We start from the raw sequence: 53,567 nt of genomic DNA, 5'->3' as shown, positions 1-53,567 counted from the left end.
CTTCTTCAATACCATGGAAGACTCTGGTGCACTGCCGATTGAAGTTGATGTAAATAATCTGGAAATGGGCGATATCATCGATATTCTGCCATTCGAAGGCAAAGTAGTCCGTCATGGCACGGATGAAGTGCTGGCTGAGTTTACCCTGGCAACCGATGTGTTAATTGACGAAGTGCGCGCCGGTGGCCGTATACCGTTAATCATTGGCCGTGGTTTAACTGACCGTGCCCGTGAGTTTTTAGGCCATGGTCCGTCTGATAAATTCCGTCGACCGTTGCCAAAAACTGATTCAGGTAAGGGCTTTACTCTGGCCCAGAAAATGGTTGGTAAAGCCTGTGGCGTAACCGGTATTCGTCCGGGCACCTATTGTGAGCCAAAAATGACCACTGTCGGCTCGCAAGATACCACCGGCCCGATGACCCGCGATGAGTTAAAAGACTTAGCCTGTTTAGGTTTCTCAGCCGATTTAACCATGCAATCATTCTGTCACACCGCCGCTTATCCTAAGCCGGTAGACGTTGACACGCACCACACGCTGCCGGACTTTATTATGAACCGTGGCGGCGTTGCGCTGCGCCCGGGTGATGGCATTATTCACAGCTGGTTAAACCGGATGTTACTGCCCGATACCGTCGGTACCGGTGGTGACTCGCACACCCGCTTCCCAATTGGTATTTCGTTCCCGGCAGGTTCTGGTCTGGTGGCGTTTGCCGCTGCAACCGGCGTAATGCCGCTGGATATGCCAGAGTCAGTATTAGTGCGCTTTAAAGGTGAGATGCAGCCGGGTATTACCCTGCGTGATTTAGTGCATGCTATTCCGTACATGGCGATTCAGAAAGGCTTGTTAACCGTTGATAAGAAAGGCAAGAAAAACATTTTCTCTGGCCGTATTCTGGAAATTGAAGGTTTACCAAACTTAACCGTCGAGCAGGCGTTTGAGTTATCAGATGCTTCTGCTGAGCGCTCTGCGGCTGGCTGTACTATCAAGCTATCTGACTCGTCTATTGCTGAGTACTTAGAATCAAACATTGTTATGCTGAAGTGGATGATTTCTGAAGGCTACGGCGATGTGCGCACTATCGAGCGTCGTATTCAGGCGATGCAAGCCTGGCTGAAAGATCCGCAGTTAATGTCTGCCGATGCTGATGCTGAATACAGCGAAATTATCGAGATTGACCTGGCCGATATTAAAGAGCCGGTACTATGTGCACCAAACGATCCGGATGATGCACGCTTACTGTCTGAAGTGGCAGGCGATAAAATCGATGAAGTGTTTATTGGTTCCTGTATGACCAACATTGGCCACTTCCGCGCTGCGGGTAAGTTGCTGGATAAATATAAAGGCCAATTGCCAACCCGCTTATGGATAGCACCGCCGACCAAGATGGACCAGGCGCAGTTAACTGAAGAAGGCTACTACAGCATTTTCGGTAAAGTCGGTGCCCGCACTGAAATGCCAGGCTGTTCACTGTGTATGGGTAACCAGGCACGGGTAGCCGAGAACTCCACGGTAGTATCGACTTCTACCCGTAACTTCCCGAACCGCTTAGGGCAGGGTGCTAATGTTTACTTAGCGTCAGCGGAGCTGGCAGCGGTTGCGTCTATCATTGGTAAGTTGCCAACCGTGGCTGAGTATCTGGAATATGCGAAGCAAATCGATGCCACGGCGGCCGATACGTATCGTTACCTGAACTTCCATCAGATGCCGCAGTACACCAAAAAAGCAGATAACGTGATTATCCAGCAAGCGGTGTAATCGCCTCTGTTGTGCTAAAGGCCTGCAACTGCAGGCCTTTTTTATGATTGGAATTTATGTATGGAATACGATTTTGTTTTTGATCGCACAACCCGCCAGTTCAGCATCCGGCTCTCTGGCGAACATGAGGTGTTAGGCCGGTTTTTGCTGGATGAATTTGGCCAGCAGGCCGAGGCTTATACGGCACTTTTGCAACAACTGACTTCACTAAAACCTCAGCAAAGTATGCGTTATCAGGGCAGGGAGTTTTTGCTGGAGGTTGATAACAGCGAAGTAACGTTAAGCAATAACAGTCTGTTTTATCAAAGTACCGATGAGCAAGCTGGCCAACTGCAAGCGCTTGCTGAAGACGACTTACAGCTGGACGAGCACGACATGACCAGTCAGTGTGGCCTGGAAGATTTAATAAAACTGCTGCGGGAATGGCAGCAGTTTTTAAAAGATTGACTTACGGATGTTACTGCACATTTAGCGGGAATAAACGCACCTTTATGGTGCGTTTTTTGTTTTAAAGAAGTGGGTTTTTTGTCTAAGTTATTAATATATAGATATTAATCAAAAGTGGCACAAGGTTTTCTTGTATTAGCTGCAATCGCAGAAGATTAGTACATAAGGAAACCATCATGAAGCTTGTTTGTGCCATCATCAAGCCGTTTAAACTGGACGATGTTCGCGAAGCTATTGCAGACATTGGGGTAGAAGGTTTAACGGTAACTGAAGTAAAAGGCTTTGGCCGTCAGAAAGGGCATACCGAATTATATCGCGGTGCTGAATATCAGGTCGATTTCCTGCCAAAAGTTAAATTGGAAATTGCGGTATTAGACGATCAGGTCGATAGGTTGCTCGAAGCAATTCAGCAAGCTGCCCACACCGGTCGCATTGGCGACGGTAAGATTTTTGTTTACGAGCTGGAACGTGCGGTACGGATCCGTACTGGCGAAGCCGACGCTGAAGCGATATAAGGAGCCCTGTCATGCAAGAACAAATTTTTCACCTCCAATATGCCATGGACACCTTTTACTTCCTGATTTGCGGAGTATTGGTTATGTGGATGGCCGCTGGCTTCTCTATGCTGGAAGCTGGTCTGGTCCGTTCGAAAAATACCACAGAAATTCTGACAAAAAACGTCGCGTTATATTCGATAGCCTGCATTATGTATATGGTATGTGGGTATGCGCTGATGTATGGCGGTGAGTTTTTCTTAAGCGGCATTAATGCAGTCGATGTTGATGCTACCCTGACCAGTTTCACTGAGCGTGAAGATGGTTTTACTGGTGGTGCAGTATATTCAACTGCCTCAGATTTTTTCTTTCAGGTTGTGTTCGTGGCCACCGCTATGTCAATTGTTTCAGGTGCGGTAGCCGAGCGCATGAAACTGTGGGCTTTTCTGGCATTTGCGGTTGTGCTCACCGGTTTTATCTACCCGATGGAAGGTAGTTGGACCTGGGGTGGCAACGCCGTTTTTGGTTTATACACCCTTGGTGACTTAGGTTTCTCTGATTTTGCTGGCTCGGGCATTGTTCATATGGCGGGTGCATCTGCGGCGTTAGCCGGGGTGTTGTTGCTTGGTGCGCGCAAAGGCAAATATGGCAAAGACGGAAAAATTAATGCAATACCAGGCGCTAACATGCCATTGGCAACCCTGGGCACCTTAGTGCTTTGGATGGGCTGGTTTGGTTTCAATGGTGGTTCAGTGTTGAAGTTAGGCGATATCAGCAATGCCAACGCCGTGGCTGTGGTGTTTTTAAATACCAACGCTGCCGCCGCTGCTGGTGCCGTTGCCGCGTTAATATTGTCTGTCGTGCTGTTTCGTAAAGCCGATTTAACCATGGCATTAAACGGGGCTTTGGCAGGTTTAGTCGCCATCACTGCTGAGCCATCAACCCCTACGCCATTGCAGGCTACGCTGTTTGGTGCTATTGGCGGTTTGTTGGTTGTAGCATCAATCATTGGCCTGGATAAGCTGAAAATCGATGACCCGGTAGGTGCCATTTCGGTACACGGTGTGGTGGGTTTACTCGGCTTGTTATTGGTACCCGTAACCAACAGTAACAGCAGCTTTACCGGTCAGCTGATTGGTGCAGCAACCATATTTGTCTGGGTATTTGTTACCAGCTTGATCGTATGGTACGTGCTTAAACTGGTGATGGGTATCCGGGTCAGTGAGCAGGCAGAGTACGAAGGCGTGGATGCCTCAGAGTGTGGCATTGAAGCCTATCCTGAGTTTGTCTCGTCGGTAAAGTAAGCAGCCTGGAAAGAGTCGGTGGGACTTTCCGGGAGCGGGTTGGTGATGCAATACCAGTAACAACAGGTAGTGCATCAGCCAGCTGAACTTAGCCACCACACTACGTCTATCCTTGTCCATTGTCGAATAGTTTGACGCCCCGTGGTAATTACTGCGGGGTTTTTTTATACCCTTCGTACTTAACGCTGTAGCTTTATTGAATTCACTCACTCGGCCCAATTACATAGACAAGCTATGCTCATGGGCATTCGCTTACTTGTCGCCTCACTGCAGCGTCAATGACTATGGGGAGGTGATTTATTTGTGACGGGTGACTGCTGGAGCGTAGAGGGTAAAATTTCCTTTGTGCCAGAAAAGCGAAAGGCCGCAAACTGCGCGGCCACTTTCGGTTCTGTTTCAGCTAATCCTTACTGTTACTCATCCTGAGTAAGTCTTCCCTGGCTCCATCCCGGAGGGTCCAGCGGCATCATGCCGGGTCCTGCTTTCCTTAACTACTACCACCGTGTAATAGTAAACTCGTCCTGAGTTGGTCCTGTGTCATCCCTGTTGTTCTGCGTGTGTGAATCAAGCAAAACGGCCATCCTGGCGCTGCATCCTGTAATATCATCCTGATATGCCGTGCCATTCCCTGAGCGTGTCCTTTAATCTTCCTTGTGCTATCCTAGCCTTGATTTGCTTCCTGCAAATCTGACTGACGTCCTGTCAGCTGTAATCCGTTGACAGAACTATTATGCAATGAATAACGGTTGGCGGGGACATGATTTAAGAAATAAACCGGTTGTAATAATATTGTAAGACAAAAATATTTTGAAAAATGCCATACACATCATATATTTAAGTTTTATCCTTGTTTTATGGTGTGCAGAAAATAGCGTTTAAACTTACCTTTTTGTGAGATATATCTCACACGGCAATCAGGTTTTCGCCTTCGGATCTGGCAAACAGACAACCCAGCTAACAATGTTAACCAGAAAAACTATATTCAGGGAAGGAAATGGCAAGAGAACAACTAGGCATCTGCGCAGAGGCTAATTTACATGCCAGCTATTTGCTGTTTAATGCGATAGAGGGGCATGAAGCCCCCTTGCGGCAAAAGCTGGCGCGGGTGGCTCAGTTGCTGGCTCGTTTAGCGGAACACTTTTCAGAAGCACAGCTGACCGGTGTGGTTGCTATTGGTGCAAACTATTGGGATAGCTTGTATCCGGGAGCACGGCCGCTAGGGTTGCAACCCTTTCCTTTACTGGCCAGTGACCATCTGGCTCAGACTGAAATATGGGCTGATTTATTTATTCAGATCCGCTCTGACAGACTGGATGTCAATTACATTGCCTGCCAGCAAATATGTCAGATAGTAAAGAATCATGTGGATTTACTGGAACAACTTCAGGGCTTTCGTTATCTGGATGGCCGGGATTTGACCGGGTTTATCGACACCCCTCATAACCCGAAAGGCAGCCGTAAGCGGCAATTGGCATTGGTTGACGCGATAAAACAACCCGTATTTGCAGCAGGCAGTTATCTGTATTTGCAACGTTGGCATTATGACATGGCGCATTGGCAACAACTGGATATCTGCCAGCAGGAAGAGATTATGGGGATTAGTAAAATAGAGGGTATGCTGTTGACGCCGCCCCGCTTACATCAAAACAGTCATACCTTAACCAGCCGGCTGGGAAATATGGAAAGTACACCCTTGCTAGTGATGCAAAATATGCCTTTTGCCCAGCATAATAGTCAGGGGTTAATCAGCTTAAGCTTTGCGGGTGAGCCAGAGCGTTTCAGCCAGCAATTACATTATCAACTTGGTTATCGGCAAAACGATCCCGAGAATTCAGAGCCAACGAACAATCAGTACGATTTACTGTTTGATTTCTGCCACACCGATCTGTGTGCCGCTTTTTTTGCGCCATCACTCAGTTTTCTGGAGATGGCATGCCTGCCGGCCAGTGGTTAATTACCCGGCTATACTTTTTCAAACAATTCAGTAACTTTACCCAGGGTGAAATTAATATTTTTTACGCTGATCGGCGCAATAAATATGGTGTCATCACCTGCGATGGTCCCAAGCACCCCTTCTGCTTTACCCACAGAATCAAGCAAGCGGGCGATCAGTTGTGCGGCGCCAGGGCTGGTACGGATAATAATCATGACATCGTTGTGTTCAATATCCAGTACCAACTGACGCAACGGGCTTTTAGTCGTTGGTACGCCCAACTCCGGAGGCAGACTATATACCATTTCCTGCCGGGCGTTACGGGTGCGCACGGCGCCATATTTACTGAGCATTCGTGATACTTTTGACTGACTGACATTATCAAAACCATCATTTTTTAGGGCATCAACAATTTCACTTTGTGAGCCAAAACTTTCTGTTTTCAGTATTGCTTTGAACGCCTGAATTAAGGCTTCCTGCTTCGAGTGTTTTGTCATGATTGCTGTTTCTTGTTGTTGAGAGCTGGCTAATAGTAACAAATTCGGCTCATCAGTACAGTTTGTCAGGTAAACAAGACGAAAATTGGCTAAAATGGTTAGACTTTAGGCTTAAGCCGTTTGTAATTACCGCGCCATTTCAGTATTGTTGGCGCGTTTCAACTTACCCTGACATATGGAGAAAATCATGAAAGTTGCCGTATTAGGTGCTGCCGGCGGTATTGGGCAGGCATTGTCGTTATTATTGAAATTAGATTTACCCGCGGGTACTGATCTTGCCTTATACGATCTGGCGCCTGTAACGCCTGGCGTTGCCGTTGATTTAAGCCATATCCCGACTGCAGTAACCGTAAAAGGTTATGGCAAAGAGAATTTAAATGATGCCCTGGTCGGCGCTGATATCGTCATGATCCCTGCAGGCATGCCCCGTAAGCCTGGCATGGACCGTTCTGACTTATTTAATATCAATGCTGGTGTGGTAAAAACTCTGGCCGAAGCGATTGTGCAGCAATGCCCTAAAGCATTGGTCGGTATTATTACTAATCCTGTTAATACCACGGTGGCAATTGCCGCTGATGTGTTTAAAAAAGCTGGTACTTACGATCCGCGTCGCTTGTTCGGTGTGACCACGCTTGATGTGATCCGCGCTGAAACCTTTATCGGTGAGCTAAAAGGTAAAAATCCAAAGGATGTCACGGTACCGGTTATCGGTGGCCATAGCGGCACGACTATTTTACCACTGTTATCTCAGGTCAACGGTGTCAGCTTCAGTGATGATGAAGTGGCATCGCTAACCCATCGCATTCAAAATGCCGGCACTGAAGTGGTTGAAGCTAAAGCCGGTGGTGGATCGGCTACCCTGTCGATGGGTCAGGCTGCTGCCCGGTTCTGCTTATCGCTGATTAAAGGTTTGCAGGGCGAGTCGGTTACTGAATATGCTTATGTAGAGGGCGATGGCGAACACGCACGCTTTTTTGCACAGCCATTGGTGCTCGGTAAAAATGGGGTAGAGAAATTGCTGCCAATTGGTAAGCTTAGCAATTACGAACAAAAAGCGATGAGCGATATGTTGGGCACTTTAAAAGCCGATATTACGCTTGGCGAAGAGTTTGTTATTAATAACTAAGATTCTGGCACAAATGCAAAAAGGCGCTTACCGCGCCTTTTTTATTGTCAGTAAACAGTGAGGTTACTAATGACTGCGAGAGACGGCCATATTGGCTAAGGCAATTAATGCCTGCTTGTACGCAGATTCAGGAATAGTATCCAGTGCCCGCCGCGCCTTTTCCGCTTCCTGCTCGGCAATAGCCCGGGTATAGCCGAAAGCATCAGTTTGCAACATCGCCGTTAGAATTTCATCTAAATGACTCATACCGTTGCCGTCAACAATAGCACTGCGAATAAGCGCTTGCTGAGTTGGCGTACCATGTTTGAAGGCATGAATTAACGGCAAGGTCGGTTTACCTTCTGCCAAATCATCGCCAATGTTCTTGCCTAGCTCAGCAGCATCTGCCTGGTAATCCAGCACGTCATCAATCAGTTGAAATGCCGTTCCCAAATGCATGCCATATTGTTTCATGCTGTTTACCACCGCTTCAGGTTGCTCAGCAATAATAGCGGCTAACTGAGTGGCAGCTTCAAACAGCTTAGCGGTTTTGCAGTAAATCACCTGCATATAGCTTTGCTCGCTGGTATCAGGATCATTGACGTTCATCAGCTGTAGCACTTCGCCTTCAGCAATGACATTAGTAGCATCAGCCAGAATTTGCATAATACGCATGTCGTCCAGCGATACCATCATCTGAAATGAGCGACTGTATAAAAAGTCGCCGACCAGCACACTGGCCTGGTTTCCAAACACCGCATTAGCAGTTTGCTTGCCGCGGCGCAGGGTTGACTCATCTACTACATCGTCATGCAGCAGGGTAGAGGTATGAATAAACTCGATAATAGCAGCAACGCTAAGATGTTTATTGCCCTGATAACCCAGGGCCCTGGCAGCCAAGACGGCAAGCAGCGGCCGCAAACGCTTGCCGCCACTATTGACAATATAAATACCCAATTGATTGATCAGCGCCACATCTGAAGTCAACTGAGAAAAAATGTGCTGGTTTACTGCGGCCATGTCAGCATCGCTGAGTTGGCGTATGTCGTCAAGCGTCATGAAAAAACAACTGCTAAACCCCAAGAATGGCGGTAATTCTACACTATAGTGGCGCTGAGCAGAAAGGGAAACTCGATCCTTTTCACCGATGTTTGACCACTACGAGATCTTTTTAATAATTGTGCTTGCGGCTATGTTATAAATTGCGTACAATTCGCGCCCTGTGATTTGAATTAAACACGCCCCTGATGCCTCAATTAAATAGAGCATAGCGCAGGCGTGGCTTGTACGGAGTTAACTATGTACGCGGTTTTCCAAAGTGGTGGCAAACAACACCGTGTGACGGAAGGTCAAACGCTTCGTCTAGAGAAACTAGACTTAGAAACCGGCGCAACGATTGAATTTACCCCGCTGATGATCGCCAATGGCGAAGAAATTAGCATCGGTGCCCCTTTAGTTGAAGGTGGCAAGGTAGTAGCGGAAGTGGTCAATCATGGCCGTGGCGATAAGCTTAAAATCGTTAAATTCCGTCGTCGTAAACATTCACGTAAACAGATGGGTCACCGTCAGTGGTTTACTGAAGTTAAAATTACCAGCATCAGCGCGTAACAGGAGTATCGACACATGGCAAGTAAAAAAGGTGTAGGTAGCACTCGTAACGGTCGCGATTCAGAATCTAAACGTTTAGGTGTTAAGCGTTTTGGTGGTGAGTCGGTATTAGCTGGTAGCATCATTGTGCGTCAACGTGGTACTAAGTTCCACGCTGGTAGCAATGTAGGCATCGGTAAAGACCATACTTTATTCGCTTTAACTGAAGGTAAAGTGAAGTTTGAAGTAAAAGGCGAGTACAACCGTAAATTCGTTAGCATCGTTAGCGAATAAGTAAAACATATTGAAAAAACCCCGCCTGGTGCGGGGTTTTTTTATAAATTTTCTCCCCTCCCAATCACATGGGTTATACTTAGCGGCTACGGCATGCGCCTTTGTTTTTTATAGTGGATCAGGACACAACACATGAAGTTTGTAGATGAAGCGATAATCCGGGTTGAAGCCGGCGATGGCGGTAACGGAATTATCAGTTTTTTACGCGAAAAGTTTATCTCTAAGGGCGGCCCAAACGGAGGCGATGGCGGAGATGGCGGTGACGTGTACCTGATTGCTGATGAAAACCTGAATACTCTGGTCGATTTTCAGTTTGAAAAGTATCACAGTGCTGAGCGCGGCCAAAATGGTGGCAGTGTAAATTGCACAGGTAAGCGCGGAGTAGATCTAGAACTGCGGGTGCCGGTAGGTACCAGGGCCGTAGACATCGACACCGACGAAGTGATTGGTGATTTAACCACCAATGGCCAAAAGCTGATGGTAGCAAAAGGCGGTTGGCACGGTTTGGGTAATGCCCGTTTTGCCAGCAGTACTAACCGTGCACCACGGAAAAAAACTAATGGTACACCTGGTGAAATCCGTAATCTGCGATTGGAATTATTATTGCTGGCAGATGTTGGTTTACTGGGATTGCCTAATGCCGGTAAATCTACCTTGATCCGATCCGTATCAGCAGCGAAACCAAAAGTGGCTGACTATCCGTTTACTACTCTGGTACCCAATCTTGGCGTAGTAAGGGTTGAAGCACACCGTTCTTTTGTTATTGCCGATATTCCTGGACTAATTGAAGGCGCGGCTGAAGGTGCAGGCTTAGGTATCCAGTTTCTAAAGCACCTGGAACGTTGCCGCTTATTGTTACATGTTATCGATGTATTACCAGCCGATGGCTCTGATCCGGCTGAAAATGCCAAAACAATTATTCAGGAATTGCACAAATATAGCAAAAAGCTGGCGGCTAAACCGCGCTGGTTGGTGTTTAATAAGCTGGATTTAGTATTGGATGATGAGCTGGAGCAAACTATTTCTGAGGTAGTAACTGCGCTTGACTGGCAGGGCCCGGTGTTTAAGATCTCGGCTGCAGGGCGCACCAATACCGAACGTCTGGCTGCTGATATTCTAAGCTACATAGAAGAATTACCAGCAGAACAAGTTGAAACTGAGGTTGCCGATCCTGTTCATTTTAAATGGGATGATTATCATGACGATGCGGCCACCGAGTTGGTTGATGATCTGGACGATGATGACGACTTTGACGACGATGATTACGATGTTGAAGTGATATATCAGCGCTGAGGTTTAGCATGAAAATTGCAATGGTAGCTGCAATGGCAAAACAACGCGTCATCGGCAAAGATAATAAAATGCCCTGGCACATGCCCGCTGATTTGCAGCATTTTAAAGCGGTCACGTTTGGTAAGCCAGTATTGATGGGGCGTAAGACCTTTGAGTCTATTGGCCGGCCCTTACCTGGTCGGCGCAATCTGGTAGTGAGCAGAACCATACCTGCAGAGACCCGTGGCGTTGAATGGTTTAGTAGTGTCGAGCTGGCGCTTGCAGCCGCATCTGGCAATAGCGAAGTAATGGTGATTGGCGGTGGTGAAATATACCGACAATGTCTGCCATTGGCGGACACCCTTTATTTGACTGAAATTGAGTTAATGGTAGACGGTGACGCCTTTTTTCCAGATTATCTGCAAGCAGCAAACTGGCAGCTGGTGTCCGAGGAGCAGCATCAGGCTGATTCTGCTAATCCCTATTCCTACCGTTTTCTTACTTTACAGCGAAATTAGTAGTCGTGAGGCATTTGCACAGGTTGTAACATGTTGCTAAGATGCTGGTTGACGATCCAGCTGAGGAGTAGTAAATGAGATTGGTGCCCACCTTATTATGCACAGCCGTATTAAGTGCCGCTGTTGTTATGTCGCCGGTAGCTGTCGCAGATCAACAGTTAGCCGCTTCAATGTGCGATTATGTTGCGGCTAACGATAGAAACCGTTTACGTAAAGTACTCAGTGACTACCGTTTACGGCTACGCAATATTTATGATGGTGTTGTTTGTAATGGCGAACCGTTAATCCGCCACGCTTTTAAAAGCAATGCTCCTGATGTTGGCGAATTTATTGTTAGACAGCTACCTGGCTCACAGGTCGCCGATTCTGGTGATATTGCCTGGGCTGAAAGCAACGGCTTTGCAGACTCACCGTTGCTGGCGGCATTAAAAGACCGCGCCGGTGCCGGTGATTAACGTTTAATAGAAGCAAAAAAAATCCGCTTATTCAGCGGATTTTTTATTATCTGTATATACCCTATACCCTGAACTGCGCAACTGATTGACGCAGTTCTTCAGCAAGTCGTGCAACTTCATGGCTGGAGTCAGATGTTTGCTCTGCGCCAGAGGCTGTCTCTTCAGCAATTGCAACAATTGACTCAAGTAACTGGCTAATCTCATTTGATACCTGGTTCTGCTCTTTAGCTGCGCCTGAGATCTGCTCGCTCATATCGTGAGCTAAATGCACGGCGTGGGTAATCGAATCCAGTGCAGATGTCGCCACTTCGGTTTGGGTAACACAATTCTCTGCCTGTTTCTTACCCTTGTTCATGGCTTCAACCGCCGCCTGGGCACCACTTTGCAGCACTTGAATCATCGCCTGAATTTCCTGAGTAGACGCTTGGGTTTTACTGGCCAGCGAGCGCACCTCATCAGCCACTACCGCAAAGCCACGACCTTGTTCTCCCGCGCGCGCTGCTTCAATTGCGGCATTTAGCGCCAGCAAGTTTGTTTGTTCTGCGATACCACGGATAACATCGAGAATGCTGCCAATTGAAGCGCTGTCTTTATGTAATTTATTAATCACTACAGATGCTTGCTCAACCTCTTTCGACAGTTGGATAATGGTGCTCTTATTATCCAGTGAAATTCCTTTTACCCGCTCTGCTTCTTTATCTGCATTCTTAATTTCCGCCAGTGCGTCGTTAGAGCTTTGTAATACACCTTGCGAGGTACTGCTCATTTCAGTAGTAGCGGTCGCAGCCTGGGTGACCTGTGATTTCTGCTCACGAATTGCCTGTGTAGTCTGAACGGTAATGGCAGACGTTTGCTCTGAGGCCGCTGCCAGTTGAGTAGAGCGGGAGATGATTCCCTGGATAAGTTGCTGCAGATTGCTCACTACAGTATTAACGTTGCGCGCTAATTCACCAAACTCATCTTTTGCAGTTGCATTAAGCGTTTTTGTTAAATCGCCGGAAGCGACCACGCCCAGCATGCTATTTACCTCAGCCAAAGGTTTAACAATACGTCTGACCGTAACGGTTGCAATAAACACCGACAGAATAATTGAAATAATCACGACGATGAAAATCCAGGTAATAGCATTAGCAACACCTGAAGTCGCATTTTGTTCAATTTCCTCTGCCGCATTCCTGGTCAGGTTAAGCAGGGTATCTAACCGTTGCATACCGGTTTGGGTATATTGATTTGCGGTGGTTAATTGGGCCTCTGCATCTGCAGTACCTGCGAGGAGTTGTACTTTTAAAGCGGGAATGCCGTCAGCACCTTCCAGGTATCCTGAAATTTGCTGCACTTTGTCAGCGATGTCTGCGGTCATTGTTACCGCACTGCCAGCTTGTTGCTGGATTATTGCAACCTGCTCCCGCAGCTCCTGTAAACGAAAGGCAATCTCATTACTTACGGTGGCTACGGTGGTATCGGTTTCAGTGCGGTTCAAATCTATAACGTTATTAATCAGAGTGTTAATGCCAGTTTCTATCTGGGTCGCAGCCTCATAAGCACGGGGGAATCTACGCTGAACATCACGGACGTCAGTGAAATCGAGGATAAGCGAAGCCATATCATCAGCGCTAAATTCTAAGTCGCCCATTTTGCTGGTAATCGTGCTACGTAACTGAATGTTGCTGTCTAAGCGGCGTTGCAGCTTGGTACTGGCTTCAATGAAATTTCGGTAAGTCTCACTGACTTGCTCGGCGCCTTCACGCAGTTCTGGATGCTGTGCTATGGCCTGGCGAAGCGCATCAGCTGATTTTTCGTAAATAACTTTTTCCTGAGCAAAGCGTTGGTTAACGACAGCCGTTTTCTCCAGCGTGTCGGCATAAAAACCTTGCAGGCTGGCACGACTCATTGTAATAAATTCAGTTTTCATCGTCGCACTGTTTTGCAGTGCCGGAATAGAAACTTCATTAACTTCAGTGGTTGCGTTACTAATATTGTTTAGACTGATATAGGCGGTCACACCAATAAACAGCAGTAACAGGGAAATGATGGCAAAACCACCCATCACCCGCAACGCTACGGTTAACTTCATAATAACTCCCACTTTAGTATTTTATTTAAAGCACATTAGCTTAAGATTTGCTGCTTAACAAGACTGAACAAGCCGTTTTGACGCTTCAGCGGTAAATGGTTTATTTAGCCGCAGCAACACTGTATCGCTGTTGCCGCTCAATACAGAATGCTGTAAGGGTGTTACCCCAAACACAGCCCGTATCCAAGGCATGAATATCCTGAACCGGACTATAGCCATTTAGTGCCGCCCAATGCCCGAAAAAGAGTTCCGGATGCGTTTTGGTGCGCCAGAATTCATACCAGGGTACTAAGCCACTTTGCTTTAGCGGACTGCCTTTTTCCTTTAAGCTTAATGCGCCATCAGGCTGACAAAACCGCATTCTGGTGCAGGCATTAATGGTAAAGCGCCATTGTTGTTGCTCAGTCTGGGCCTGCTGCCACATGCTCGGTGTATCGCCGTACATAATAGCAAATATTTGTTCTGGCTGACGCTTTAACTGCTTGCTAACTGCTGCAGCTGCTGCCTCTGCCTCATTTATTGTCCACTCTGGTGCAAGCCCGGCATGCACCATCCATTGTTTGTTATCGCTGCTTTGATGGATTAAAGGCAGTTGTAACAGCCAAGCAACCAGTTCTTCCAGATTGGGAGCCTGTTGCAATTGATCCAGCTTGTCTGCGGCTTTAATATTACTGAACCCAAAATAGCTGGCCAGAAAATGCAAATCGTGATTACCCAGTACGCATTTAGCAGCATTGCCCAGTGTCTTGATGAAATTTAAGGTGGCAAGTGAATCGGGGCCCCTGGCGATCAAGTCGCCACAGAACCAAAGCTGATCGTCAGCAGGGGTAAAGTTAACATGCACCAGCAAGCGTTGCAGCGCATCGTAACATCCCTGGACATCACCGATAACATAGGTGGCCATCAGTTCAGAATATTAGGCATGGCCAGCCTGAATACTGGTATCGCGGCTTTAAATCGTTGTTCAGAGTGGCTAATCATTTCGTAATGCCCTTGCATTGTCCCGACAGGGGTTTCCAGCATCGCACCACTGGTATAACTGTAGCTTGACCCCGGTGCAAGTTCTGGTTGTTCACCAACTACACCATCTCCGTAGACTTCAGCTTGTTTGCCATTGGCGTCAGTAATCAGCCAGTACCTTTTTAAAAGGGTAACGGCCTCTTTACTGCAATTTTCGATAGTAATGGTATAGGCAAATACAAAGCGATCTTCTGCGGGATCAGATTGTGCACCCAAATAAAAATTATCGACCTTTACCTGAATATCAAACTGCTCACTCATCTTTACCTTCCTGCTCTGCCAACCATTGCGCTACCTTAATAAAGCCACTGACAGGTAACTGTTCCGGTCTGATAGTAGGATCGATACCCAAAGCACTTATTTGCTCAGCAGTGGCAAAATTACTAAAGCCGTTACGTAAGGTTTTACGGCGCTGATTAAACGCCTCTAAACATACTCTGTTTAGTATGGCAGGATCAACTTTTGCTCTGTCGGCTACCGGGTAGGGAATTAACCGGACTACTGCAGAATCGACTTTTGGCGCAGGGATAAATGCGCCTGGTCCTACTTCAACTACGGGTATTGCCTGGCAATAATATTGGGTCATTACACTAAGACGACCAAAAGTTTTACTGCCATGACTGGCTGTCATACGCTGCACTACTTCTTTTTGCAGCATAAAATGCATGTTGTTGATATGGTCAGCAAACTCGAATAAATGAAACAGCAGCGGCGTAGAAATATTATAGGGCAGGTTACCAAAGATTTTTAGTTTCTGACCGGGTGCCAGTAACCCAGCAAAATCGAATTTCATGGCATCTGCCTGATGCACTGTCAGCTTATCTGCCAGCGTCGGGTGCTGCTGTAAACGTTCGGCCAAGTCACGATCGAGTTCTACCACAATAAGCTTACCGGCCGCCTCTGCAACTGGCTCGGTAAGGGCGCCCAGCCCCGGACCAATTTCCACCAGCACATCCGTTGATTTAGGAGCAATAGCTTTAACGATTCTGCCGATAACATGGGGGTCGTGTAAAAAGTTCTGGCCAAAACGTTTTCGGGCGCGATGGCCCTGATGAACATTGTCTGTCATAAATTAATTCGCTTGTTGAGCCAGAGTAATCGCTTGATTAACCGCGTGAAATAAGCTGCCAGGATCAGCTTTGCCGCTGCCGGCAAGATCCAGGGCCGTACCATGATCGACCGAAGTCCGGATTAGCGGCAATCCGAGGCTAATATTGACCGAACGACCAAAGCCTTTAAACTTTAGCACCGGTAACCCCTGGTCGTGGTACATCGCCAATACCGCATCTGCGTCATCCAGGTATTTGGGTTGAAATAAGGTGTCAGCGGGTAATGGCCCTACTAAATCGATACCCTCAGCTCTTAACTCGTCCAGGGTTGGGCCGATAGTATCCAGTTCCTCCCGCCCAAGATGGCCATCTTCACCGGCATGGGGGTTTAGGCCACAGACGTAAATTCTGGGCTTAGCGATGGCAAATTTATGTTGCAGGTCATGGTGCAGAATCGTAATCACTTTTAACAGGCGGTCCCGGGTAATTGCTTTGGCGACATAAGCCAGGGGAATATGGGTTGTCGCCAGCGCTACTCGCAAGCCTTCAGTGGCCAGCATCATTACCACGTACGGGGTGTTTGACTGATGCGCAAAGAATTCAGTATGACCACTGAAAGGAATACCCGCTCTGTTAATAATGCCTTTGTGGACAGGGCCCGTAACAATCGCCGCAAATTCCGTGCTAATGGCATTTTCACCAGCAAATTGCAGCGTATTGACCACATACTGGCCATTAGCGACATTCAGCACACCTGGCTCAACAGGTTCGCTCAGGGCAAAATCAGCGACAGTAAGTGTGCCTGCTGCCTGAGCTTTAGCAGGAACCTTACTGTCATAGGGTAATAACTTAAGATCAATACCCAATAATGCTGCCCTGGTGTTCAGTAGGTCTGCATTGCCGCACACCACCAGCTCTACCGGCCAATCCTGGCGGGAAAGCGCAACAACCAGATCCGGACCGATGCCAGCGGGTTCACCGGGCGTAACGGCAATGCGCAGTGTCATCTAACCCTCCGGTAAAACGTCAATGAAGGCTTCGTCGCGTATTTCTTTTAGAAAATTTGCAGACTCTTCATTAAAACGACGGTTATAGATCATCCGGTAGACCTGGTTACGCTTTTTATCAGCCGTAGCATCTACTATCCGCTTATCCAGCACCTGAGCGATATGCCAGCCGTGCTCTGTCCTGAAAGGCTCACTAATCTCGCTCGGTTCCAGACGCAGTAGCGTATCACGGAATGCCGGAACAAATACCTGAGGTTCACTCCAGCCTAAATCACCACCATTCATTTTTGAACCCGGATCTTCAGAATGCTGTTTGGCCAATTCAGCAAAATCGGCTTCACCGGCGCGAAGTTTACTGACAAACTGATTAAGTGTATTACGGGCGCGCTCTTCGCTAAGAATAATAGACGGTTTGATTAAAATGTGGCGCGATTTAATTTCTTGAATTTCAGCAACATTTTCACCACGGATATCGAAAATAGTTAATATGTGAAAACCGGCACCAGAACGCATCGGGCCAATTAAGTCGCCTTTTTTCTTGTCGCGAATGCTTTCTGAAAACAGGGTTGGCATTTCATTAATATTCATAAAACCAAGCTCACCGCCTTCCAATGCTTTTCCACCAGAAGAAGAGGCAATAGCAATGCGTTTGAAATCACTGCCGCTTTGCAGCAACTCCATTATTTTGTCTGCCCGATCTTTGGCTGCACTGATATCGTCCGGCGTTGCCTGACTAGGGATGGCAACCAGAATATGCCCCAGGTTGTATTCCTCACTGACAGCGCCTTGCTCTTCCATTAATTTCAGTAGACTGTCAACTTCCTGCGGGCTGATATAAATTCGACGTTGCACACTGCCGCGGACCACCTCGTTAGTAATAATTTCTTCCCTGAGTTTTTCTCTGAATCGCGCATAGTTACCTTCTTCAGCTTCAACTTTCTGACGGAATGCTTCGAGACTGAGATTTTCATCCTGAGCAATATTACGAATGGTATCGTCAAGCTGTGCATCACTGATTTGCAACCCCATTCGCTCTGCGAGCTGCAGCTGCAGACTGCTTAAAATCAGGCGCTCCAGCGCCTGAGTGCGCAATGCCTGGTCAGAGGGAAGGGTTTGCCCCTGGGACTCTGCGTTACGTTTAACCCGGTTTACCACATCATCGATATCGCTCTGTAAAACAACACTATTGTCAACAATAGCGGCAACCCGATCGATCTCCTTTACGGCTGCACTACTGGAAAAACTTAATACACCGATAAAAGCCAGACAGATTACTTGCTGTAACTTCATAAATTCCTACACTAATTAGTTAGTAAATACGGCCTGCGGTAACCAAAAATGCCATTTGATAACATGTCTGATACGCCAAAACCTGCTTTATCACCAAAGCCTTTTAACACAAATTGCAAACTAAGGCCGCTGTCCAGTTCGCCAAACTGCAGCGCATTGTCAATACTGGTATCAAGATTTGCCACAATATGGCGCCGGGCTACCAGCCGGACTGCCCAGCAGCAGGATTCATATTGCACACCAAAATTGGCATCTATCATACGATGATTAGTAACATCACGATAGTAACTGGCGATAAGCTGCCAATCTTTTGCCAACGGCACTGTGCCCAGTACACCCACTTGCTGAATTTCTAACCCTGAGACCGCACGGGTGTAGCGATGGTTCAACTGCAGTAAGGTATTCTCACTGCCCCGGTAGTCGAGGCTGGCGTTACTCTTAATAATTCTTTCACCATCAATATCATACTGAGTTGCCGCACTAAAATACCATTTACGGTACCAATGCCAGATCATTTCAGCAGCTAATACAGAGTCCGTTGCCGTTTGGTTTTCGTTCAGATTATCAGCAGCCTCGACCGGGTCTTCCAGAAAAAAGATTTGACCCAGACTAAATCGAAATAACTCGTTATCAATGTTGTCGTAAAAGCGGGTGGTCCAACCCACAGTTAATTGATTCGCCTCATTTATTCTGTCTATACCAGAGAAACGATTTTCCCGGAACAAGCCATGATAGTCATCCTGTAAGCGGGTGGTATCATACAAACCAATATTATTCTGTTGCCGGTAAGGTATGTATAAATATTGAATTTGCGGCTCAAAGGTTTGCAGTGCAGGCTCGCCAAACCAGTCGTATTCCCGCTCCATATTTAACCGGCTGTAAAGCCGTATTTTGGGTAATGCCCGCTGCACTGAGGTATCAATATCAGCGCTATCACTCTCCTGTTGATAATAGGTATAGAGCATACTCGCCTCAGCAGTAAATTCGAGTGCCGGGGTAACAAAGGGTAAACGCAGTTTGGGTTCAACATGTAAGCGGTTCGCAGCATTAATTAAGGCATTATCATTTTCAAAATGCGCATAGCTGGCCTGCCATACCAGCTGAAGAGGTTTGAATAGCTGTAGCGGTCTGGCAGAGCTTAGCTGTAATTCAGGCAACATTTTATAGGCGTCGGCAAAATTACCCAATATTTCGAACCCCTGTAGCCTGAGCAGACTATTGATATTCTCGCCATAGTGGGCAAGAGTTGCCTCACGATAAAGTTGGGTATCACTCTGGTTGACGTAATCTGACCCTAATTCAGTAATGTACGCATCGTCACTGACATCAGTAAAGTCGATATAACCACGCCAGTTGTCTGTGAAATCAGAGCGGTGGTTCAAATGACTTAGGTAACGACTACCGAAATTATCCGGCTTTTCATTATCTGTACCGAGGTATTCAAGTTGCATAATGCCGTGGTGGTCAGCTGTCAGATAGCGAAATTCTGATTTGAGCTGGGTGCCACGTTTGCTCATATAACGGGGGGTCAGAGTCAGATCGTAGTTCTCGGCTAAATTAACATAATACGGCAATTCAACATCAAGCCCCAATAACTGAGAACTGCTTATCTTTGGCAACAACAAACCGGTCTTTCGTTGCTCGTTAACCGGAAACGTCATGTAGGGTAAATAAAATACCGGAATGTCTTTGATTTTAAAAACAGCATTGCTGGCCGCCCCCCAACCTTCACCTTCATTAATTTTAATGTCACTGGCGTGTAAAGCCCAGCTATTATCATCGGTAGGGCAAGTAGTAAATAACGCCTGGTCCAGGCGAATTTGTGCCGGACTGGCCTGCAGGCTTTGGGCGTAACCTCGTCCCGCCTGAGCCAAAAATTGATAATTTGCGTTGGCTATCAGTGCACTGTTTTCAGCGGTATTGGCCCGAAAAGAGCTGGCGGATACTTTTAAGCTACTATCAAAATATTCAATGCCACCTTCAGCAAAAATTTGCTGCTCACTGCGACTAAAGCGGGCAGCGGGTGCCGTTAATAAGGTATCACGATGGATAATCTGCACATTACCATTGAATAGGGCGGTCTGATTGCCACTGAGATCAGCATCATCAGAGCTGATCCGAACCGTGTTGTCATCCGGGTTCAAGCTGCCCAATACAACAGGTGGAGTTAGTGGTTGATAACACATTGGTATAACAGTTTCATTGGCGTGCAGCTGATTACAGAGCAAGCCTGTGATTGTTATCCCGGTAAACCATAGTTTCATCCAGTCTTCTCTGCCCCAGATTTATCATTTTTTTGATAAGATTAGCCCGCTATGATAAATCAATTTTAGATTTCCTGCTAATCCGATATAGTGCGCTGCTACGATAGTCACTGGCCTCTTTCAGTAACTTAGAGCAACATATACCACGTAGTTCAGTTTGTGAGGAAAATACTTTGTGGGGTAAAATTCTTGGAGCCTTGTTTGGACTAGCCTTGTTGAGACTGCCAGGCTTGTTTATTGGCTTAATTCTGGGACATTGGTTCGACATGAAAATGGGCGCAAACCTGGCGAGGTTTCGCGGTTTATTTCACGAAACCGCTGATCAGCAAGGCTTGTTCATGTACACCACGTTTGCCACGATGGGGCATATTGCTAAAGCAACGGGTGTGGTGACAACTGCTCATATTCAGCAGGCCAGGCATTTTATGCAGCAGCTTGGTCTGAACGAAACTCAGCAGCAGGAGGCTCAGGCTGCGTTTCGTGATGGTAAAGCCAGTAATTTCCCTTTGATGGCGCAACTGCAAACATTTTATCAGCATTATGGTCGTCAAAATGACGTGATAAAGTATTTTCTGGAAATTCAGCTGGGTATTGCTAATGCCAACGGCGAGATGAGTCAGCAACAGCAGATATTGCTGCAGCAGGTTGCAACCCAACTGGCGATATCCCGTATCGAATTGGAACAATTGGTGGCTGCTTATCGGGCCCAGCAGCGATTTAACCAAAGAAATACGCAACGCCCGACAGCAAATGCCGCCCAGGATGCCTATAAAGTGCTGGGCGTCAGCAACGATTGCAACGAAAAAGAGTTAAAACGGGCATATCGCAAATTAATGGCCCAGCACCATCCCGATAAACTTATGGCAAAAGGGGTACCTGCGGCTATGCTGGATGTTGCAAAACGACGCACTCAGGAAATTCAGGCGGCTTATGAACTGCTGAAGAATCGGCAGTAGTCAGTTAGATTTAAAGCCCTGAGCTGTGCAGCCAACCTGTTATTTCTTTCAAGACCCAGGCATTAATATCTTCGTTATAAAAAGTACCGGACAATTGACGCTGGCGGTAGTTGGTTTTTAAATTACGTTGCACTAATTGTTGTCTTAGCCCCAAATTAGCATTAGCGAATCTATTGTCGCGTTGATGACTGATGTCCAGCGTTGGGATCGACTGCTGCGCAATTAAACCCGCTAATTCGCGATTCAAATCAACATCCGCCAGATAGACTCCCAGCATAATAAATGCCGCAGGCGATTCAAGCTGGTTTGTAGTAAACAACTGGTTAAGCAAGGCTGCATTACTACCCTTGGCAATAATAATGATATTGCCGCCCTGCGATTTAGCCTCGTTAAAGGCCGCCAGCATTCGCTCAGCAAGTAGTCGCTGGTAAGTGGTCGCGTCTTGTTCCAGGCTGAATTCTGCAGGTGGCGGAACCATGATAGCCAGAGTGTGCCAACCGTGATCATTTAACTGCACCCGTAAAGGTTCAAGATAATCAGGGCTTACGGGTCGTTCAGCCCAGTCAGGCACCAAAATGGCAGTACCCTTGGTATAGCTGGTCAGTGCCTGGCGTTGCAGCACCATAAAGCTGCCAGTTGCACTGGTTAACTCGGTAACTTCGCTGGCAAGGATCTGGCGTTGCACATCCCGTTGCCAGAGTTGCTGGATAGAAGGGGGCTGCTGAGCTGCTGCCGTAATCTGAATAACAGCAGCAACTAACAGCCAGAGTAGTCCCCGATGGAGCGTTTTGTTCACATATAACCTGTTAACTGACCCCTGTTATAGGCTGTTATCGGCCAAGCCGGTGATAACGTTAGCAGTATCGTTACCATCGATATATTCTGGAAAGGTATATAACACCTTGCCATCATGACTGAATTTCACATAGCTCTCGCCCTGTTCAAGCAGCTCGATCGCAATCGAAGACGGCATAATGAAGCAGAATGTTGTCGGTTTAAATTCGGCAAGGGCTTTTGCCATTTCCTTAAGTTGTTCGTTTACGGCCAGACGCTGGGTTTCATTTTCATCGCTACAGACATGCGCAGATTGCTGTAAAGATACAGACTGCTCAGCCTGCACATTAAAGGTAATACAGGCTAATACTGCGGCAATAGCACAGTAACGACCAATAGCTTGTATAGACATATGTAGTTCCTCAAACGGCTTAAAGACAACTAAACCTAGCAGGAAGTTTTGTGGGCGGCAATAAAAAAAACCGCCAATAAAGGCGGTTTTTTAGTAAACGTCAGAAAATTAACGCAATACAGGTTCTTTTACTTTCGCTGTTACTTTAGCTTCAATTCGCTGGTTAGCTGCGTTAGCGGCAGGGGTACTGTCGTTAATGCGTGGCTGGGTCTCACCGTAACCAACAGAGGTAATACGTGAAGATTCAACACCTTCACTGGTCAGGATATCAGCGACTGATTTTGCACGACGCTTAGACAACAGCATGTTGTATGCATCGTTACCCGGTTTAGAAGCATGACCTTCAATCACTACTTCTGATTCAGGGAAGCGCTTCATGAAAGCGGCCAGCTGAATGATTTCTGAGCGTTGGTCAGCAGACACTACCGCAGAATCAAAACCAAATTTCACTTCAACGTCAACATCACCCACGCGCTGCATAGTTTCTTTGAAAACGGTACATCCTTGTGGATCTACCTGATGATTCGCAGCGGTATTCGGGCAGCGGTCGTTGCTATCTAACACGCCGTCTTTATCACTGTCTGCAGGTTTTGCTGGAGCAACAGGTTTAGCCGGGGCAGGCGCCGGAGCTGGTGCAGGCGCTGGCGCGGCATTAGCACCAAAAATCCAGCTGGCACCCAGTTTGATGCCGGCATCATACCATGAGCCGTTATTAATACCTTCGTACCGGGTTGCTTCGGCAAACAGCGCGACATCATTGCGGATAAAATAACGGTAACCGACACCCACGTTCAGTGCATCTGAACTAACATTGCCTTCGAAATGTTTCCAGCCAGCAACGATATATAAATTTGTATCGGTCAGATGATACATCGCATCAACACCAAAACGATCAATACCAATACTGCCGCCAGTTAAAGAATCTAACCGTTGTCTTGCATATTCTAACCGCACGCCCCAGTTCTGGTTTACACGGTAACCTAATTCAGCACCAACACCAGGTCCATTTTCAACATTATCCCATTCGGCTGAAAGTGATTTGTTTTCATGTGACCAATAATATTCACCGAATAAAGAACCAAATACTTTACTTTCTAATTCAGCTGCTGAAGGTGATTGTGCTAAAGCCTGAGTGCTGATAAACGGCAGGGCAGCCAATACAGCAAGGGCAGTCATTTTAAGTTTCATCCATTTCTCCTTAGATTTAATCCAGCATTAAATAGCTAGTTTTTATTCCTGCTAACTATTTACCTGCCATCTATATTACAAGTCGTTTGTATTAAAATTTGTTGTTTATTTTTTCTTTATTAAAAATAGTACAGCAATTTGTTATTTAGCAACCTAATATGCTGAGTATCATAAGCCAGTTAACTGAATATGGGGTTAATACTTTTAAAAAGAAGTCAAAAAGCACAATTTACTTCAAAAATAAGTGTTTTACCATTCACTGGGTGCTGCAGTGCCAAAGTGTGGGCATGCAACTGCAAACGCTCTGCCGCGGCATAGGCTTCAGGGGATGCATAAAACTTGTCACCGAGTATAGCATGCCCGATCATTTGCATGTGTACCCGCAGCTGATGAGAGCGGCCGGTTACCGGTGTTAACTGCACCCGGCTGGCCGTGACCGAGCGCTCCAGTACCTGATAATGCGTAACAGAGGGTTTGCCGCGCTGATAACATACCATCTGTCTGGGACGGTTTGGCCAGTCACAAATTAATGGTAAACAAATTGTTCCCTGATCTGCAACTATCCGGCCAGCAACTCTGGCGATATAGCTTTTTTGGGTTTGGCGCAGCTGAAACTGCCGGTTTAGCTGGCGCTGGGACTCGGCAGTTAACGCAAATACCATCACACCTGAGGTGGCCATATCCAGTCGATGAACAACACGTGCCGTGGGAAATACTAACTTTACGCGATATTCCAGACAGTCCCAGTGCTCCGCCGCTTTGCCCGACACCGAGAGCAGACCACTGGGTTTGTTAACAACCAGAATATCGTCATCCTGATAGATGATCTCAAGATAGGGAGTCAGCGGCGGCTGATAATGAAAAACACTCATTAATCGTGACTCACCACGATAAGTCTGATGGCATCAAGTTTCAAACGAGCCTTTCCAATATAATCTGTCAGGTGTTGTTGCTTGGTTATCAGGCTATCAATTTCCTGCTGACGGATTAACGGATTAATTCGCTTTAAAGCGATTAAGCGCTGTTGATCCTCCTGCATGACCTGTTGCATTTTTTTACTGGCGCTCAGTCGCAAAGTCGTTAGCTGCTGTGCAGCACTTTTGTCACTCTCTGCAAGCAATGGATGGATGACGCTCTGTAACGCATTAACCAGTTTACTTGCTGTTTGCCGGCCAACCGGCTTTAACTGCCGGTTGAAGTTATCAAAAGGAACCTTCGCCGCCAAATCTTTGCCAGTTTTATCAAGCAGCAAGCGGATGGGCGTACCGGGCAAATATCGGCCTAGTTGCAGATAAGCGGGAGCGCTGGCCTCAACAATATAAATAAGCTCGACGAAATAGCTGCCAACAGGCAGAGCTTTGTTAGGCAGTAATGCCACGGCCGTATTTCCCATATTGTCGTTTAACAATAAATCCAGGGTGCCGGTAACCATTGGGTGATCCCAGGTTAAAAACTGAATGTCCTCTTGCGCCAGCGCGGTATCCCGGTCGAATGTGATAGTTACACCATCGTCCTCAAGTCCCGGATAAGCACAACGTAAATGTTCAGCCGCTGTTAAAATGATACTGGTATCAGAGCGATCTTCCTGATTAACCCCCAACAAATCCCAAGCCTGAAACATTAGCATTGGCAATTGTACATCAGCATCAGCTTGGGCAAGCTCTGCTGCCAGAAGCCGGGCCTGCTCACCGCCGGCGGAGTTCAGTTCTAACAGCTTATCCCGCCCTTGTTCCAGTTGCTGCTGCAGCTGTTGATGATGCAGCGCACTATGGCTTAACAGTTGTTCCACCGCCATCACATCCGGCTGCGGAGCAGCCAGCAAAGCCAATAATGCCGGGCCGTCCTGTTCATACACAGCGCGTCCTGTCTGGCAGGTGTGCTCAAACGCGTTCAGGCTTTGCTGATACCACTGCAGTAATATCTGCTGCGCACCTTGTTTAAAGTATGGAATATGCAATTGAATATCATGCTGCTGGCCTATTCTGTCTAAGCGGCCAATTCGTTGTTCCAGTAAATCCGGATTCAGGGGTAAATCAAACAATACCAGATGGTGGGCAAACTGAAAGTTGCGTCCCTCACTGCCGATTTCTGAACAGACCAGCACCTGGGCACTATAATCTTCCTGAGCAAAATAGGCCGCTGCTTTGTCGCGTTCAACAATTGACATGCCTTCGTGAAAGACTGCCGCCCGGATCCCTTCTTTCTGACGCAACGCTTCTTCCACTGCCAGTGCTGTTTCGGCCGCCGCGCAGATCACCAGAAATTTGGCCGGTTTATGTTGCTTTAACAGGCCTGTTAAATATTCAATACGAGGATCAAATTGCCACCATTGGCTATTGCCACCCTCAAACGCCTGATACACCTGCTCAGGAAATAAATTGGCGTTGGCCAGTTCCGCAACAGAGCTTTGCTGATTCAGGCTCTGAAATACTTTAAGGGCGTTCTGGTACTGTTCAGGCAAGTCCAGTGCTACAGGCCTTGCTATCCGGCTCGGAAAACCTTTGATACTGGCGCGACTGTTCCTGAATAAGATTCGGCCTGTGCCGTGGCGGTCCAGCAACTTGCCAAGCAAGCGCTGTCTGGCCGGCTCCGCGTCATCAGGTGCCTCAGGTTCACTGAGTAAGCTGAGCTCGCTACTGATATCTTCTTCTTTGATCAGCCGTTGCAGGTCACTTTTCAATTCGTCGTTAAGTTGAGATGCACTTAGCAATTGTTTAGCGGTTGTTGCAATATGCTGGTACTGGCTTTGCTCTTCAATAAAAGAGTGAAAGTCGTAAAAGCGGTCTGGATCAAGCAGGCGCAAACGGGCAAAGTGACCTTGCTGACCGAGTTGATCCGGAGTGGCGGTGAGTAAGACAACGCCGGCAGTATCCTGAGCCAGGCTCTCAACGCTTCGGTACTCTTTACTGGCATGTTCTGCAGTCCACGCAAGGTGATGGGCTTCATCAACGACCAGCAAGTCCCAGTCGCTGCTTTGGGCGTGTTCCAACCATTGTTTGTTGCTACTGATAAACTCCAGGCTGCACAGCACCAGTTGTGCAGTATCGAACGGATTGCTGACATCAAGCTGTGACTGCTGACAGCGTTCTTCGTCAAACACCGAGAAATGCAGGTTAAATCGGCGCAACATTTCCACCAGCCACTGATATTGCAGCGACTCGGGTACAACGATAAGTACCCGGGTGGCTAGCCCGGACAACAATTGCTGATGAATAATGAGGCCGGCCTCGATGGTTTTACCCAGGCCCACTTCATCGGCTAGTAAAACCCGCGGCGCGTGGCGGCTGGCAACTTCCCTGGCAATATGAAGTTGATGCGGGATCAGGCTCATGCGCCCGCCCTGCAAACCACGTAACGGGCTTTGCTGTAACCGGCTTTGCTGCTGCCAGGCCAGGTAACGTAAGGTAAAGTGATCAAAGCGATCAATCTGACCGGCGAAAAGACGGTCTTGAGGTTTATTAAAGCTGATAAAGTGATCAAGAAAAGTTTCTTTCAGATCGGCTTTTTCATCGTTGTCGGTGCGGATACCACTGTATATCAGGGTATTATGTGCCTCAGTGACTGACGCCACAACTAAACTGAAACCTTCCGCGCTTTTTATTTCATCGCCAATATTAAAGATGACTCTGGTAAGGGGAGCCTCCGCCTGCGCATATTGCCGCGTTTCACCGGTAGCCGGGAACAACACCGTCAGCATCCGCCCCTCGATACCCACCAGAGTACCTAAACCAAGGTCAGATTCAGTATCGCTGATCCAGCGTTGTCCCAAAGCAAAATTCATATCAAAGCACCATCATAAAATCGGGGCGCCATGGTACTAGTAAATCAATAAAACTGCATCTGCCATCCACTTTTATTTTAGCGTTAATCACTGTCATTGCTATGTCATGATGATGTCGCAAAGTATTGTTATAGCAAAATAGCTATTTAATTCAAGAATTGGCCGCCAACTGGCGCAGTTGCACTATTATTAGTTAAGTGCTTAGTTATTAGTTAAGTGCTTAGTTTAGTGACATGAAGCTGACAGCTACAAAAGGGCTTAAGAGTTAACTTTGTTTAGTTTGAAGGAGCTGCGTATGGCGCGAAAAAAAAGCAAAGAAAAAAAAATCTATGTATTAGACACCAATATTCTGCTGCATGAACCCTTCGCCTTCCTCAATTTTGAAGAACACGACGTTGTCATTCCGATGACAGTACTGGAAGAACTTGACCACATTAAAGACCGCAATAAAGACGTAAGCAGAGATGCCCGGGTGGCTATCCGGGCGCTGGAAGACGTGCTGCGTGATGCGTCTCCTGAACAAATGCTTCAGGGCGTGGCGTTACCCCGTCAAAATGAGCAGCTTGGAGGTGGGCACTTATTTATTATCAATGATCATCACATCAAAGATGAGATCCCCGGCTTGCCAGGTGGTGAAAACGACCACTTAATTATTAATACTGCTTTGTATCTGCAACGTGAAAAAAGCCCGGTGAAAGTCATCCTGGTAACAAAAGATATCAACATGCGCTTGAAAGCCAAAGGCGCCGGCTTAAAGCAGGTTGAAGACTACCGGACCGATCAGCTTATTGATGATGTGCGCTTTTTGTATAAGGGCTATTATAAATTTAGTGGCGAATTCTGGAGTCAGGTAGGCGAATGTCGTAGCGAAAACGAAGGGCGGGACACGGTTCATTACGTCAGCCGCAAAATATTGCCCACGGCCTACATCAATGAATATCTGATTGATGAAGCCGAAACCTTCGCCGGGCGTGTGCTGGCGATTAGTGAGCAAGAAATTAAAATTCTCGACTTTGGCTATGAGCGCTTGATGCATCGCCATGCTTGGGGGATCCACCCCAAAAACATATATCAGGCGATGGCAATGCAAGCGCTGCTGGATACCGAGATGGATTTGGTGATCCTGACAGGCCCTGCTGGCTGTGGCAAAACACTTATCGCACTGGCGGCCGCCCTTGAACTGGTGATCGAAAAGGGCCAGTATGAGAAGGTTATTGTTACCCGAAACACCCCGGAAATCGCGGAATCAATAGGTTTTTTACCGGGTACCGAAGAAGAAAAAATGGCACCGTGGCTTGCTGCGATCACTGACTCACTTGAAGTATTGCATAAAACCGATGAGCACCCTCATGCCAGTGTTAATTACATTATGGACAAGGCCAACATTCAGTTCAAATCGGTTAACTTTATGCGAGGCAGAAGTATTCAAAATGCGATTGTTATTCTGGATGAATGTCAGAATTTAAGCGCTGCCCAGCTTAAAACCATTATTACCCGTTGTGGTGAGGGTACCAAATTGATTTGCTCCGGCAACTTATCGCAAATTGACAGCAATTACCTGACCGCGGTGACCTCCGGTTTAACCTATATTGTGGAGCGCTTTAAAAATTTTGAAGGCAGTACCACCATTAATCTGAATGGCGTGGTTCGAAGTCGATTAGCATCTTTTGCTGAGGCGAATTTATAATCGCAAAATCAGCCCAATAATCACAAAATGTGGCGGTGGAAAAAAAGCCCCGCCACGGTTTGCATATCAATAGAAATAGTCTAGGATTTGCCAAACCAAAAAAAATAGCGCAATGCAAAGGAGTTGCATGTCTAGTCCAGCCTATGCTGTTTATCGCAGAACCGTCAGATTTTCTTTAGTGGTGATAGCGGCCCTCAGTTTCAGCGTGGCATTTGTCCAGTTTCTGTTGCAGTTTAATACCAACCTGCAGCAAAACCGGCAACAACTTGAAATGTTTGCTCAACAAATGGATGCGCAGATTGAGCCGGTTTTGCAGTTTTCTCAGGCGGTGAATGCCAGAGGCAAATTGGGTATGCAAATGGCCGTTACAGACAACACGCAATTACCTTTGTTATCTCTAACTACTCTCGATGTCATATTGCATGAGCTTTCCCATGCAAATCAGCCGGTGAATCCGGAGCTGCACATGTTGCTGCAGCTGCAACCTTATTTTGATATTGCCCCAGCCAGCATTACCCCACTGAAAAACATGTTTTATATCTCAGAGCAAGGCTTCGCTTATAATGGTCAATCGAAATGGTCTGACTATGTGATTGAGCACCTCGTTGAGTGGCTGCAGCGTTATCAGCGTTCTGAAAACGGTTATGACCGTAACCCGGTTTTTTACAAAGATTTTATCCTTGAACAAGCGGCCATGAGTGTACCTTTTTATGTCAATGAACGTAAAATTGGTCGCTTTGTTTTCGCATTGGAATTGGCGCCGTTGCTGGCGACCCTGGAAAAAAATAACCCTGATCGCTATTTTCTGTTGCTGGACCAGGCTGGCAATGTCATTGCCAGCTCAATGTTTATCAACGGTGATAACCTCGAACAGTACCAAATGCAAATCCAGCGACTGACTGGCATACCATGGTCACTGGCGCTGATTGATAAGCGTGGCTCGTTATTTTATGCAGGTATTACTCAATTTACTATAAACTGGCTTAGCTATGCCGCGGCATTGCTAGCACTGGCCTGGCTACTGGCAAGGCGTTATAAACGGAAAATAATGGGGCCATTGCAGCGCTTATCGACGCATATTGACAGGCTACAGCACGGGCAGGCCGGGGTACGACGCGTTCCGGAAGGCTGGCAGGATTTATTCGCAAGAGTCAGCCAGCTCAAAGCAGACGATAAGCCAGAAACTGATTGAGGACATAAACTTTTTGGCTCATTGACAGCTGACCCGGAGGCAGCGGCTCAGTGGCAGATGGGTCGACAACCAGATAAACCGTGCCCTGCAAGTTGACGGTTAGTTCACCTGGCCCTGCGGGCACTGCCAGCGCCAATAGCGTTCGTTCAGGTAAGTATAAAATAGCTAACGGCAAGTTTGGTATGCTGCTGCGAAGCAGGGTGGCAAGCAACACCGTTTTGCTGGCACTGTCACCCTGATGTTGCCGCAGTACCTGTAGCGGCGGAGCGAAAGTGACACCGTATTGTCGTTGCTCTGCCGGATGCTCTGGAATAAGCTGAACCCAGGTCAGCAAACTGGTTATCAGCTGCTGCTGATCAGCCACGCCAAGCTGCTCGACCACGGTTTGAGCTACACCGGCAATATCAGCCAGGCTTTGCTGAATTACTTCCGGGTGATCAACTGTGATTAACTGCCGATTGTCGGCAAGCAACAGTTGTTGATACCCCATACGCTTTAGATACTGCTGCTGATATTGCTGACTGAACTGCTGCAGCTTTTGTTGCAGTTGCTCTGTCTGGGCCATTGCAGCTTGTGACAATGGTGCCGCGGACGCATGGTGTAAGGTAAAGTGCTGCCAGTTGCCGCCCGGGCCCGGTGTCAACCAGTAAGGCCCCGCCTGACTAGCCTGAAGCTGCAGTTCCCGCCATAACTCTTGTTGCATCCTTTGTGGCACATAGGTCTGGACCATATTAGCATTATGCTGAAGGCGGCCAGGGTCGAGCGAAAACTGTAACCGAATATCCTGCTCCAGCGCCCGAAACTGGTAACGGAAAGTACGCAGATTATTATCCACACTCTGCTGCATACTCAAGGGTTGCGCTTGCAACAGCAATGGCAGCAGAAAACATAAATAGCTTTTTCGCAATTAGTCCCGCTTTTTTCGTCTGAAAAAAACTAAGCATAACCCCAACATCAACACCACGCCAGTGGAGCCCGCGGATACCTCAACGCTGCTGCTGGTCAGGATCCGATCGCGCTGATAATCTTCAAGGGCCAGCGCATCCAGCGCGCTGAGATCGTAACCTGATGCTTCCGCTAACAGATAGCCAGTATTAGCATCAAAGATCCGGATGGTTAGCAGGTAAAAATTCGTAGGGTAGTGGTGTTCCAAATCCGTTTCTATACCCAGCCAGTCGTTGCTACTCTGGTTAAATAATTCAAATACTGAACTGGTGTAATAAATTCGCTCACTGCCATAATCGGGGGTCAGGCTCAGTTCGGCGAAAACCTGGCGATACGCATAGTCGGTATCCACATCAAACTCTACATATAGGTGGTGAAAGTAACCGTTATAGTTGTCATCCTTGGCCAGGCTGATATCAATACTGTGAAACCATACATCAGACTGATAGCTCTGGTTAACGGCTGAACCTTGTGCTTTGTTTATTTGCATTGCAGCTTGCTGCGAACTTCTTACTTCATTGCTAATGCTGTCTGCCAGGCTTAGTAAGGGGACTAATAACAATAAACCGGCTGCTGTTTTCAGTAGGGTTTTCATAAGCAGATCTCCTTTATATTTGTTACTATTACAGCCTAATGCGCTGAATTTCAGCTGAACTTATGAGTAAAGGAAGAGTAAAGAGATGAAGTTGTCACGCCGGATTGACGTGCAGGCAGCAGGCCAGGCGATTGCCATACTCGCGGCGGCGATACCGGAACTTCCTAAAGGCCGGCTGAAAGACGCGATGAGTAAAGGCGCAGTGCAATTGCTGAGCAAGCCGGCAAAACGGCTGCGCAGATCCCAGTATGCGGTTAAAGCCGGCCAGGTGCTGCAACTGCACTATGACGCCGATATTCTCAGCCGCAGCTGCCAGCCCGCCAGGCTGATTGCCGACTACCGGGCCTATAGTATCTGGTTTAAACCCGCTGGGATGTTGTCACAGGGCAATGAATGGGGCGACCACCTAAGCTTGTTGCGATTTGCAGAACAACATTTTGGTAACCGGTCAGTTTTTTTGCTGCATCGACTCGATCGTGAAGCCAGTGGGTTAGTGCTGGTTGCCCATACCAAGGCCGCGGCGACCGCGTTTGGTAAACTGATTGCTGGCCACCAGCTGACTAAAACCTATCTTGTGCAGGTAAAGGGTCAGCTAAGTCCTGCCTTACTGGCCGAGGCAGAAATCAGTATGCCACTCGATGGCAAGGCCTGTTTAACCCGGTTTGTGCTGCGTTGTTTCGACGCTGAGACCGACACCAGTTGGTTAGAAATTGATTTAATCAGTGGGCGGAAACATCAAATCCGGCGCCATTTCGCAGCTGTCGACCATCCGGTGATGGGCGATCCACGATATGGTGAGGGTAACAAAAACCAAAGTGGTCTGGCGCTGCAGGCAAGTGCCATGGCCTTTACGTGCCCGTTGCAGCACCATCAGCGCAAGATCGCGCTTAGCAGCGAGTTACAACTCGCTGGTGTGTGTGGGCTCAGTCAGCAGCGCCCGGCTTAAGTTAGCGGGCAGAGCTTCATTGTTTAGGGTAAGTGTTAAGGTGCCCAGTTGCAGTGCATTTATCATATCCAGCCTGAGATTACTGCTTTGCCATTCACAGGGGCGGGGTTGCTTTGCAGTGAGTTCGAGTTGCCAGCTATGCGATGTGTCGTCTGCAACGCTTGCCAGTTTCCAGCTAAGCCAGAACGCTTCACGCAGCGCTGTCAGCTCATGAGCTTGCCAACGGGGCCCGAGTAACTGCGACACCTCAAGTTGTAACCGAACCAGGTGGCCTGCTGTTGCCAGCGCGGGTAACTCCTGTTGCAAGTCCGCTTCAAGCTGCCGGGCAAAACAGGCTGCTTCTCTGGGGCTTGACCGGTAGCCAAGCCATAACACATCACTATTGATACAGCAGCCACTAAGCTGCGAGATATTCAGGTTGCGCAATAAAGCCTGTAGCGGCTGGCGCAGGGCCTCCTCGCCCAGATCAAGTTTTAGTTGCTGACTGGCCGGTAGCGCTATAGCCAATAATTGTAAAGGTTGTTTACTGCGGCTGTCCTGTTGCAGCCGTTCACAAAACCGACTCCAGTTATGAGACAGCAAAAATGCCAATTGCACTGATTTAGTCTGGATATGGCGGTTTCGCTGACGCCAATACATCCAGCCACACCCAATAAGCAGTAACAGTAAACATGTAGTGGCCATTTGCCAGTACCAGAGTGTCTGGCGCAGACTCTGTTGCTGTAATAGCTGAGCCGCGTGGTTGTTGTGCTGAGTATTACTCTGTTTTAACTGATCTTTTAGTTCGGTAAGCTTTTCTGCGGTAGTGTTTGTTAGCTCGGCAAATTGTAGCTTATTGGCTTGTTGATTAAACAAATACGCTTGTTGCCAGTCCTGCTGATGCTCTGCCAATTGGGCCCGCAGGCTGTAATAGCGGGCTTGCAGGTAATTGGCTGCGCCCTCCATGCCGGGGCTAAGCTCAGCAATAACTTGCTCAGCTTGTGTAAAGTGTTCTTGTATCAGGGCTAACTCGGCTAATGCCAATGCACTTTCCTGTACATACGTCTGAGCGCCTATTTGCCGGAACTGTTGCAATGCCGCGTTGTAATATTGAGCCGCCTGCAAATTGTCGCCACGTAATCTGCTCGCACGGCCCAGACTTTGTTTAACGATGGCAGTACGCATTACATTATTAATTTGCTCACTGATGGCAAGCGCTTCCAGTAGGTATTGTTCGGCTTGAGTAATGCCTTCAGCGGATTCAAGGTAGCTTTCAGCGATGTAAACCAGGGTATAACTGTAACTGGATAAGTCATTAAGACGTTGATAAAGGCTGGCAGCATGCTGCATATGCTCCAATGCCAGAGTATGTTCGCCAATTTTGCGAAAGGCCATACCTAGCCGGAAGTGAATGGAGGCCAAGGCATTGCTATCATCCAGTGTGTCGGCAAGAACCAGTGCTTGCTTTAAGTGCTGATGCGCCTGGTTAAACTGATTATTCTGCAGTGCCAGCCTACCGAGCATAATCCGGGCGGCCAACTCTTTATGACGATCTTGCAGGCCGAGCGCTAAATTCAGGCTCTGGCTGGCAAAATGTTCTGCCTGAGCTAAGTCGCCCAGTTGGTTATGCGCCTGGGCAAAATTGGTCAGTACTTCACTGTATAATTGCCGCCCGGCAATATCTGTGCTGGTGCGCAAAAAGGTGTCTGCCTGCTGCAAATAACTGATGGCATGGCGGGTGTCACGAAATAAAATACCATAGACTTTGGCCCGAAGCAGTGCAACATGGGCACGCTGCTGATCACTGTCGGCTAATGCGTCAGCCTGCTCCAGGGCAGCAATGGCGGCATCTTTGTTGTTAGCGCTAAGGTACGCCTGCGCCAGCACCAGCCAGTCTGCATAACGCTGTTGCTGGTTGTTGGCCAGTTGTTCGGTAATGACCTGCTCGTAATTTTCTGACGCCAGCCGTAAGCGTTCAGCCAGCTCAGTTGCCGGGGCAACTGCACTGAATAACAGACTGCCAACGAACACTGAACACAGCAGTAATATACCGCAAATTCGCATATTTTAGGATTAACTCATTTTTTGCAGTCAGTGTAGCCCGAAAGCAGCGGCCAGGCTATAGCTGACGCAGCGAGCGACCTGCCAAAAATGCGGCAATGTTATCGCGCAGCTGCGCGGTCATTCTACGTCGTGCTTCAGGGGTTGCCCAGCCAATGTGAGGGGTAAGTAACAGGTTTGGCCTGGCATCTTGAAGCAGGATGTGGCTGGCGGCAGGGGGTTCGCTGCTCAGGACATCAAGACCCGCCGCCAGCCGGCCGGTTTTCAGCTCATTTAACAACGCCGCTTCGTCTATTAAGCCGCCGCGAGCCGTGTTGATAACCACGGCCCCATCTGGCAGCAGGGCCAGCGTTTCTCGGTTAAGGAGGTGCACGGTGTCATCGTTAAGGGGGCAATGTAACGACAGCACATCTGCCTGACGAAGTGCTTCTTCAAAGCGGACTCTGCCCTTTCGGCATTCCCGTGCACCAGCATGTTCGCTAATCAGCACCCGCATGCCAAACGCGGCGGCAAGCCTGGCGGTTGCCTGCCCCAGTGCGCCATAACCTAACACGACAAAACATTTGCCATCGAGTTCTGTCAGCGGGTGATTATGTAAGCAAAAGTGTGGGCTCTGACTCCACCCGCCTCTGGCCAGGGTTTGCTGATAATTGCTGATCTGGTTGGTTAGCCCCAGTAATAGCGCTATGGCATGCTGGGGCACTGTGGTATCGGCGTAGCCTCTGACATTACATACTGTTATGCCCTGTTGTGCGGCAGCACTTAGGTCAATATTGTTAACCCCGGTTGCAGCAACACAAATAAGCTTAAGCTTGGGTAACGCCTGCAATATACTCTGGTTTAAGACTACTTTGTTAACGATGGCGATATCTGTGTCTGCCAGACGTTCTGTCACTTGTTGCGGTGCCGTGCTGGCGAAGCATTGCAGCTGACACTCCGCTAACTGCAGCACACTTAAATCGGTATCGCCCATCGAGCCGGCATCCAGAAATACGATATGTGTCATGCAATCCTCTAGTCATTTGGTTATCATAGGGCCTGGTATGAGGGAGGGGTTATGTTTCCTGCAAAATTTCAGGCTGGGCTCTTTGCGTTTATTATGTCCGGTTTTATGGCGTTTCTGATGTCAGGCATTCTGACATTTATTAATCTGGGATGGTTTAGTGGTTTTGTCGGTGCCTGGATGCATGCTTACATGTATGCTCATGCCTGCGCATTTCCATTGGTCTTTTTATTTGCGCCATTAAGCCGGCAGCTTACCGCCTTACTGATAAAATCACCTGAGATCAGCGGTAACTGATATCTCTATACATGGGTGCCAGCAATGCCAGTAAGGCGTTCTGATCAGCTATACTGATTTGCTGACGTTGCATCACTTTTATTAAGCCTTCAACCAGCGCGTCATAATCTGCCAGAGTAATGTTAAAGCCAGTATGGCTTTCCTGCATGGTGCTGCCACTGTATTGACAAGGGCCGCCGCTCAGATCGCACAATTGCTCGGCCAGCATCGCCCTGAAGCGGCTTATATCTGTGTCGGAGAAATGGTGAACAATTCTGTCATCATGCTCAATTTCGAACAATAAACCATCAACAATGGCGTTAATACCTTGATCCGCCCCCAGCCGCTGATATAGCGCCGGCTGAGTCGGATTACTGCAGCCAAGCAACAGAAGCAGACAAACGCTCAATAATATACCTGTTTTTACCATGTTGCCTCCAGCGCCAGATAGTAACCTGTTTGCGAGCCCTGACCAGCAATATGGCCAAGATCGACATAAGCGCCGGTAACACTGACATTTTTATTAATAAACCAGGCAACAAAAATGTCGCGCCAGTGCTGTTCAGCTGCAAAAGCCAGTTTATCCGGCTTTTGCTTGTATTCAATGCCAACAGCCAGATTGTAGTTGAGCAGCACTGCGGCGGAACCTTCAAACACAAACTCATATTGGTTGTCACTGCTGCTGCCAAAACCGAGCAGGCCAGTCTGATTCGCTCTGGTTGCCCGGACAGTGCCGTTTAACAGCAGGTTTCGACCTGCTACCTGATGAAACAGCACCTTGCTGGCAGCCAGGTAAAAGTCGGTACCATTGGCACGGCGTGCCCCAACTGCGGCTGGCAGGGCAAAATCCAGGTTTCGTTTGTGCTGAATACCCACACTGATTTGCGGTATAGCGGTGTACAGTAATTCTCCGGCCAGGTGGTATTTTACTGAAAAAATATCCTGTGACAGACTGCCGCCAATAGATTCCAGCGCAAAGCGCTGACGGGCATAAGAAAACTCCCAGCTATTATCCAGATTTAAGGCAACACCGCCACTGATCAGGCTGAAATCGTTAACCGCCACCCTGCCGCCAAAAGCGGTTATTGCCCACTCGTCGCTGCTGGCGTAGCCGTTAATTACCGCCCAAGGCACTATGCCACCGCCGGCGTTACCCTCGATAGTCGTTACCCCGCCGGTACCAATAATTTTACTGCCAGCAACCGCAATTGCTGGCCAGCAGCACAGCACAAATACTAATAACCTGCAGCTCATTTGGTTACCTCTGCTACTGAGGTGGTAGTCGTCGCAAAGTGAGTAAGCCATCGGCTGAAATCGACAGTTGCCAGGGGTTTACTGAAAAAATACCCCTGTACGGTGTCGCAACCGGCATCGTGCAGAAAACTCAAACCTGCCTGGTTTTCCAGCCCTTCTGCAGTCACTTTGAAGCCCAGACCATGCGCCAGTTTAACGGTGGCATTCACAATCAAGGCGTCATTGGTATTGGTTTCAATATCCTTGACAAAGGCGCGGTCAATCTTAATTTCATTTACTGGCAGTTGTTTTAAATACGCCAGCGATGACTGGCCGGTGCCAAAGTCATCAATGGCCAGATTAATTGCCATCTCCTTTAACTTGTTTAAGTTAGCAATCACTTTGCTGGTATCCTGCATCACAGCACTTTCAGTCACTTCCAGCGCAAGTGCGGTCGCAGGTACCTGATATTGCTCAAGCAAGCTGCGTATTTGCTGCGGCAGGTTCTGATCCAGTAAATCAGCGGCTGAAAGATTCACGGCAACCCTGAGCGTCGGGTAATCCTGCTGCCAGCTCGCCAGCTGTTTAACAACAGTTTGCAGCATCCACTGAGTTATCAGACTGATATTGCCCGAATGCTCAGCGGTGGCAATAAATTCAACGGGGGAAATAAACCCCAAATGTGGGTGTTGCCAGCGGATTAATGCCTCAGCACTGTGGCACTGCCGCGATGCCAATTCCACTTTTGGCTGATACACCACGTATAACTGGCCACTCGATAACGCAGTGGGTAAATCGCGGATAATGGTAAGTTCCCGCTGATGGGTTTCGTCCTGACCACTTTGATAAAAAGCAATACCGCCACCAGATTGACTGGCGTTTTCCTGAGCTAAATCGACCCGACGCAATGCCTCACTGGCTGAGCCCTTGCCCGGTTGAAAGGGATAAATACCAATGGCAATTTTTAGATTAATTAATGATCCCTGGATATTGTACGCCGGCTGCAGAGAGTTATATAAATCGACTAACTGCTGCTCAGTCAGGATCTGCTCAAACAGCATCAAAAACTCATCGCCATTTAAACGGGCGCAAAAGGCAGGTGCAGGCTGATGGTGCCCTAAACGTTGCGCCAGCAGTTGCAGCAAAATATCGCCATTTGCCAGCCCCAACGTATCATTTATATGTTTAAACTGAATAATATTAAGTTGTAATAAGGTTCCCTGGCGGGTCTGTAAAATATCAGGCAGACGTTGCTCTACGGCATGGCGGTTTAATAGTCCGGTCAGGGCATCGTGTTCGGCTTGTCGGCGCAGTTGTAATTCCCGGGCAGCAATACTGTGCTGCATGCTGACCAGTGTGCTGGTCAATACACCGACCTCATCCTGACTGATCGCCGGTGGTTCGGTTGCCTTACCCTGGCCGATAGCCATAGCAAATGCACTTAACTGACTCAGCGGTTTGCTGATGCTGCGGGCAAACAAAAATGCGGCAATCAAACCGAGTAGCAAACCAAATGCAAAGATTTCGACCAATTGCTGGCGTAACTGCTGATAACTGGCCAACCAGCGATCATCGGCCATATGTAACAGGGCCCACAACCGCTGCTCGTCATCCAGGGCTTTACCCCGGGTAATAAAACTGAAGTCGGCAGCAAAATGCGTGGTATTGGCTGCCCGCATAATCTCTGTCAGTTTAGAGGATAACTGTTGTTGAGCGGGTTCTGGCAGTGTGCTGGTTAGGGTCTGATTGGCATCATCATCTAATTGAATAAAGCTGATTTCTAAACCGGTTATGCCTTTAATTTGTTCTGCCAGTGGTACATCGATTAAAAACCCCATTCCCACCCAGGCAATAACCACGGGGGCTCGCACTGGCACCATAACCATTTGGAAAGCCTGACCATCAATCAATAGTATTTCGGTTACGGCACTGCTGCCAAGAGTAACAGGGCGTAACTGCGCTATGTCCGTGGCATCTAAGCTGGCACTACTGGCTAGTAATTCACCCTGAGGGTCTAGTAACAAAGCAAGTTGCGCGTTAATTCGGCTGCCGTGGTTTTGCAGAACGGAGTCAATAGTGGCTTGTTCTGCAGTAGCAATTGCCTGGCGAAAACCAAAGTCGGCAGCCAGTAAGCGAACGCTGTTGCTAAGCTGGGCAGCACGGTTATCCAGTGCTTGCTGAAAAACCTTACTGGCAACCTCCAGCGACGATTCTGCCTGCTGGGTTGAACTGGCCCGCATCGACTTTAACGTCGCGTAACCGGTAACCAGCATCAGAGCACTGAGCAATATCACCAGTAAACTAATCCATTTGCTGCGCAGCGATTTAAACATAGCGAATTTACCTGGAGCCAAAGCCACGTTGTGGCGCTTGGGGTTTTTGCTGCGTCAGGTCAATAGCCAGAGCGACAGAAGCGGTTTGTTCCGGCATCACCACCTTTAAGGTGCTGGGTTGTTGCTCTGCCAGTTGCCATGGATGCCAGACATAGAGTTGATACTCGCCTGGCGCAATGTCTGGCCATTGCAACTGGCCTGCTTCGTTGCTCACTGCCACCAGATTACTTTCACTAATATAAAGATACGCCTGCATATAGTCATGAATATTGCATCCCAACGCGACAATGCCCGGTGTATCAAACGTAATGGGCTTTTCCGGTTTGTCAGCATATAACTTAATTTCAAATTGCTTGGCTGGCGAGAAGGAATAGACATGATGGCGGGTTTTATCCAGATTAGGAAATTCCACAATACTGCCTGCTGGCACTGCACTGACAAAGGGAACAAAGGTCAATTGCTGCTGCGCAACCTGGATCCGTTGTGGCGCAATTTGCGCGGTATTCTGCGAGCGTAACTCTACCACTGCGTCGGCCAGTGGCTGTTGCTGCTGGTTACTAATGCTAATCGTTAAACTGGCAGCGCTGAGCTGGCTACAGAATAGCGCCAAAGAGAAAGTAAATCCGCTGGCGATAAAAGCTAACTTCATAATACCCGCACGCTTTTTAAAGGTTGTGAATAACCATAGCAAGGTCTGGGCTTTGCGACAAATAGAATCGTCGTTAGCCATCGATATAGGTAAATTGAACATAAAATATCAACAACCGCCAACATATTTACTAACAATTTGTGGCTGGCTGGTTAAAGTGCAGCGGTGTTAGATTAGAGCAGAGTGAGGCAAAAGTGAGCAGGTTATGCAGTTAAGTGTTACCAATATCAGTAAAGACTATGGCGATATTGCCGCCGTTCGTGAAGTCAGCTTCCAAATTAACTCAGGTGATATTTTTGCCTTACTGGGACCTAATGGTGCGGGTAAGTCTTCCATTATCCGTATGTTGGTTGGCATGACCCGGCCCGATAGTGGCAGTATTCTGGTTAGCCATCAAAACGAGGTATATGACCATGTACCACGCCGCTTGCTAGGTTATTTACCGGAGGACCGTGGTTTATATCCAGACAAAAGCATAGAGAAGAACCTGTTATATCTGGCGCAATTGCATGGTCTGAGCAAACAGAAAGCCCTGCAGGAAATGGCGCACTGGCTGCAGGTATTCGACTTGACAGATCGTCGTGATGAAGAGTTAAAGCAGCTGTCCAAAGGTAATCAGCAAAAAGTACAACTAATAGCTGCTGTATTGCATCAGCCATCGCTGGTCATTCTGGATGAGCCTTTCTCTGGCCTTGATCCGATTAATCAGGAAAAGGTGGTGGGCTTTCTTAAAGCGTTAAAAGCCCGCGGGATGACTGTAATTTTAAGCGCGCACCAGATGGCAATGGTTGAAAAGCTGGCTGATCATATGTTGCTGATGGCCCGGGGGGCGGCGATTCTGGCTGGCACCCTGGCGGATATTCAGCAGCAGGCGGGGCCGCAGCGCCAAATTGCTATCAGCTGTAACGATCCCGTTGAGGTTGAGCAATTACAACAGTGGCTGCCAGGGCTGGCTATCGAAGGGCTAAGTGCTAACAGGTTTCTGTTGACTTTGAGGGCGGAGCAGAGCGTCTCTGCCACCTTAAAGCGGCTGGTCAACGAGTTAGAGCTAACCCAGGTAGAAATGCAAACCGCAGACTTGCATCAGTTATATTTAATGGCGATGGCGCAGCATCAGCAGAGGGAACCAGCATGATCTCAACACAAAGTGTCATTGTTGCTAAATGGGAGTTTTTGCGGTTTTTCAAATGGAAGCAACAGTTAATCTCTTACCTGCTGATGATGGCAGTCATGGCAGCCGTTGCCCTGTGGAGCTACTTTACCGATGAGGGCCGCCAGGTATACCGGATAGCCGTACCGGCAGAATTTAGTATCAACAATACCGAACAGTTTCAGTTTCAGCGGCCAACTATTGCCTTTGAAGCGCAACTGGCGCAGTTGCAAGCGGACGAGCGCTGGCATGGTGTCATTACGGTTAACACTACAGATACGGCAGCGCATAAGGTTGTATTACATACCCTTGCCGCCAAAAAATGGCAGCAACAACTTGAAACAGAACTCAGTAATTATTTTCGCCAGCAATATGCGACCGAGTTGCAGTTAACCCCGGCCCAACTTGAAATGCTGCAGCAACCGGTGAGTGTTGAGTACGCTTATCTGGATGAAAATTTTAAAGGCAAAGATACCCCGGAAAAGATGATCGCCCTTGGTGTGCTGATTTTGTTATTTATCGGCCTCAGCACTGCGTTTGGCCAGGTACTGCTCAGTATTACCGGCGAAAAACAACAACGGGTAACCGAACAACTCTTTGCCATTGTTACCCCACAGCAATGGATGGATGGCAAGGTGCTGGGCCATAGCTTAAGTGCAATGAAGGCAATGGTGACTTCGGCATTGGTTATGTTATTGGTGTTTATCGTCGTCAGCGTGGTGGTTAAAGATGATGGCATTAACCTTAGCTGGTTAAATTGGCAGGCACTGGCGTGGTTGGTGCCTTTTGCTTTACTGGGAGTATTGCTAAGCGCTTGTTTTATGGGTGCTATTGCCGCCTCAATTGACGATCCGAATACCAGTGGTAAAGGCGCGGTGATGATGATCACCTGGCTGCCAATGCTGTTTACCTACCTGGTGATTGACAGCCCGACCGGCGGCGCGATGACTTTTCTAAGCTGGCTGCCGTTGACCTCATTTGCCGCTATGCCGGTAAAAATGGCGATGGTTGACTTGCCCTGGTGGCAACCTGCGTTGTCGTTGCTGTTATTGGTGGCTGCAGTATGGTGGATGCGTCGGGTAGCCGGTCGGATCTTTCTGCGTGGCATGCAAATGTATGGTAAAGAGCCGAGCTGGGGCCAGATTGTCGGCTGGGCGCTGAGCAACAAGGCAGAGTGAGTGCGGTTGTCTGGTGTTTGGCCAGGCGGTCATTGAACCAATCGGAGCTATTTATGCCTAATGCGGCAGCAGGTCAGGTGGCCGGCTTTTTTCTTGTCGCGATGCTGCCTTCAGCTCACTGGCGGCGACAGTCCGGGTGTTTTGCTTTATCATAGCGCCAGGTTTTTGGGAGTGGTTATGTTTAATTCTTCTTTTCGTCAACAGGCTGCGGCCTGGCAGCAACAGTTCGCGCATCGTCAACGTGGCAACTTGCTGCAGCGCATACTGGCATGGTTAGTGCTGGGCATCATGCTGGTGGTGGCAGCTGCTATTTTGTTATTTATGCTGCTGCTAAGCTGGCTGGTGATCCCTATTGTTATTTATCGTTATCGCAAAAAAATGCGACGTTTTACAGAAGCGGCTCGTCAGCACGCTGAACAGCAACAACATCACGGTCAGCGTCATGATCACTCCGGCCCTGCAAGCCGTGACAGTCGGGTAATTGAGGGCGAGGTACTTAACAAAGATGAGCGCTAAGCACTGCTGAGGCGTGGCTGACCGCCCAGGAGCAACAAGCCACCCGCTTAATTAGGTGGCTGTACTGCTAATTTACTCTGAATATAATCGCTGTGGCGGATAAATAGCAAATCAGCAATTTTACGCAACATTGCTTCTTCGTGAGGGTCTAACTCTCCATCTGCAAAGACCACTTTCCACAATTGATCCAGTAAAGCCAGCCGGTCGGCATACGGCAAATCCTTTAACTTCGTGGTAAAACCGTGCAGACAGGTCGCATCACCCGCTTGCGCCAGCGCTGCAGCAAATACGGGTTCAGCTTTCTCAGCTGTTAGGTCAAACTCTTGCTGCAGATATTGCATAACAACATCATGTTCCTGTTGCTCTGAGCTGAAATCAGCATGAGACAATTGCAGCATCAGCACCACCGCAAGGTACTGCTGCTCAGTCAGTCCTGCCTCACGCCACTGGTTATGGGTGTTACCACTTCCTTGCCAGTCTGAATTCGATTTTTCCAGCAGATTTTTAAACAAATTAAACATAGATACTCCATGTTGACGGCATGCGCAGCTTGATTTGGTTAAGACGCAGCCCCATTCTGACAGTTCAACGCGTTTTGATTGTTAATGCAAGTGCAGGTTAAGGATACCAAAATTTGCCAACCCTGATCGTAATACTGCTTGGCGGCCTGATTATTGCCTTTGTACTGGGGCAGGAACCGTGGCGGCGCTACCAGCGCAAGAAAATACAGGCCAGGCCTTTTCCACAGCATTGGCGCGCAATACTTAAGCAACGTATGCCTTATTTTAGGGCGTTACCAGCGGATTTGCAGCTGCAACTTAAAAAGCATATTCAGGTTTTTATTGCCGAGAAAAAATTTATTGGTTGTGAAGACGTTACGGTGACTGATGAAATGCGGGTCACTATTGCTGCTCAGGCGTGTTTATTACTGTTAAACCGGCCCAATTACTATTACCCCAAATTGCGGCAAATTTTAATTTACCCGGCAGCGTTTATTGTCCGGGGGGCGTCGCCTGATGCGGCCGGGGTAGTGCGTGAGCAACGTCGGGTGCTCAGCGGCGAATCGTGGGGCCAGGGCAAAGTGGTACTAAGCTGGCAGGATGCCAGAGACGGTGCCGCCACGCCGGACGATGGTCGCAATGTGGTTATCCATGAATTTGCCCATCAGCTGGATCAGGAAAAAGGCCTTGCTACCGGCGCCCCGCTGCTTAGCCGCAGTAGCGATTATCAGCAGTGGTCAACGGTGATGCAGCAAGCATTTTCCCAATTACAACACGACACTGCCAGTGGCATTCGCGGTTTGCTGGATGGTTATGGTGCCACTAACCCGGCTGAATTCTTTGCGGTCATCTCTGAGGTGTTCTTCGAACAGCCAGAGCAATTACAGCAGCATTATCCAGCGTTATATCAGCAATTGAGCCAGTTTTACCGGCTTAACCCGCTAAGTTGGTACTGAAAAGTGATCTAAGGCCCGCTTTACGCCATACTCTTTTGCTTAACAAGCACACGTCTTAAGCAAAGGATGCCTTATGCGAAGTTGGATACTTGTCGCAGTATTTACCGCCGCACTTTCTACATTGGTACTGCCAGCAAAGGTCAGCGCGCAGCAAGTGACTGAAAACCAGCCCAGGCCAGCAGCGCCGGTAAGTGTCGTCATCCCAGAGCAACAAAATATCGGTCAGCAGCTTACTCTCAGTGGCACCCTTACCGCCCGCCAGCATGCCAGGTTATCGGCCCGCACCGATGGCTTGGTTGCCAGGGTTGTGGTTGACGCCGGCGATGAGGTCTCGGCAGGTCAGATATTACTGGAGCTGGATCCGGCATTGGCCAAGCAGCAACTACAGCAACTGCAAGCGGCCAGCAGGGTTACTGCCACTGAGCTGGCGGAAAGTGCCCGTCTGGTCAGTGAAGCTGAACAATTGTCTGCCAGCCAGTTATTTCCACAAACCGAGTTGGCACTGCGTAAGGCAAATCAGGCTCGTGCAGAAGCGCTGCATCAGCAGGCGCTGGCTGCGCTGGCCCGGCAACAGGAGGTACTGGCACGCCATACTCTGATTGCCCCATTTGCTGGTGTTATTGCCAGCAGGCAAACTGACGCCGGAGAATGGGTTAACCTGGGTACGCCAGTGTTAGAGCTGGTGGCACTGAGCCCGCTATATTTAGACGTGCAAATGCCACAGGAATACTTTCAAACCCTGACCAATTTGCAGCAAATAAAGGTGCGCAGCGATATGCGGCCTGAACAGGAACTTAGTGCTGATATCGTCGCCAGAGTACCGGTAATTGATGCCGATGCCCGCAGTTTTCTGGTGCGGCTACAGCTACAGCAACCCGAGGCAGACTGGCAACTGTTGCCAGGCACATCGGCCAGCGCCACCTTTAATATGGCCAGCCAGGGCAGCAGTAATGTCATTGTGCCCGCTGATGCCGTGCTGCGCCATCCCGATGGCAGCTTTAGTGTGTTTGTCGTAAAGGACAATACCGCTTACCGCCGCTTGGTGAAGCTGGGCCGGCGCAGTGGCGAGGGTATTGAAGTTAGTAATGGCCTGGCTACCGGCGAGCCGGTGGTGATCCGGGGCAATGAGAGCTTACGCGACGGCCAGCAGGTCAGCATTGTTCCAACCCAATAACAGCAACCAAAGCAATAATAGCGCCTGGCGCAACACTCACCTTCAGCAGGTAAAGTAAGGAGCAACTATGCTGGCAGCAGGTATTCGTCACGGCACTATTCTGGCCGTAGTGGTTCTGATCATAGCGGTGCTGGGAATTGCCGCCGCCATGCGGATACCGGTGCAAATGATCCCTGATCTGGAAGTACGAACCATTAGTGTGGTGACCGGCTGGCCGGGTGCGACGCCGCAGGATGTCGAAAAAGAAATTCTGATCGAACAAGAGCGCTACCTGCGCAATCTGCCCAACCTGAAACGGATGATTTCGCAGGCTGAAACCGGCTCAGCTACCATTGAACTGGAGTTTCCGTTTGGGGTGGATATTAACGAAGCGCTGATCCGGGTTAGTAATGCGCTAAGTCAGGTTAATGCTTATCCGGAAAATGTAGACCAGCCGCGGCTGTTTAGCAGCTCGTTTTCCAGCAATGCTTTTATGTACTTTAGGCTAATGCCGCTGCCCGGTAATCCGCTGGGGCTGGATATGGATATGGTGCGGGACTACGCCGAAGATTACGTGCGTCCAAGGATGGAGCGGGTAGCCGGTGTGTCTGAAATAGGGGTAAGCGGCGGCGCGGCGCGTCAGGTGCAAATTCTGGTTGATCCGGCGCGCCTCGCGCAGCGCGGTGTCAGCATGACTGACGTACGCCAGGCTATTCGTAATCGCAATACCGATGCCTCAGCCGGTGATATTGACAGCGGAAAACGCCGCTATTTGCTTCGAATGGTCGGCCGGTTCGGAGATTTGAGCGAGCTGGAAAACCTTATTATTTTGCAGCGCGGGGACAGTCAGGTGGTGCTAAAAGACATTGCCGAAATAAAACTGGACCACTTTGAAGTAAGGGATTTATCGTTTTCAGACGGTGAACGTACCCTTAGTTTGTCGGTTAGGCGGGAAAGTGGCTCCAATGTTATCGATATTAAAAATGCGATGCTGCCGGAAGTTGAACGGATTAATCAGGATATGCTGGCTGCCAACGGCTTGCAGCTAAAACTGGTTAGTGATGACGTACGCTATGTGCAAAGCTCTATTCGTAATGTCTGGACCAACCTTGGCCTGGGCGCACTGCTGGCTACCCTGGTGATGTATTTATTTTTGCGATCAAAGCGCGCCACCCTGGTGGCCGTGATCGGGGTACCAATTTGTACCATTGCTGCGTTTTTAGGCTTATTGCTGTTTAATCGCACCATTAACGTTATTTCATTGGCAGGTATCGCTTTTGCCATCGGTATGACGGTCGATAACACCATAGTGGTGCTGGAAAGCATTGAACAAGCCAGGCGTAGTGGCAAGAAAAAGCTGGAAGCGGCCATTAGCGGGGTGCAGGAAGTCTGGCCGGCCGTGCTGGCCTCCACCATGACCACGGTGCTGGTGTTTGCACCTATTTTATTTGTGGAGCAGGAAGCGGGCCAGCTGTATTCCGATATTGCCATTGCAATTGCCTCGGCCATTATTGCCTCAATGCTGGTAGCAGTTTTTGTGGTACCTGCCGCTATTGCCCGATTAGGTTTTGGATCGGGCACGGCGTTAGCGGGGCAGCAAAACGCGCAAGACCAGAGCCAGAGCAGCACGTTATTACGGAGCATTGGCAAGCTTATCAGCAGCACTCATAGCCGGGCACTAACCCTAGTGGTGACGTTAATGTTAACGGTAGGCGCAGGCTGGATATTATTGCCACCGGCCGAGTATCTGCCAGAAGGGGAAGAGCCGAAGGCCTTTTCGCAGATGATTGCACCACCCGGTTATAACTTATCTGAAATGACCCTGATCGCTGAAGAAATCAGAGACATTCTGAATGCGGCGGTCAATGCCGACCCACAGCTATTCGTACAGGGCGAAGCGGTGATACCGTCACTACAATATTACTCGCTTAGCGTGTCGGTCGGGCGAATTTGGGTGTTAAGTGAGCCTACCCGGGATGAGGATATCGACGCCATGATGAATGGCTTAACCACGCTGTTCCGCCAGTATCCGGGGATGCGCGCGTTCTCCGCCCGCGGCTCAATTATTTCCAGTAATGACGGCGGTACCCGGGCGGTAGCGCTGGATATTTCCGGGCCTGACCTGGCTAATTTGTACCGCACCGCGGAAGCGGCGTATCTGGCCGCCGGCGAGGTGTTCGACAACCCACAGCTTAATTCTGATCCTTCGTCGTTATCACTTGACCAACCGCTTATTGAGATCCGGCCGCGCTGGAACAGGTTGGCCGAGCTTGGCTTTGACGCTAATGATTTCGGCTTTGCGGTGGCGGCGCTCAGTGATGGGGCCTTCGTAGATGAATTTTTTATGCTGGATGACAAAGTCGATATTTTCCTGTTCAGCGGCGCTGGCACCAAGCAGTCGTTACAACAACTGGCGCAGGCTCCGGTATTAACGCCGCAGGGTGCTGTTTTGCCGTTAAATGCATTGGCCGATTTGGTTGAAGTAGCCGACAGCGCCAGCTTACGGCGGGTAGATGGCAGGCGCACGGTTACCTTGTATATTATTCCGCCCAGAGACGTCGCACTGGAAACGGCGGTTGCACGGGTGCAGGACGAGCTGGTGCCGCAGCTACAGCGCGCTGGCGACATTGCCTCTGGGGTGAACCTGAGTATTTCCGGCGCTGCCGATCAATTAGATGCCACTAAGGCAGCGCTGGGCGGTAACTTTGCCATCGCCCTGTTGCTGATTTATTTATTACTGGTGGCAATATTCACTCACTGGGGCTATCCGTTATTTATTCTGGCAACAGTGCCGCTGGGGCTGGCGGGCGGCTTAGTGGGTTTGGCGGTAATTAATGGCCTGGGCGATCTGCTGAACATGCTGGGTCTGCCCGGGATCACTCAGCCGTTTGATATGATTACCATGCTGGGCTTTTTAATTTTGCTGGGCACCGTGGTTAACAATCCGATTTTGATTGTGGATCAAAGCCGCAAGAATTTGCAGCAGGCAGATTGCAATGTTATTGAAGCGGTTAGTGCGGCAGTGGCTGTCAGGCTGCGGCCGATTTTAATGTCCACCACCACCACTATTTTCGGTCTGGCGCCGCTGGTATTTATTCCAGGCGCGGGCACCGAGCTGTATCGGGGGGTGGGTATTATCGTGTTAACCGGCTTAGTGTGCTCGACCATAATTGCCCTGACGTTTTTACCGGCGTTACTGGTTACGGTAATGCAATGGCAGCAACGCCGGCGCGCGAATACCTAACTAAACAATAAAACAATGCTTAGGACATAAAGAAATGTTTAATCAGCATGGCGCCCAGCATTATGGCCATCAATGGGTAAATCCAGCGCGAGTATTTGCTTAAATCCTGCTCTTCGGTTTTTTTGCCGAACTTTTCCAGTAAGGTAACCAGTACAAACAGGCTGATAAATAATATAACCAGAATGGTCAGTAAGTTACCCATAATCATTTATCCTCGGTTGCGGGTTCTGTAAGCGCAGAAGCTTACCATTGGCAATCAATATTGGCTAATACCCGTTGCAACTTGCTAGAGTAGCCATAACTTTCAGACATGAGTACAACAATGGCGCAACCCGAACTGGACAGTGGTTACTATCTGCAGCATTTCAACGAGCTGTTGCAATTTGTCACTGTGCATTATCAGCCAGTGTTAACTGCAGCTAGCCAGAGCTATATCCACGATTTTGCAGCCCTGAGCGAAAGCAGTCAGCAATTGCTGGTGCGGATGCTTAACCGCAAAGGCCTGGTGTTTAGTGATACGGAACTGCAATACGCTGAAGTAGGCCCCACTGGCCCGGTACTTGACGAGCTGACTGCAGCCGGCTTTGTCGCGCCGCTAACTGCAGACGATGTGGCCGACTTCTGGTTGCGGCTGACCAAAGACACCTTGTGGCAATTAGTGCAACTGGCCAAAAGCCAGTTTGCAGCGGCAGATTGGAAAGCGCTGGTGGCTGATTTAGCCATTAAAAAAAGCCAGACTAAGCCGCTATTACTGGGCGCGGCGTTAAAACTGCCAGTTAACTGGCTGGCATTGATTGGGAAATTACCGCAACGTTATGTCGCGCTAAAGCGCCAGGATGCCCTGAACTATTTGTACTTTTTATATTTCGGCCGAATCGAGGCTAATTTATCGGTATTTACTCTGCGTGATTTAGGGATCCGGCAAAGTGGTCAGTTTAAGCAACAGTTTCAGCCACGCTTTACCGAAGCGAGTCAGGCGCAGCTGGCGTATCAGCTGGCCAAAGCCAGGCCGGCAATAGCAGAGCTTAGCAAGCAGTTAAAAAAGCATCCCGAGATCGCAAAAACTGCACTGCAGGAATGGTTTGACGAAGTAAATGCCTGGCCTGCTGCTGAAAACGGCGATACAGATGAAGCCTTGCAGTTAAAGCGCAGCGAGCTGTGTTATCAGCTGGGTAAACTGGCCGAGCAGGCAAAGTTACCTGCACTGGCTACTAGTTTTTACCAGCTAAGTAATGGCTTTCCGGCCAGTGAGCGGCGGGTACGCTTACTGATGCAACAGCAGCAAACCTACGAAGCGCAAGCACTGCTGCAGCAATTACTGGCCGATCCCAGCTGTGATGAAGAATGGCTGTTTGCCGATGATTTTTACCGGCGCAAATTTAACCCCGATGGTGGGGTACAGCGCAGCCGCTTAACTGAATTGCTGCACAATGCGCCACTGATCGGTATCGATGAGCTGTATTTAGGCAAAGCCGAGCAGGGCTTAATGGCCCATTATACGGCGCAAGGCTACCGGGTATTTCATGGTGAGAATAACCTGTGGCTGGCGTTATTTGGTCTGTGGTTCTGGCACGAGCTGTTTGAGCATCAGGACAGTGCGCTGCATAACCCGTTTGAGCGCCGGCCCCGTAACTTAGCCAGCGGCGGCTTTTATCAGCAGTTTAAAACCGACATAGAGCACAAGCTTAGCCAGCTGGCCGCACCGGGCGCTGCCAGTCAGTTGCTGGCAGCCTTAACCAGCCATTACGGCAAAGCCAATAGCCTGTTTTACTGGCACAGCGACTTAGCCGAGCAGCTATTACCGTTAATCAGTTACAGTGGCACCGCAAAAGATGGCACAAGTAGCTTGGCCCCCATACTACGCGCCATGGCGCAGGATTTTAAACGCCAGCGCAGTGGTTACCCCGATTTACTGTTGATTAAGGATCAGCAGCTGGAATTTATTGAAGTAAAAGCGCCCGGCGATAAAATTCAGCGCCATCAGCTGGCCAGGCTTTTAGCCTTGCAGCAGGCCGGTTTTAATGCCCGCATTGAAAAGCTGCAGTGGATTATCGACCCTAATCGCATTTACGTGGTGCTGGATGTCGAAACCACCGGCGGTAAAGCCGGCAACGATAGAGTCATAGAAATAGGCGCAGTAAAAGTGCAGGCCGGTGAGGTGCTGGATACTTTCAGTACCTTAATCAACCCACAGCGCTATATCCCGTCTTTTATTACCCGCTTAACCGGGATCAACAGCGCCATGGTAAACGATGCGCCAACTTTTGCCGACATTGCGCCTAAGCTCAGTGAATTCTTAAAAGGCGCAGTATTTGTCGCCCATAACGTTAAATTCGATTACGGCTTTATCCGAGCTGAATTTACCCGGCTACAAATGCCGTTTGATATGCCGCAGCTATGCACGGTAGTCAATATGCGCCGCTATTACCCAGGCCTGCAATCTTACAGCCTGGGCAAGCTGTGCGAAGAATTCGATATAAACCTAACCAACCACCATCGCGCACTGGACGATGCCACCGCCACAGTAGAGCTACTTAAAATGATAAATGCCAGACGTTAAAATTAGCGCTGCTTATTTTCTCTTGCAATGATGCAAAATGATAACTAATATTCACTCTTATTTAACAATTTATTTCAGGGACGAATAATGGCCATAGAAATCTGCATTACTACCAATCCGGTTACCAGAGAGTTTATTCCTTGTCCGGCTGGTCATACTTTAGATGAACAGTCAGTATCTACCGCACCTTTGCTACCCGCTGGCACGCCCTATATCACCAAATCTGATAACGCTGCGGTTAATGACTCAGGCGCTTTACATTTTCTGGAAATGTTAAAGCAAATGCCTGCTAGCGATCGCAGGAATATTGCCCGCTTAAATAAAGATTTTGGTACTGAAGTGGTTGATGCCCTGGCTGAGTTTTATAAGTTGCAGCTGAAACCTGCGTTATTATCGGCCAATAATTTTGTGAAAACGCCGGCAGGTAAACTGCTTCTTCAGGAAACGCCTGCAGCAGCAGGGGCTTTGCTCACTACTTTTGAGAAGCGCTTAAAAGGTTTTTCAGGAAAGATAGTTAGCTATCAGGTTGCGTTAGAGCAATATCGTGCGGCTTACCTAAATAAAGCATCCGCTGCAGAACGTAAAGTACTAGCAAAACAAGTGAGCAACGCGCAAGCCAATGTTAACCGTCACTTTCAGGGAGAAATAAAGCGGATACTTGCGATGAATAAAGCGAAAAGCAGTAGTCGCGGAACTGTTTGGAACAACCCAAAGCGGGCTATGGGATTAGCACGCGGAAGTAAAACCGGAGAGGCTATTAAGCTGCAGGGCAGTCATAATTTTAAACGGGTACAGCAATTTCAGCGTGTTGCGCATCAAGTGGGTTCTAAGCTAATAGCACTTGATGCAGGAATACGAGCTTTGCATGTCTATAATGTGAAGCAAGATGGTGGCGAGTGGCAAAAAGAGCTGGCGAGAGAAATGACAGGGTTAGGAGCCGGAGTCATTGCTGGCTCTGTCATTGGCAGTGAGATTACAGCAGCGCTCTCTATTCTATTAATTGCTACGCCTTATGGCTGGGTAATAGCGATTGTTGGAGGCTTGGTTGCAGGTATAGCTTCTGCAAAACTTTTTGATGCTGGCGGCAAACAGTTTTCGGACTATTTGTGGCAACAAAATTCTTTGAGCGGTGCGCATTAATGCCTGCAACTTTTCTTGATGTTTTAACGTTGTCTTTTGGGTTTTGTGTACTTAATTGGTTTGCAGCGACCATTTTTTTTATAAGATTGTCAGTTAATTACATAGATATCGAGTTAGAGCGTAAAGGAGTTGGCAAGCCTGAATGGGATGGAATTGGTATCAGGGTTGGTGTTTATGCATTAGCAATTTTATCGAAGTGGTTTGCTAAGACGCCTATGGTTGCAGGTCCAGAAATTAGAATTATTGCTCGTAAGAGAGATTATTATCTCGCTCTATGGTTTCAATTATCTTTAGTTTTAGCGATTGTTTCGGCTATAGCGCTATATCCGTTTATTCCAAACTAATGCCGCGCCACACCTTACGATTTAACTTTGACTGTGGCTGAATGGACAGAGGTAAAAAAGTATTAAGTATTAGGGTCATATCAAAATTAAGCTGGGGGAGCGGCGCGACAGGACCACGCTAAGGCAGTGGCAGAGCTTAACCCTAATAGCAATGCTATTAGGGTCTAGTCAACGTATTGCCGCTTATTTTTTTGGCATTAATTCAAGCAAGGCATGTACGCTTGCTTCAACACCTGATTTTATTGAAGGTTCAGGTGAAATTTTAAATTGAGGGCTATGGTGGCTTGGGACCGGTGCGCCGCCTGCTTTTGCTCGTGCAAAGTCTTCAGCAGGCGTGCCGCCTACTGAGAAATACACACTGGGAATATATGGGTCTGTGGTAAAGAAACCAAAATCTTCAGCGCCCATACCCGATTCTGCTGGTGGAATTAACGCGTTCTCGCCCATTTT

General features: G+C 48.5%; 49 protein-coding genes and 1 pseudogene. 25 read left to right on the top strand and 25 right to left on the bottom strand.

Annotated elements, in window-relative coordinates; genetic code table 11:
* The 5 genes from ABY802_RS03185 to ABY802_RS03165 all read left to right on the top strand — a co-directional run.
* Positions 1-1,756 (top strand): bifunctional aconitate hydratase 2/2-methylisocitrate dehydratase (locus ABY802_RS03185; protein WP_372625561.1); only part of this gene is annotated, 1,756 nt, incomplete at its 5' end.
* A 60-nt stretch (positions 1,757-1,816) separates the two neighbouring features.
* Positions 1,817-2,203 (top strand): YacL family protein, encoded by a 387-nt coding sequence (locus ABY802_RS03180; protein WP_372625560.1) that lies wholly within the window; start codon positions 1,817-1,819, stop codon positions 2,201-2,203.
* 176 nt (positions 2,204-2,379) lie between these two features.
* Positions 2,380-2,718, top strand: a complete 339-nt coding sequence (gene glnK, locus ABY802_RS03175) for a P-II family nitrogen regulator (protein WP_019675062.1) — start codon at positions 2,380-2,382, stop codon at positions 2,716-2,718.
* Between the two features lie 11 nt (positions 2,719-2,729).
* Positions 2,730-4,001, top strand: a complete 1,272-nt coding sequence (locus ABY802_RS03170) for an ammonium transporter (RefSeq protein WP_372625559.1) — start codon at positions 2,730-2,732, stop codon at positions 3,999-4,001.
* Between the two features lie 994 nt (positions 4,002-4,995).
* On the top strand, positions 4,996-5,955 hold the full coding sequence (locus ABY802_RS03165) for a Dyp-type peroxidase (RefSeq protein WP_372625558.1): 960 nt from the start codon (positions 4,996-4,998) through the stop codon (positions 5,953-5,955).
* A gap of 8 nt (positions 5,956-5,963) precedes the next feature.
* On the opposite strand, the gene argR is transcribed toward ABY802_RS03165, so the two are convergent.
* Complete coding sequence (argR, locus tag ABY802_RS03160; protein WP_290620315.1) at positions 5,964-6,431, bottom strand: transcriptional regulator ArgR; 468 nt, start codon at positions 6,429-6,431, stop codon at positions 5,964-5,966.
* Between the two features lie 187 nt (positions 6,432-6,618).
* Here argR and mdh point away from each other — a divergent pair, with 187 nt between their 5' ends.
* The gene (gene mdh / locus ABY802_RS03155; RefSeq protein ID WP_372625557.1) at positions 6,619-7,557 is read left to right on the top strand and encodes a malate dehydrogenase; all 939 of its coding nucleotides are present in this window, start codon (positions 6,619-6,621) and stop codon (positions 7,555-7,557) included.
* Positions 7,558-7,623: 66 nt separating this feature from the next.
* Here mdh and ispB read toward each other — a convergent pair whose 3' ends face one another.
* Positions 7,624-8,595 carry an octaprenyl diphosphate synthase gene (gene ispB, locus ABY802_RS03150; protein ID WP_372625556.1) on the bottom strand — a complete coding sequence of 324 codons (972 nt, stop codon included), beginning with the start codon at positions 8,593-8,595 and terminating at the stop codon, positions 7,624-7,626.
* Between the two features lie 240 nt (positions 8,596-8,835).
* Here ispB and rplU point away from each other — a divergent pair, with 240 nt between their 5' ends.
* The 5 genes from rplU (at position 8,836) to ABY802_RS03125 (ending at position 11,662) form a co-directional block, all read left to right on the top strand.
* Positions 8,836-9,144 carry a 50S ribosomal protein L21 gene (gene rplU / locus ABY802_RS03145; RefSeq protein WP_019675068.1) on the top strand — a complete coding sequence of 103 codons (309 nt, stop codon included), beginning with the start codon at positions 8,836-8,838 and terminating at the stop codon, positions 9,142-9,144.
* 15 nt (positions 9,145-9,159) lie between these two features.
* A complete protein-coding gene (gene rpmA, locus ABY802_RS03140) occupies positions 9,160-9,417 on the top strand; it encodes a 50S ribosomal protein L27 (RefSeq protein ID WP_372625555.1) in 258 nt (85 codons plus the stop codon).
* Between the two features lie 132 nt (positions 9,418-9,549).
* Complete coding sequence (gene cgtA, locus ABY802_RS03135) at positions 9,550-10,710, top strand: Obg family GTPase CgtA (RefSeq protein WP_372625553.1); 1,161 nt, start codon at positions 9,550-9,552, stop codon at positions 10,708-10,710.
* Positions 10,711-10,718: 8 nt separating this feature from the next.
* Entirely contained in the window at positions 10,719-11,207 is a 489-nt protein-coding gene (gene folA, locus ABY802_RS03130) for a type 3 dihydrofolate reductase (protein WP_372625552.1), read from the top strand.
* A gap of 74 nt (positions 11,208-11,281) precedes the next feature.
* Positions 11,282-11,662 (top strand): DUF3718 domain-containing protein, encoded by a 381-nt coding sequence (locus ABY802_RS03125; protein ID WP_372625551.1) that lies wholly within the window; start codon positions 11,282-11,284, stop codon positions 11,660-11,662.
* Between the two features lie 61 nt (positions 11,663-11,723).
* On the opposite strand, the gene ABY802_RS03120 is transcribed toward ABY802_RS03125, so the two are convergent.
* The 7 genes from ABY802_RS03120 to ABY802_RS03090 all read right to left on the bottom strand — a co-directional run bounded on the left by ABY802_RS03120 (position 11,724) and on the right by ABY802_RS03090 (position 20,366).
* A complete protein-coding gene (locus tag ABY802_RS03120; RefSeq protein WP_372625550.1) occupies positions 11,724-13,736 on the bottom strand; it encodes a methyl-accepting chemotaxis protein in 2,013 nt (670 codons plus the stop codon).
* Positions 13,737-13,836: 100 nt separating this feature from the next.
* Positions 13,837-14,640 (bottom strand): symmetrical bis(5'-nucleosyl)-tetraphosphatase, encoded by an 804-nt coding sequence (locus ABY802_RS03115; RefSeq protein ID WP_372625549.1) that lies wholly within the window; start codon positions 14,638-14,640, stop codon positions 13,837-13,839.
* The gene (gene apaG, locus ABY802_RS03110; protein WP_372625548.1) at positions 14,640-15,017 is read right to left on the bottom strand and encodes a Co2+/Mg2+ efflux protein ApaG; all 378 of its coding nucleotides are present in this window, start codon (positions 15,015-15,017) and stop codon (positions 14,640-14,642) included. Before apaG ends, ABY802_RS03115 begins: the two co-directional genes overlap by 1 nt.
* On the bottom strand, positions 15,010-15,825 hold the full coding sequence (gene rsmA, locus ABY802_RS03105) for a 16S rRNA (adenine(1518)-N(6)/adenine(1519)-N(6))-dimethyltransferase RsmA (protein WP_372625547.1): 816 nt from the start codon (positions 15,823-15,825) through the stop codon (positions 15,010-15,012). Before rsmA ends, apaG begins: the two co-directional genes overlap by 8 nt.
* Before the next feature lie 3 nt (positions 15,826-15,828).
* Positions 15,829-16,812 carry a 4-hydroxythreonine-4-phosphate dehydrogenase PdxA gene (gene pdxA / locus ABY802_RS03100; RefSeq protein WP_372625546.1) on the bottom strand — a complete coding sequence of 328 codons (984 nt, stop codon included), beginning with the start codon at positions 16,810-16,812 and terminating at the stop codon, positions 15,829-15,831.
* Complete coding sequence (surA, locus tag ABY802_RS03095; protein ID WP_372625545.1) at positions 16,813-18,102, bottom strand: peptidylprolyl isomerase SurA; 1,290 nt, start codon at positions 18,100-18,102, stop codon at positions 16,813-16,815. It lies immediately after the preceding gene.
* An 11-nt stretch (positions 18,103-18,113) separates the two neighbouring features.
* Positions 18,114-20,366: an LPS-assembly protein LptD gene (locus ABY802_RS03090; RefSeq protein WP_372625544.1), complete on the bottom strand. Its 2,253-nt coding sequence runs from the start codon at positions 20,364-20,366 to the stop codon at positions 18,114-18,116.
* A gap of 173 nt (positions 20,367-20,539) precedes the next feature.
* On the opposite strand from ABY802_RS03090, the gene djlA reads away from it, so the two are divergent.
* Positions 20,540-21,322: a co-chaperone DjlA gene (djlA, locus tag ABY802_RS03085; RefSeq protein ID WP_372625543.1), complete on the top strand. Its 783-nt coding sequence runs from the start codon at positions 20,540-20,542 to the stop codon at positions 21,320-21,322.
* 10 nt (positions 21,323-21,332) lie between these two features.
* Here djlA and ABY802_RS03080 read toward each other — a convergent pair whose 3' ends face one another.
* The 5 genes from ABY802_RS03080 to rapA all read right to left on the bottom strand — a co-directional run bounded on the left by ABY802_RS03080 (position 21,333) and on the right by rapA (position 27,477).
* The gene (locus tag ABY802_RS03080; protein ID WP_372625542.1) at positions 21,333-22,118 is read right to left on the bottom strand and encodes a DUF3530 family protein; all 786 of its coding nucleotides are present in this window, start codon (positions 22,116-22,118) and stop codon (positions 21,333-21,335) included.
* 24 nt (positions 22,119-22,142) lie between these two features.
* Positions 22,143-22,508, bottom strand: coding sequence for a hypothetical protein (locus ABY802_RS03075; protein WP_372625541.1), 366 nt, complete (start codon positions 22,506-22,508; stop codon positions 22,143-22,145).
* 108 nt (positions 22,509-22,616) lie between these two features.
* A complete protein-coding gene (locus ABY802_RS03070; protein ID WP_372625540.1) occupies positions 22,617-23,696 on the bottom strand; it encodes an OmpA family protein in 1,080 nt (359 codons plus the stop codon).
* Between the two features lie 215 nt (positions 23,697-23,911).
* Complete coding sequence (locus ABY802_RS03065) at positions 23,912-24,568, bottom strand: pseudouridine synthase (RefSeq protein ID WP_372625539.1); 657 nt, start codon at positions 24,566-24,568, stop codon at positions 23,912-23,914.
* Positions 24,568-27,477, bottom strand: coding sequence for an RNA polymerase-associated protein RapA (gene rapA, locus ABY802_RS03060; RefSeq protein WP_372625538.1), 2,910 nt, complete (start codon positions 27,475-27,477; stop codon positions 24,568-24,570). The genes ABY802_RS03065 and rapA overlap by 1 nt, the downstream gene beginning before the upstream one ends.
* A 295-nt stretch (positions 27,478-27,772) precedes the next feature.
* On the opposite strand from rapA, the gene ABY802_RS03055 reads away from it, so the two are divergent.
* Together ABY802_RS03055 and ABY802_RS03050 are read left to right on the top strand one after the other, a co-directional pair.
* A complete protein-coding gene (locus tag ABY802_RS03055; protein ID WP_372625537.1) occupies positions 27,773-29,164 on the top strand; it encodes a PhoH family protein in 1,392 nt (463 codons plus the stop codon).
* 127 nt (positions 29,165-29,291) lie between these two features.
* Positions 29,292-30,356 (top strand): hypothetical protein, encoded by a 1,065-nt coding sequence (locus ABY802_RS03050; RefSeq protein ID WP_372625536.1) that lies wholly within the window; start codon positions 29,292-29,294, stop codon positions 30,354-30,356.
* Here the strand turns inward: ABY802_RS03050 and ABY802_RS03045 are convergent.
* Positions 30,325-31,191 carry a hypothetical protein gene (locus ABY802_RS03045; RefSeq protein WP_372625535.1) on the bottom strand — a complete coding sequence of 289 codons (867 nt, stop codon included), beginning with the start codon at positions 31,189-31,191 and terminating at the stop codon, positions 30,325-30,327. The genes ABY802_RS03050 and ABY802_RS03045 overlap by 32 nt on opposite strands.
* Positions 31,192-31,263: 72 nt before the next feature.
* Entirely contained in the window at positions 31,264-31,896 is a 633-nt protein-coding gene (locus tag ABY802_RS03040) for a choice-of-anchor H family protein (RefSeq protein WP_372625534.1), read from the bottom strand.
* An 85-nt stretch (positions 31,897-31,981) separates the two neighbouring features.
* Here ABY802_RS03040 and ABY802_RS03035 point away from each other — a divergent pair, with 85 nt between their 5' ends.
* A complete protein-coding gene (locus ABY802_RS03035) occupies positions 31,982-32,842 on the top strand; it encodes an RluA family pseudouridine synthase (RefSeq protein ID WP_372625533.1) in 861 nt (286 codons plus the stop codon).
* Here ABY802_RS03035 and ABY802_RS03030 read toward each other — a convergent pair.
* Together ABY802_RS03030 and ABY802_RS03025 are read right to left on the bottom strand one after the other, a co-directional pair.
* Complete coding sequence (locus ABY802_RS03030; RefSeq protein ID WP_372625532.1) at positions 32,795-34,852, bottom strand: hypothetical protein; 2,058 nt, start codon at positions 34,850-34,852, stop codon at positions 32,795-32,797. The genes ABY802_RS03035 and ABY802_RS03030 overlap by 48 nt on opposite strands.
* 88 nt (positions 34,853-34,940) lie before the next feature.
* Complete coding sequence (locus ABY802_RS03025) at positions 34,941-35,888, bottom strand: D-2-hydroxyacid dehydrogenase (RefSeq protein ID WP_372625531.1); 948 nt, start codon at positions 35,886-35,888, stop codon at positions 34,941-34,943.
* Positions 35,889-35,939: 51 nt separating this feature from the next.
* Between ABY802_RS03025 and ABY802_RS03020 the strand changes: the two genes are divergently transcribed.
* Positions 35,940-36,182, top strand: a complete 243-nt coding sequence (locus ABY802_RS03020) for a DUF2798 domain-containing protein (protein WP_372625530.1) — start codon at positions 35,940-35,942, stop codon at positions 36,180-36,182.
* On the opposite strand, the gene ABY802_RS03015 is transcribed toward ABY802_RS03020, so the two are convergent.
* From ABY802_RS03015 to ABY802_RS03000, 4 genes are read right to left on the bottom strand one after another with little or no spacing between them, the layout of a single operon-like run.
* Positions 36,169-36,591 carry a group 1 truncated hemoglobin gene (locus ABY802_RS03015; protein ID WP_372625529.1) on the bottom strand — a complete coding sequence of 141 codons (423 nt, stop codon included), beginning with the start codon at positions 36,589-36,591 and terminating at the stop codon, positions 36,169-36,171. The genes ABY802_RS03020 and ABY802_RS03015 overlap by 14 nt on opposite strands.
* Positions 36,585-37,415, bottom strand: a complete 831-nt coding sequence (locus tag ABY802_RS03010; protein ID WP_372625528.1) for a DUF3034 family protein — start codon at positions 37,413-37,415, stop codon at positions 36,585-36,587. Before ABY802_RS03010 ends, ABY802_RS03015 begins: the two co-directional genes overlap by 7 nt.
* A complete protein-coding gene (locus ABY802_RS03005) occupies positions 37,412-39,727 on the bottom strand; it encodes a putative bifunctional diguanylate cyclase/phosphodiesterase (protein WP_372625527.1) in 2,316 nt (771 codons plus the stop codon). Before ABY802_RS03005 ends, ABY802_RS03010 begins: the two co-directional genes overlap by 4 nt.
* Before the next feature lie 7 nt (positions 39,728-39,734).
* Positions 39,735-40,478: a methylamine utilization protein gene (locus ABY802_RS03000; RefSeq protein WP_372625526.1), complete on the bottom strand. Its 744-nt coding sequence runs from the start codon at positions 40,476-40,478 to the stop codon at positions 39,735-39,737.
* Between the two features lie 103 nt (positions 40,479-40,581).
* Between ABY802_RS03000 and ABY802_RS02995 the strand changes: the two genes are divergently transcribed.
* The 3 genes from ABY802_RS02995 to ABY802_RS02985 all read left to right on the top strand — a co-directional run bounded on the left by ABY802_RS02995 (position 40,582) and on the right by ABY802_RS02985 (position 43,220).
* Complete coding sequence (locus ABY802_RS02995) at positions 40,582-41,511, top strand: ABC transporter ATP-binding protein (protein ID WP_372625525.1); 930 nt, start codon at positions 40,582-40,584, stop codon at positions 41,509-41,511.
* Positions 41,508-42,704, top strand: a complete 1,197-nt coding sequence (locus tag ABY802_RS02990) for an ABC transporter permease (RefSeq protein ID WP_372625524.1) — start codon at positions 41,508-41,510, stop codon at positions 42,702-42,704. Before ABY802_RS02995 ends, ABY802_RS02990 begins: the two co-directional genes overlap by 4 nt.
* 177 nt (positions 42,705-42,881) lie before the next feature.
* Positions 42,882-43,220, top strand: coding sequence for a hypothetical protein (locus tag ABY802_RS02985; protein ID WP_372625523.1), 339 nt, complete (start codon positions 42,882-42,884; stop codon positions 43,218-43,220).
* A 47-nt stretch (positions 43,221-43,267) separates the two neighbouring features.
* Here ABY802_RS02985 and ABY802_RS02980 read toward each other — a convergent pair whose 3' ends face one another.
* A complete protein-coding gene (locus tag ABY802_RS02980; protein WP_372625522.1) occupies positions 43,268-43,741 on the bottom strand; it encodes a TerB family tellurite resistance protein in 474 nt (157 codons plus the stop codon).
* 113 nt (positions 43,742-43,854) lie between these two features.
* Between ABY802_RS02980 and ABY802_RS02975 the strand changes: the two genes are divergently transcribed.
* From ABY802_RS02975 to ABY802_RS02965, 3 genes are all read left to right on the top strand, one after another.
* Positions 43,855-44,676, top strand: coding sequence for a zinc-dependent peptidase (locus ABY802_RS02975; protein ID WP_372625521.1), 822 nt, complete (start codon positions 43,855-43,857; stop codon positions 44,674-44,676).
* Positions 44,677-44,749: 73 nt separating this feature from the next.
* The gene (locus tag ABY802_RS02970) at positions 44,750-45,850 is read left to right on the top strand and encodes an efflux RND transporter periplasmic adaptor subunit (protein WP_372625520.1); all 1,101 of its coding nucleotides are present in this window, start codon (positions 44,750-44,752) and stop codon (positions 45,848-45,850) included.
* Positions 45,851-45,917: 67 nt separating this feature from the next.
* Entirely contained in the window at positions 45,918-49,073 is a 3,156-nt protein-coding gene (locus ABY802_RS02965; protein ID WP_372625519.1) for an efflux RND transporter permease subunit, read from the top strand.
* 19 nt (positions 49,074-49,092) lie between these two features.
* Here the strand turns inward: ABY802_RS02965 and ABY802_RS02960 are convergent, their stop codons facing one another.
* Positions 49,093-49,275 carry a hypothetical protein gene (locus tag ABY802_RS02960; protein ID WP_372625518.1) on the bottom strand — a complete coding sequence of 61 codons (183 nt, stop codon included), beginning with the start codon at positions 49,273-49,275 and terminating at the stop codon, positions 49,093-49,095.
* A 120-nt stretch (positions 49,276-49,395) separates the two neighbouring features.
* Here ABY802_RS02960 and ABY802_RS02955 point away from each other — a divergent pair, with 120 nt between their 5' ends.
* From ABY802_RS02955 to ABY802_RS02945, 3 genes are all read left to right on the top strand, one after another.
* The gene (locus ABY802_RS02955) at positions 49,396-51,633 is read left to right on the top strand and encodes an exonuclease domain-containing protein (RefSeq protein WP_372625517.1); all 2,238 of its coding nucleotides are present in this window, start codon (positions 49,396-49,398) and stop codon (positions 51,631-51,633) included.
* 87 nt (positions 51,634-51,720) lie between these two features.
* Positions 51,721-52,773 carry a hypothetical protein gene (locus ABY802_RS02950; protein ID WP_372625516.1) on the top strand — a complete coding sequence of 351 codons (1,053 nt, stop codon included), beginning with the start codon at positions 51,721-51,723 and terminating at the stop codon, positions 52,771-52,773.
* The gene (locus ABY802_RS02945; protein ID WP_372625515.1) at positions 52,773-53,117 is read left to right on the top strand and encodes a hypothetical protein; all 345 of its coding nucleotides are present in this window, start codon (positions 52,773-52,775) and stop codon (positions 53,115-53,117) included. The genes ABY802_RS02950 and ABY802_RS02945 overlap by 1 nt, the downstream gene beginning before the upstream one ends.
* Before the next feature lie 183 nt (positions 53,118-53,300).
* Here the strand turns inward: ABY802_RS02945 and ABY802_RS02940 are convergent.
* Positions 53,301-53,567: pseudogene (locus ABY802_RS02940) on the bottom strand (hypothetical protein); the annotation flags it as partial.

Source organism: Arsukibacterium sp. (assembly GCF_041616895.1).
Taxonomy (GTDB): Bacteria; Pseudomonadota; Gammaproteobacteria; order Enterobacterales; family Alteromonadaceae; genus Alishewanella.
This window is presented reverse-complemented; position numbering and strand designations above follow the sequence as displayed.

Coding starts and splice junctions, on each gene's coding strand:
- ABY802_RS03180 (WP_372625560.1), top strand. CDS start 1,817: ATGGAATACGATTTTGTTTTTGATCGCACAACCCGCCAGTTCAGCATC.
- glnK (WP_019675062.1), top strand. CDS start 2,380: ATGAAGCTTGTTTGTGCCATCATCAAGCCGTTTAAACTGGACGATGTT.
- ABY802_RS03170 (WP_372625559.1), top strand. CDS start 2,730: ATGCAAGAACAAATTTTTCACCTCCAATATGCCATGGACACCTTTTAC.
- ABY802_RS03165 (WP_372625558.1), top strand. CDS start 4,996: ATGGCAAGAGAACAACTAGGCATCTGCGCAGAGGCTAATTTACATGCC.
- argR (WP_290620315.1), bottom strand. CDS start 6,431: ATGACAAAACACTCGAAGCAGGAAGCCTTAATTCAGGCGTTCAAAGCA.
- mdh (WP_372625557.1), top strand. CDS start 6,619: ATGAAAGTTGCCGTATTAGGTGCTGCCGGCGGTATTGGGCAGGCATTG.
- ispB (WP_372625556.1), bottom strand. CDS start 8,595: ATGACGCTTGACGACATACGCCAACTCAGCGATGCTGACATGGCCGCA.
- rplU (WP_019675068.1), top strand. CDS start 8,836: ATGTACGCGGTTTTCCAAAGTGGTGGCAAACAACACCGTGTGACGGAA.
- rpmA (WP_372625555.1), top strand. CDS start 9,160: ATGGCAAGTAAAAAAGGTGTAGGTAGCACTCGTAACGGTCGCGATTCA.
- cgtA (WP_372625553.1), top strand. CDS start 9,550: ATGAAGTTTGTAGATGAAGCGATAATCCGGGTTGAAGCCGGCGATGGC.
- folA (WP_372625552.1), top strand. CDS start 10,719: ATGAAAATTGCAATGGTAGCTGCAATGGCAAAACAACGCGTCATCGGC.
- ABY802_RS03125 (WP_372625551.1), top strand. CDS start 11,282: ATGAGATTGGTGCCCACCTTATTATGCACAGCCGTATTAAGTGCCGCT.
- ABY802_RS03120 (WP_372625550.1), bottom strand. CDS start 13,736: ATGAAGTTAACCGTAGCGTTGCGGGTGATGGGTGGTTTTGCCATCATT.
- ABY802_RS03115 (WP_372625549.1), bottom strand. CDS start 14,640: ATGGCCACCTATGTTATCGGTGATGTCCAGGGATGTTACGATGCGCTG.
- apaG (WP_372625548.1), bottom strand. CDS start 15,017: ATGAGTGAGCAGTTTGATATTCAGGTAAAGGTCGATAATTTTTATTTG.
- rsmA (WP_372625547.1), bottom strand. CDS start 15,825: ATGACAGACAATGTTCATCAGGGCCATCGCGCCCGAAAACGTTTTGGC.
- pdxA (WP_372625546.1), bottom strand. CDS start 16,812: ATGACACTGCGCATTGCCGTTACGCCCGGTGAACCCGCTGGCATCGGT.
- surA (WP_372625545.1), bottom strand. CDS start 18,102: ATGAAGTTACAGCAAGTAATCTGTCTGGCTTTTATCGGTGTATTAAGT.
- ABY802_RS03090 (WP_372625544.1), bottom strand. CDS start 20,366: ATGAAACTATGGTTTACCGGGATAACAATCACAGGCTTGCTCTGTAAT.
- ABY802_RS03075 (WP_372625541.1), bottom strand. CDS start 22,508: ATGTCTATACAAGCTATTGGTCGTTACTGTGCTATTGCCGCAGTATTA.
- ABY802_RS03070 (WP_372625540.1), bottom strand. CDS start 23,696: ATGAAACTTAAAATGACTGCCCTTGCTGTATTGGCTGCCCTGCCGTTT.
- ABY802_RS03065 (WP_372625539.1), bottom strand. CDS start 24,568: ATGAGTGTTTTTCATTATCAGCCGCCGCTGACTCCCTATCTTGAGATC.
- rapA (WP_372625538.1), bottom strand. CDS start 27,477: ATGAATTTTGCTTTGGGACAACGCTGGATCAGCGATACTGAATCTGAC.
- ABY802_RS03055 (WP_372625537.1), top strand. CDS start 27,773: ATGGCGCGAAAAAAAAGCAAAGAAAAAAAAATCTATGTATTAGACACC.
- ABY802_RS03050 (WP_372625536.1), top strand. CDS start 29,292: ATGTCTAGTCCAGCCTATGCTGTTTATCGCAGAACCGTCAGATTTTCT.
- ABY802_RS03040 (WP_372625534.1), bottom strand. CDS start 31,896: ATGAAAACCCTACTGAAAACAGCAGCCGGTTTATTGTTATTAGTCCCC.
- ABY802_RS03035 (WP_372625533.1), top strand. CDS start 31,982: ATGAAGTTGTCACGCCGGATTGACGTGCAGGCAGCAGGCCAGGCGATT.
- ABY802_RS03025 (WP_372625531.1), bottom strand. CDS start 35,888: ATGACACATATCGTATTTCTGGATGCCGGCTCGATGGGCGATACCGAT.
- ABY802_RS03020 (WP_372625530.1), top strand. CDS start 35,940: ATGTTTCCTGCAAAATTTCAGGCTGGGCTCTTTGCGTTTATTATGTCC.
- ABY802_RS03015 (WP_372625529.1), bottom strand. CDS start 36,591: ATGGTAAAAACAGGTATATTATTGAGCGTTTGTCTGCTTCTGTTGCTT.
- ABY802_RS03010 (WP_372625528.1), bottom strand. CDS start 37,415: ATGAGCTGCAGGTTATTAGTATTTGTGCTGTGCTGCTGGCCAGCAATT.
- ABY802_RS03005 (WP_372625527.1), bottom strand. CDS start 39,727: ATGTTTAAATCGCTGCGCAGCAAATGGATTAGTTTACTGGTGATATTG.
- ABY802_RS03000 (WP_372625526.1), bottom strand. CDS start 40,478: ATGTTCAATTTACCTATATCGATGGCTAACGACGATTCTATTTGTCGC.
- ABY802_RS02995 (WP_372625525.1), top strand. CDS start 40,582: ATGCAGTTAAGTGTTACCAATATCAGTAAAGACTATGGCGATATTGCC.
- ABY802_RS02990 (WP_372625524.1), top strand. CDS start 41,508: ATGATCTCAACACAAAGTGTCATTGTTGCTAAATGGGAGTTTTTGCGG.
- ABY802_RS02985 (WP_372625523.1), top strand. CDS start 42,882: ATGTTTAATTCTTCTTTTCGTCAACAGGCTGCGGCCTGGCAGCAACAG.
- ABY802_RS02980 (WP_372625522.1), bottom strand. CDS start 43,741: ATGTTTAATTTGTTTAAAAATCTGCTGGAAAAATCGAATTCAGACTGG.
- ABY802_RS02970 (WP_372625520.1), top strand. CDS start 44,750: ATGCGAAGTTGGATACTTGTCGCAGTATTTACCGCCGCACTTTCTACA.
- ABY802_RS02965 (WP_372625519.1), top strand. CDS start 45,918: ATGCTGGCAGCAGGTATTCGTCACGGCACTATTCTGGCCGTAGTGGTT.
- ABY802_RS02960 (WP_372625518.1), bottom strand. CDS start 49,275: ATGGGTAACTTACTGACCATTCTGGTTATATTATTTATCAGCCTGTTT.
- ABY802_RS02955 (WP_372625517.1), top strand. CDS start 49,396: ATGGCGCAACCCGAACTGGACAGTGGTTACTATCTGCAGCATTTCAAC.
- ABY802_RS02950 (WP_372625516.1), top strand. CDS start 51,721: ATGGCCATAGAAATCTGCATTACTACCAATCCGGTTACCAGAGAGTTT.
- ABY802_RS02945 (WP_372625515.1), top strand. CDS start 52,773: ATGCCTGCAACTTTTCTTGATGTTTTAACGTTGTCTTTTGGGTTTTGT.